Source organism: Holzapfeliella sp. JNUCC 80 (genome assembly GCF_053667655.1).
The window spans coordinates 57,672-115,342 of the sequence record NZ_CM132205.1 but is presented as its reverse complement, the minus strand read 5'-3'; the positions used below and the strand labels follow the sequence as shown (position 1 = coordinate 115,342).

Genomic DNA, 57,671 nt, shown 5'->3' with positions numbered 1-57,671 from the left:
ATAAAAAAATAATCGCATAGTCACTATGCGATTATTTTTTTTACCAAATTTTCCACCAAGGTTTTGATTTTTTATCTGATGATGTAGCTTCTTTAACTTCTGAAACCTTATCTTTTAATGAATCAATTTTGTCGTCTTTTTGAGCTAGTTCTGATTCTTTTTCTTCTAAAGCTTTTTGAGTTTTTTCAAGTTCAGTTTTTGCTTTTTCAAGTTCTGATTCAAGTTCTGTAACCTTTACTGAATCTTCTGCTGCTTCATCTTTTGATGCAACATCTTGAGATTCTTCAACAACTTTTTCCTCTTTGTTTTCAGTTGTTTCAGATTTAGATTTAGCTTTTGGCTTAGCTTTCGTTTTTGCTTTTGTTGAGTCAGAATTTTCAAAGTGTGCTGTAATTGATTCAACACCTTCATCTGAAATCACAAATTTGTTACCTACTTTTTCAACATATTGTTGTCTACTTTCGTCTTTAAGTAGCTTGTTGATTGTCGTTTTTGAAACGCCAAGTTCTTCTGAAAGTTCGCGAACTGTCTTTGACATGAAAACCCCTCCGTCGTGTATTTATCACCTACAATCGTACCATTTATATTCTGATTTGTGTAACAAAATTTTTCAAAAAATCGTTTTTTTGTGATGAATTAACTCGAATTTTTCAATTTTAAATAGCTAATTTGAAAAAAATAATTTCAATAATGCTAAAATGAAACTAATTACTATTATGGAGGTATTTTTATGATAATTGTTTGGTTTAAAAACGATTTAAGGCTCAACGATAATACTGCTTTAATTGAAGCAATGAAAACAAATGAACCCCTAATGTGCGTATTTCAGATTAACAATCCACAACTGCTTAAAGGTAGTAAAAGTCAAGACTACTTCTTTCAATCAGTTAAGGCATTCAATGATAACTTAACAAAAATTAATCAGCCTTTGCATTTTATTTATGGTGATACCGAAGATAGTTTTGATAAACTACTTACACAATTTCCTGATGCAAAGGCAATTTACACTAACATTTCTGAGCGTGGCTATGGACTTAAACGCGACCATCTTATTCGAAAAGTTGCACAAAATCATAGCATCGACTTCCACGGGTTTATGGATCACCATCTTATCGGTGCTTACGAATTGCTCAAAAAAGATCAAACACCTTTTAAAGTGTTTACACCTTACTATAATCAATGGAAAAAATTAACTAAACCTGCTTTTCAAAAAGTTGATTTGGATAAATTTAAAACCCTAACCCAACAAAACCAAGATGATGATTTATTCAAGGAAGGCAAAGAAAAGTTTCAAAACCTAATTGAAAACGCCCATCAGTTCGATCCTATCGACTTAAAGAAAGTGCGTCAGTCATATGATGACTTCATCGATAATCGTTTAGAAGATTATCCAAAAGATCGTGACTTTCCTTCTTTAAATGGGACAAGTGACTTATCAAAAGATTTAACAACCGGATTAATTTCAATTCGTGAAGTTTACTGGCGATTAATTCAGCATGCTCCTGAAAGTGATGCCAAGCAGGCTTTTATTCGCCAACTTTGCTGGCGAGATTTTTACAACATGGTTTATGCTTACAACCCTGATGCAAACAACCTTGAAATCAAAACTGAGTATCGCAAAGTTAACTGGCGCTATAATGAAGAAGACTTCGACAAGTGGGTTAATGGCGAAACAGGATACCCGTTAGTAGACGCTGCTATGAAACATTTCAAAGAAACTGGCGAACTTCACAATCGTCTAAGAATGGTAGTTGCTTCTTTCCTAACTAAGGATTTATTAATTGACTGGCGTTGGGGTGAAAAATACTTCAGTGAACAATTGATAGATTATGATTCAGCTTCTAATATTGGTGGGTGGCAATGGGCTTCTTCAACTGGTACCGATGCTGCACCTTACTTTAGAATTTTCAATCCGACAACACAAAGCGAACGCTTTGATTCACAAGGTCAATTTATTCGCCAACATTTACCTAATCTTGCTAGTCTATCGAACAAAGATATCCACAAACCTACTGACGCTCAACGTCAAGAATTGAATTATCCACAAGAAATTGTTGATCATAAATTTGCTCGTCAACGTGCACTTGGTGCTTTTAAAAGCTAACTATTAAACCGTTCATTTTTTGAACGGTTTTTTTATTGACATTATATAGGCAATTCATTACAATGTATTTTTGTTAGCTAACTAACTAAAAACAGGAGGCCCTAAATGAAAAAAAATATGAGTCGATTACTAAAAATCGCTTCAAATAACCTAACGAGAAGTTTCAATACCTTTGCTGCTCAGTATGAACTAACCAGTACGCAAATGTCGATTTTAGATTTTATCAGTCTTGCCAATGGTCCTGCTTTACAAAAAGATATTGAACACGAATTTGTTATTAAACGTTCAACTGCAACGAATTTGTTAAAACTAATGGAAAAAAAAGACTTAATCTACCGTGTTGAAAATCCCGAAGATAGTCGCCAAAAGTTTATTTACCTAACTGACAAATCAAAAGAAGTCATGGACTCAATCAAAAATTACATGAAACTTGAACAAGAAGAACTATACAGTACCTTTACAAAAGAACAGTTAGACACATTTGAATCAGTTCTAAATTACTACATCAACAAATAAAGGAGGAATTTTTTTGGCCACTAAAATTAATCCCAAAACACTCATTGCTATTATTGCAACTGGAATCATGTCTTTTTGTGGCGTTGTTGTCGAAACAGCCATGAATATTGCCTTTCCTGCATTGATGAGTGAATTTCAAATTGGAACAGCAACAGTTCAATGGATGACTACATCATATCTATTAACATTATCAATTATCATCCCTTTATCTGCCACATTAAAAAAACGGTTCACCAATAAAGCCCTGTTTAGTTCGGCAATCTTTGCATTTATTATCGGACTAGTAGTTGATGCTATGGCACCAAACTTTACACTTTTAATACTGGGAAGAATCATTCAAGGTATTGGAACAGGAATTGCATTACCGCTGATGTTCAATATCATTTTAGAACAAGTTCCAAGAGAAAAAATCGGGATTATGATGGGAGTGGGCTCACTAATCACTGCTGTTGCCCCTGCTGTCGGCCCTACTTTCGGTGGTCTGGTTATCACTGGTTTAGGATGGCGTTACATTTTCGTTCTATTAATTCCCGTTTTAATCGTGACATTTTTGATTGGTTTTGTCTCAATCAAACAGATTTCTCAAACTACTCATGTTTCTTTTGACTATTTGAGCCTTGGTTTCATTATTTTAACTTTTGTTGGATTAATCATTGGTCTAAGTAATATGGGAACACACTCTTTTTTTAGCTTATCAGTTATTGGTTTCATAGCAATTGGTATACTTGGTTTGTTAGCCTTAATCATTCGTTCAAATAAAATCAATAACCCGCTCATCAACTTTAGTATTTTGAAAAACAAAAAATTTAGTTTACATCTATTCTCATTCTTTGTTTTACAATTTCTAACACTATCGTTTTCTTTCATCTTACCCAATTATATCCAACTCGTGAACACTAGCAACGCTACTATTGCCGGACTGTTATTATTACCTGCTGCTTTAATGGGTGCGATATTATCACCTTTTAGTGGTTTAATACTAGACAAATTTGGCCCACAAAAACCAATTTTATTGGGATCTGCATTAATTTTAATTGGTACTTTGCTATTTTTAGTATTTAGCTCAAGTCTATCAAATCTATTAATCACTGTTTTCTATATTGTTTATATGATTGGGCTAGGTTTTTCTTTTGGTAATATTATGACTAACAGTCTAAAACAACTGCCAAAAGAACAAAACGCTGATGGAAACGCACTTCTAAATACATTGCAACAATTTGCTGGTGCAATGGGGACTGCAGTTATTTCAACTATTATTGCACAAACTCAGCAAGTGACTCACTCATATGTTAATGGTGCACATAATGCCATTATTCTGCTAGTTATATTAAGTATTTTAGAACTCTTTTTAATCTCAATGGCATTAAAAAAGAAGAAGCCTTATTAGGCTTCTTCTTTTTTAAGATATTTGTATTCTTTGAATGAAAGAACAACACCCACGATACGAATAATCCAACCAATAAACATAACGAATCCACCAGGAATTAAGGATACCATGTATTCAGATAGTTTTTGTTCATCGACAGCTTGCGCATTTTCACTTATCTGTTTTAGTAGCTCTTGATCAACATGAACTGTTTGAAATAACAGGTATGACAAAATTGTAAACATTGCCCCAAACAACAAAACAATTGCCCCACGTTTTCTAACAGCTTCTTTAGGAGCCTTAGCTATAATATAAACAGTTCCCAAAATCAAAATAGCTGTTGGTACAAAAAAGATAATGGATGCTGGAATGACTAGCGAGACAATTCCAACTATGAACAGCCATAAATAAATCGATTTAAACTTTGATAAACTTTCCAAAAATAATTCCTCCATAAATATAAGTTACTTTCACTATAACATTGTACAAAAAAAGAGTGTCCTATAAAGGCACACTCTTTAAGTTATCTTAAGACTTTTGTCGTGATTTTTGTGTTACAAAGTACATTACTGCTGAAAAGATAATAGCAGCTCCTGCACTCATTAATTGAACTGCAGAGGTTTGCGTTAATAATATCAAAATTAAAATCGTTGCAAATCCAGCAATGTACAAACTTCCTTTGATATTAACAGGACGTTCAATATCCTTTTTAGTGAAATGGAATACCATCACAGATAATGTTGTTGGTAAGAAAATTACCAGTGAAATCACAGAAGTTAGTTGTGATAGAATTTCAAAACCACCAGATAAAGATAACAGCATAGATAATACATAAGTTACAATAATTGCTACCGCTGGTACATTTTTAGCATTTTTCTTAGCTAAGACTTTAGGAAGCATACCATTTTGCGCCATAGCGCCAACAGGTCTAGGTGCCCATAAAGCAACAGCCATTGCAGCTCCTGCCATTGAAACAACACTACCAACAGCCACGATTCCTGATCCAACTGGTCCTAGAATTCGACCAAAGGCAGCTTGAACCGGCACTGTATTTTGTGCAAGTTCTGTTCCTAAAATACCAATAGATACCGCTTGCAATAAGATGTAAAATGCTGAAACTAGTGCAATAATTGTCACTAAAGCACGTGGTAAATTACGTGTTGGATTCTTCATATCCGCAGCAATCAATGGTAATGATTCAAAACCACCGAATGCAAAGTAAATAAGTAAAACAGCTTGTGAAAAACTATCAAAACTAATCCCTTGAGGCGGTACAACTGGTGAATAATTGCCTTGTTTGATGAAGAAAACACCAATAACAATGAATAAAACTAATGGTAACAACTTAGCGATAGTCATAATATTGTTAATGTACTTCGCTAATGTTACACCTGACAAGTTAATAATGGCTAAAACTGCAAATATAGCAACAGTTAACACTTTTTGTGTGAATTCACCACTTAGAAATGATAATGAACCGCCCAAAATTTTAACTAATCCACTAATGATAGTGGCCAAAATTGTAATTTGTAACATACAATTTAATAATCCGACAATGTACCCTATAAAATCACCAAAAGCTTCTTTAGCGTACAAGTATGGGCCACCATCTTCTTTGAATAATGACGCATTTTGGGCAATAGACAATGCTACTGTTAGAACAAGTACAGCAGCTAATAAAAAGGTCAATAGACTTGCTGTCCCCACTTTGGCATAAGCAGAATTTGGAATAAGATAAATTCCTGATCCGATAATTCCGTTAATTCCAATTAATACAATACTCCAAAAACCTAATTTATTCTTTTCTTTTTGTTCACTTTTTCCCATTATAAAACACTCCTATCGAAAATTAATTGACTGTTTGCTTAGTTATTTTGATAGTAGCGCCAATAATAATGAGTAAGTTCCATTCCTATTTTATTTTGTAAACTGTCTTGCAATTGAGTTTTCATAACTACTGGCTCCTTTTAATATATTTTTTGCTTGATTAACGGCTTAGGAGCGCCAATACATCAAACAAAAAGGAACCGACATCAGGTGTCCTGTTTCCATTGTGTTTTATCCTTTCTGTGTATTATTTTTTCTAGCATATATAAAGTAAAATGGAATCGCCAAAATTAAAACGATAAATACTCCAATAAATTGATCTAGCGAAGCTTGTGTCAATAAGACAATACTGATTAAAGCGGCTAGGATTGCAATTGTTTTTCCACCTTTAACTTTAAAGGTTCTCTCTTCTTTTTTAGTATATCTAAACACAACAAGTGCTAATGTTGTTGGAATAAATAACAAGAACGTAATGACTGAACTTACTTGTGAAAGATAAACAAAACTACCACTAATTGAAATCAACATTGAAATGACTAAAGTCGCAATAATTCCAATGTAAGGCATTTGTCGTTTGTTTTCTTTAGATAAGAATGCAGGTAACATTTTGTTTTTTGAAAGTGCGATTGCTGGACGTGGTGTCCAAAATGCAGTTGCAACACTTGCACCAGCACTAGCAATAATCGTTCCAGCAGCAACTAAAATACCGCCAACAGGTCCGAGAATCCTTTGAAAGGCGTCTTGTACTGGAACCACACTAGTTGCTAAATCTGGTCCTAAAATTCCAATTGAAACGACTTGTAGTGCGATATAGATAACTGAAATCAAAGATATTGTCACAATTAATGCTCTAGGTAGATTTTTTCTAGGATTTTCCATTTCACCCGCTACTAATGGTAGCGCTTCAAATCCACCAAAAGCGTAGAAAATTAAGAAGACGGTTTGAGCAAAGTTAGCAGGTTCAAACGACTGTGGTAAGGCAAGAGGCTGAAAATTTTGACCTTTCAAGAAGAAAATTCCGATACACAAGAATAAGAACAATGGAATTAATTTTGAAAAAGTCATCAAGTTATTAACATATTTTGTTAATTTTAACCCTCTAACATTTAAGACAATCAAGATTAAAAATGTGACCATAATGGACACCGTTTTAACCCATCCATCAGCGAATGCTGGTGATATTCCTGCAAGTGTTGTAATGAAACCATTAACAACAGTCGCCAACACAAATATTTGTGCTAGCCAATTTAAGATTCCAACTTCATAACTTACAAAGTTTCCAAATGCTTCTTTGGTATAGAGATAAGGTCCACCATCTTCTTTGAAAAGTGAGGCATTTTCACCTATAACTAAAGCAATTAGTAAAACTAAAACTGAGGCAAATACAAAGGCTAGTAAACTAGCTGTCCCCATTGATTTGTAGGCGTTGTTTGGTAGCAGGAATATTCCTGATCCCATTACACCGTTAATTCCGAGTAATACAATACTCCAAAAGCCAAGCTTATTTTTATTTTGATCTGATTTCTTCATAATGATAATCTCCTATTAATTTTTAGTCATACAATGATTGGTTAGCTAAAATTAACAAGATGTCGATGATCATAGAGAAATTCTTGTACTTGGTGATAAGTCATACATCTGCTCCTACTATTTAAAATCTGCGTTTTAAATGTTGGAATGATGTACTAAGCAAAACGGTATTGTCATGAGTAATTTTAAGTTGGTTTCTTTAATTAACAATCTCAACGTCCTTTCTAAAATGATAACTAAATAAAAGTTAGTTTCTTCTATAATATATGAAATAAAACGGAATTGCGACCACAAATGTTAAAATAAGTGAAATCCATTGAATAAAAGTGGTCTGTGTTAATAAAATAACACTAAAAATAATAACTAAAACCGGTATCGTTAGGCCACCTTTAATGGTGAAAGCACCTTTTCGTTCTTTATGTTTAAATCGAAAAACAATTAATGCTAATGTTGTCGGAATAAAAATAACAAAAGTAATGACTGAACTGATTTGTGATAAGAACACAAAGCTACCGCTTAACGATACAAAAAGTGCAATAATCATTGAAACAATAATTCCGTATTGCGGCATTTCAAATTTATTTTTCTTTGAAAGAAATTGTGGTAGCATTTTGTTTTCTGACATCGCAACACCTGGTCTAGACATCCAAAACGCACCTGCCACACATGCACCAGCACTTGCAACGATTGTTCCAGCTGCAACAATTGCACCACCAAATGGACCTGCAATTTTAGTGAAGGCATCTTGAACCGGCACAACACTATTAGATAGATCACTACCTAAGATACCAATTGAAACAATTTGTAACAAGACATAAATCAATGAAACCATCAAAATCGTTGTTACAATCGCACGTGGTAAATTCTTACGTGGATTTTTCATTTCCCCAGCAACTAGTGGTAAAGATTCAAACCCACCAAAAGCATAGAAAATCAAAAAGATAGTTTGTGAAAAGTTATTGGGTTCAAGTACTCCTTCTGCAATCAATGGTTGATAATGTGCGCCATTTAAGAAGAAAATACCGACAGCTAAAAATAGCACTAAGGGCACTAATTTTGAAATTGTCAAAATGTTATTCACATTTCGATTAAGCTTTAGTCCTCTAATATTTAAAAATGTTAAAAGTAGAAAAACAATCGCGATCGTTATATTTTTTACGATTGGTTCATGAAAAACGGGAGAAACGCCAGATAAGGTCGTCACAAATCCATTAACAACCGTCGCAAATCCTACGATTTGTGCAATCCAGTTAACTACCCCAATTTCATATCCTACAAAATCGCCAAAGGCTTCTTTTGTGTAAAGGTAAGGGCCCCCATCATCATTAAATAATGAAGCATTTTCAGCAATAACCAATGCGATAAATAACGCTAAAATCATCGCACACAAAAAAGCTAAAATACTTGCTGTTCCCATGGATTTATAAGCATTGTTAGGTAATAAAAATATTCCTGACCCGATAATGCCATTAATACCTAATAGAACAATACTCCAAAATCCTAATTTATTTGATTCTTTATCCAAAATGAATCGCTCCTATTTTTTACTGCTATTTTAAAATAGAAAAATTTTTTAAATAGCGTTATGATAAATATGGTAATGATTAAAATACAATTTTAATTACCCACAACCAAATAGTGTAATTTAAATTTAGCTACAGGTAAAGGAGTATTGAACATAATGTTTTACTTTTTAACAGATTTTTGGTCATATAGCTTTTTTGAGGGAAATCAAAGTGACTTGAGCTTAATCATTCGCTTCGCTCTCATTATTATTGTTCTTGGATTTTTGGCATGGACGGCTTTTGATTATTTTAGAAATAAAGATTCCATGCGCAACCGTGATATCTTGGTTGTATTAGTTATTTTTTCTGCGTTATTAGTACTTAATCAGTATTCAAGTTTCCAACAAGCACATAATTCATTTAATAACTCAACACAAGTTAAAACCTTTCTTGACGCGGTTAAAGTCAATCAAAATACGGATACCGATAAAATATTTGTTAATCAAACCTCCCTTTCTAGCGGTATGATTTTGAATATTGGGGGTAGCAAGGGCCGTTTTTATAAAGTGCAGTTCAACAATGACAACGCTGTCAGTTCATATGATTTAACCGAAACTAACTTAATTAATACAAAAGATATTACTTTTAAATAGATAACTAGGAGGAAAAATAATGGTAAACTATGTTGATATTGGGCTCAAATTAACATTAGCCTTCGCAACAGTAATTCTTCAAATCAATGTCTTTGGTAAGGGAAACTTAGCACCTAGTAATGCCGTTGATCAATTACAAAACTATGTTCTAGGGGGAGTTATTGGGGGAATGCTCTACAGTAAAGACGTCACACTTCTTCAATTCTTTATCGTCTTACTAGTTTGGTCATTCATTGTATCATTCGTTAAATTATTGACTAACCATAGTCGCTTTTTCAAACGCGTAATTGATGGTTCACCCGTAACCGTTATCAAAAATGGTCAAATTAATGTTGAAGTGCTAAACAGTATTGGCCTGTCCGCTCACGACCTCTCTTTCAAGCTCCGTTCCACAGGTGCTTTTGATATTCGAAAAGTTAAGCGTGGTGTCGTTGAACAAAATGGTCAGTTAACTGTTACCCAAGTAGGTGATGAATCGATTAAATATCCAATTATTATGGATGGTCAAATTGATGAAGATGCACTTGATGTCATCAACCGTGACGAAGATTGGTTAATGAGACAACTTAAACTTAGAGGATATGAGCTTAATCAAATTTATATGGCTAATTATCTATCTCACAAAATTGTTATCTTCCCTTACTCAGGTATTGGTGATGAAGATGATGAAAAAAGTGAACACGATGAAAAAAAAGCTGACGAAGAAAGCAAATCCGATAAATAAAAAAGCTTTTCGATTAAAATCGAAAAAGCTTTTTTTATTTTGTTAGCGTTGATTTAAAAATGGTTAATGGAATAGTTGAAACAACAAACATCACAACACCCACTAAAACAACATTAAATGATAGGTATGATGTGTACTGAATAACTGTCGCAGCAAATTCCCCTATAATACTTGAAAAGTCAAACAACGAAGAAACAATAGCTAATACCATAAACAAAATTGTTAAAATTAGACCTAAACTTGATAATACTGATAGCCCTTCCTTAATAGCAAATTTCCAAGTCATTTTCGATTTTCTCATTCTATTTAGGATAACAACCAACAGAATTAAAGCAATTAGTAAAATCCCAATCGCAATTATCCAAAACAGCGTTACGGCATTTGATAAAGTTGTTAAGCCATCTAAATCAAACGTGCCTAAAACTGCATACTGTGAAGTCTGATCGTTTTCTTGCAATGCTGATTTAATCCGCTTTGCTTTAGTTGCACTACTATCATCGATAACGTTAATCAATGTTGTTTTTATTTCAGACGAGATTTCTAAACTATTATTTCTAAAATTATGAATACCCGCTGTATAATCAATCATATTGTTCATAACAGCTCTTGATTGTTCCTCATTCAATAACTTAGCCGACAATTGATTTTGATCAGTTGAAACCGCATTCGATAGTTTAACAAATTGACGGTTAATATAGTTAGACATATGTGTTGAGTCGTTTAAGTTTGCCTTCATAAAGCTTGGATTTAGGTAAGTAGACATTAATAAAATTGATAGTATAATCACCAAAATATCACTAACTAAAAAACCTGTTAAGCTCTTTGGTTGAGTCTTGACTGTCTTCTTAGCTGTTGACGTTGACCGCTTAGACCTCTTCAATTCCTTTGTAGCCATTAATTATGCACCTCAGCCCTTTTATTTAAATACTATTTCTAAATTATAACATATTCTATAAAATCTCATTAAATTTACAGCAGACCTGTTTACAAGTACTTACAGCTGAACTAGAATTATAGGCACTAAATTTTAGCAAGAGGTGTTATTATGTCAGACTTAAGTCATCATATTTTGAATCTAATCAAAAATCGAACTAGTATCCGCAAATTTAAATCTATTCCCCTTTCAGAGAAACATAAAAATCAAATTACTGAAGCGAGTTTTAGTGCTCCAACAACTCAGTTTCGACAAGCTGGCTCAATTATCGAAATTACAGATCCAAAGTTGAAAAAAGCCTTAGCTCAAATTTCTGGACAGTCTTATGTTGCTGAAAATGGTTTACTATTAGTTTTTATAGCAGATGAATACCGTAACATTTCAATTGCCCAAAAAGAAAAGCAAGAACACTTTATGTACCAAAAACCAATTTCACTGATTAATGCCATTGTCGACACATCATTGATGGCTCAAAACGCCAATCTAGCTGCTGAAAGTTTAGAAATTGGTTCGGTGTATTTAGGTAGTATCTTAAACGATGCTCAAAAAGTTATCGATTTACTTCACCTACCAAAGTATACCTTCCCACTTTTTGCGATGGCTTTTGGTTATCCCGATGACAACCCTGATATTAAGCCAAAACTTAATCACTCAACTCGTTTATTTCAAGATAAATATGACCAAAGTCACACTGAATCTTCAGAATTTAACACCTACAATCAATTGGTCAGTGATTACTACACTAATCGCGATTCACACAATAGAGATGACTCTTTTATGACACAAATTGCGCAAGGTGGTCACTTAATACAAGGAAAAAGATTAGACATTGCCAAAATACTTAATGATCAAGGTTTTGACTGGCAATAAAAAAAGACGACAATGTCGTCTTTTTTTATTATTTGAATGCTTGCACACGAGATTGATGACTCGATAACCACCACTGTGCAACCTCTTGTGGATTTTCACCATTTCTAATTTTCAACATTACTTCACTGATATCTTGCTCATCCCATTTGAAGTTTTTTAGCAATTGATAAGCTTCTGGATAATCATCTTTCAATCCTTGTCGTGCGATCGTATTGATTTTTTCAGACTCACCCATTACCTTTTTAGGATCTTGTAAAATTTTAAGATGATATTTAGCAAATATCCAATGAGGTGACCAGCCTGTCACAACAACATCTTGGTGATTTTTGATAGCTTGGCCTAATACAACTGCCATTGCACCAGAAGAAGAAGTGCTGACTTGCCAGCCTTTTAAGTTAGCGTATTGTTTTGTCGCATTTTGTGCATAATCGACAATTGACTCAGAAGGTTCAATTCCTGTAATCGTTTTATTGGCTTCATCTTTCAAATCTTCAATAGAATTGGCCTTCATATAATCAGGTACAACTAAACCAACTTGAGCTTTATCATAATTAGCACCTAGTAAATCTAACTGATCTTTGTACTCGGCATACTCGTTCTTATGAGTCGTTGGTAACCAAGCACACAACATTGCATCTGCTTGTTTAGTGGCAACTGACTTCCACATGATTGCATCATCTAATGGCATAATATCAACGTCGTAACCTGCCTCACGTAACAATTCACCTGCCACGTTAGTTGTTGCCACAGCATCATCCCACTCAACGTAAACCAACTTAATATGACCTTTAGAGTGACTAGCTGAAGCAGTTGTTGCTTGAACAACACCGCCAGACACTGTTAACAGCATTAAAGCAACTGCTGCAATAATATGAACTTTATGTTGATGTTTTCGGCTTTTAGCATCAACTAGTTTTCGGTGAGCAATATAGCGATTGATATTATGCGCAAATCGGTCAATAATAATCGCCATAATCACAAGTGCTAGCCCATTTACAAAACCATGCCCCACTTGAGCACGTTGAACAGCAGATAGCACACCTCGACCAAGTCCAGGAGCGCCAATCATGGATGCAATCACAACCATTGATAAAGACATCATGATGGTTTGATTAGCCCCTTCTAGAATCGTATTACGTGCGTAAGGTAAATCTAGTTTGAATAATCGCTGCGTATCAGTTGACCCAAATGAAGCAGATGTTTCTACCAAAGACTTAGGGACTTGATGAATACCCAAGTTTGTCATTCTAACAACAGGTGGCAAAGCAAAAATTACTGATGAAACAACACCAGGCATAACACCGATTCCAAAAAAAGCAACAGCCGGAATTAAATAAACAAACCCTGGCATTGTTTGCATAAAGTCAAGGAATGGTGTGATTATTTTTGACGCAGTTTGACTTTTAGCATCTAATATTCCCAAAGGAACCCCAATAATTAGTGCAATTAAACTTGAAACCATCACTAATGTTAATGTACTCATTAAATCGTTCCACAAGTGTTGGTTGTAGATAAATAACAGTCCTAGAAAACTAAAAATTGTCAGCCCTAGTTTCTTACCTGAAATGTAATAAGCCGTTACAACAATTAATAGCATTAACACAAATGGATTAATCCAAATTAAAAAGTCGCTAATCCAGTCGATACCCCCTTGTCCAATTGTTTGAATAACATTAAACAATTGTGCGAATGTTTGTGTAAACCAATGCACAAACGCATCAATCCATTCAGCTATCGGCAGCCGGGGGACATCTATGTTAGCAGTCATTTTCTATTTTTCCTCCTAGTAATTTCAAAACATAATCAATTTATGCCTTCATTGTAACAATAATTTCAAAAATATCACGTATTAATTGAAATTTATCCAAAATAAAAAACATCACTTATTTTTAGTGATGTTTTTTAGCGCTTTTATTTAGATTCTTTCCACTTGTTAACTTCTTCTTGGTGGTTAGCAATCCAGTCTTGAGCTGCTTTTTCTGGTTTTTCACCATTACTAATTGCAAGCATTACCCCATTGATATCTTCACTGCCCCACTTGAAGTTCTTCAATAAATTATAAACTTCTGGTTTATCTTCTTTTAGACCTAAACGTGCTACTGAATTAATTGTTTCAGTTGCCCCCATTGTTCCTTTTGGATCTTCTAAGAACTTAAGATCATATTTTGAAAACATCCAGTGTGGTTGCCAACCAGTAACCACGATTTCTTCTTTGTTTTTGTATGCCTTATCTAACGCAGCAGTCATAGCACCTGAAGATGAAGGAACTAGTTGCCATGATTTTAGATTATCATATTCTTTAAGTGTTTTTTCAGCTAAACTCATTGTTCCTGAACCAGCGTCAATACCCGTTACAGTCTTTTTAGCTTCATTTGATAAATCAGCAATTGAATTCACATTCATATATTTAGGCACTACCAATCCAAGTTTAGCACCTTCAAAGTTAGACCCTAGTAATTCTAATTGGTCTTTATACTTGTTGTATTGTGCTTCATGAGTGACAGGTAACCAAGCAGCTACCATACCGTCAGCTTGCTTGTTTGCGATTGATTGCCACATAAATGACATATCTAAAGGTGTCAATTCAACATTATATCCCATATCTTTTAAGACTTGTCCAACCACATTAGTTGAAGCAACTTCACTATCCCATTCAACGTAAGTTAGCTTAACGCTCTTAGCGTTGTTTGAGTTTGATGTATTATCAGTTTGTTTGTTGCTTGAACAAGCGGTCGCTATCACTGCTAGAAATACCACGAAAGCTGTTAATAAAACTTTTTTTAAATGTTTCATACAAATTCCTCCTGGTATTTTTGAATTAAAGTTGGCTAAAAAAAAATACTAGTTATTAACTAGTATTCTTTTAATCAAGACTTAATTAAGCTTTTTTCCATGAGTTAACTTGGTCTTGGTGGTTAGCAATCCAATCTTGCGCAGCTTTTTCTGGTTTTTCACCATTACTAATTGCAAGCATTACGCTGTTGATGTCTTCGCTAGTCCATTTGAAGTTTTTAAGTACGTTGTAAACTTCAGGTTTGTCTTCTTTAAGACCTTGGCGAGCGATTGAGTTAATTGTTTCTGCTGAACCCATTGTACCTTTTGGATCTTCTAAGAACTTAAGATCGTATTTAGCGAACATCCAGTGTGGAGCCCAACCTGTTACGACGATATCTTCTTTGTTCTTGTATGCTTTATCTAAGGCTGTTGCCATAGCACCTGAAGATGAAGGTAGTACTTGCCATGATTTCAAGTTATCGTATTCTTTAACTGTTTTTTCAGCAGCTGCCACAACACCAGCACCGGCATCGATACCTGTAATTGTTTTCTTAGCTTGATCTGAAAGGTCTGAAATTGAGTTTACGTTTTCCATGTATTTAGGAACAACTAAACCAAGTTTAGCACCTTGTAGGTTTTCACCTAATAATTCAACTTTATCTTTGTATTTACTGTATTGTTCTGCATGAGTACTTGGTAACCATGCTGATACCATACCATCAGCTTGCTTGTTAGCAACTGATTGCCACATAACAGCGTTATCCATAGGTACAGCGTCAACAGTGTATCCCATACCTTTTAAGACTTCACTTAAAACGTTTGTAGAAGCTACTTCACTGTCCCAGTTTACGTAGGCTAATTTAACTGATTTTGATGAGTCTGAATTCTTGCTGCTGTTGTTTGATGAACATGCAGTAACGGCTACTGCAGCAACGGCTACAAAAGCTGTTAATAAAATCTTTTTCATTAATTTCATTAAAATTTCCTCCTTGATATTTTTCGAAAATCAACACCTCTATTTTAGCAACTTTTGAATTTTTTTCAAAGAAAAGTTGAATTTTTTAAGAATCATTTCATCTTTTATCAAGATTGTTTCCAGCTTGCTACCTTATCAGGATTCTTTTCAATCCACTCTCTAGCAGCTTTTTTAGGATCGACATTGTCACTTAGCTTAACCATGATTTCGTTAATATCTGGTAAATCCCATTTGAAGTTTTTAAGAACTTTAAAGGCTTCTGGTTTATCGTCTTGTAATCCTTTTCGTGCAATGGTTGTAATTGTTTCTGGTGCACTAATTGTGCCTTGTGGATCATCTAAAACTTTCACATCGTATTTATTAAACATCCAGTGAGGCATCCAACCTGTGATAATAATTTCTTCTTTGTTTTTGATAGCTTTATCTAAGGAAGAAAACATGGCACCTGAAGATGAGGGCATTAATTTAAATCCTTTTAAGTTAGGATATCTTCTCAAGGTTTTTTCAGCGTTAGCTGTAATTCCAGCTCCTGGTTCCATCCCAGTAATTGTTTTATGCGCTTCATCTTTTAAATCAGCTATTGAATTAACTGACATATATGAAGGCACGATAAATCCTGCTTTGGCTCCATCTACTAAACTTTCACCTATAATATCCACATTGTTTTTGTAGCGCTTATATTCCGGACCATTGGTTGTGGGCAACCATGCCGTTACCATAGCATCAGCGCTGCCATCAGCGACTGACTTCCACATAAAAATGTTGTCTAGAGGTACCATTTCAACTTGGTACCCCATATCTTGCAAAACTTCACCTACTACGAATGTTGATGCAATTGCATCATCCCATTCCTTGTAAGCTAGCGTAATCTTATTCGAAGACTTCGCAGCTTGAGTTTCTTTTTTAGGGGAGCATGCTGTAAAGCTCAACCCAACAAACAATAGTGACAACATGATGCTAATTTTCCTAGCAAATTTCATTATAAATATTTTTCCTCCAACTTATCTCGGCAATAAAAAATGCGCTATCCGGTTGATAGCGCATGTTCATTATTATACTACAATTATGAATTTTTCCAACTGTTAACTTTATCTTGATTTTTAGAAATCCAGTCTTTGGCAGCTTGATCTGCTTTTTTACCACTACTCATCTCAAGCATCACGTCACCAATATCACTCATATCCCATTTAAAGTTTTTAAGTATTTTGTAAACTTCTGGGTTATCTTCTTTAAGTCCTTGTCGAGCTACAGTATTAATTGTCTCTGGTGAACTAATTAATTTTTCTGGATCTTCCAAGAATTTAAGATCATATTTTGTAAACATCCAGTGTGGTTCCCAACCAGTAATAACAATTTCATCTTGGTTTTTATAAGCCTTGTCTAAAGTAGCTGTCATTGCCCCTGTAGAAGATGGCATTAACTTCCAATCTTTCAAGTTAGAATATTGTTTTAACGCGTTTTCTGCACTTGTCATAATTCCTGCACCAGGTTCAATCCCTGTGATTGTTTTATTAGCCTGATTAACTAAATCAGAAACGGAATTTACATTTGTCATATATGAGGGAACTACAAGACCTGATTGAGCTCCCGATAAACTAGGACCAACCAAATCAATTTGATTTTTATATTTTTCATATTGCTGACCATGTGTTAGAGGTAGCCATGCAGATACCATTGCATCTGATTGTTTATTCGCAACAGATTGCCATACAATAGCGTTATCTAGGGGTGTCAGTTGAACATTGTAGCCCATTTCTTTCAGAACTTCAGCAACAACGTTAGTGGATGAAACCGAGTCATCCCACTCCATATAAGCTAATTTAACGGTTTTTGAATTATCGCCTGATGATTTACTATCACCTGATGAACAAGCTGCCAGTGGCATAATAATAACTGTCATCAGCACAGCTAACATCACTTTTTTCAATTTACTCATAATTACTTTTATCCTCCAAATTTAGTAGATTCATACCTATAATAGATGCAAAAAAATACGCTCCCTAAAGAAACCAGAGAGCGCATTTTTATTTATTATCAAAATGTTGATTCAAAGAGTTGATAAGAAGAACTAATTTATGCTCTCAAATAAAGTAGTAAATTTAATTCTTTTTCTCTTCTCAATAAATTAACACATCGTAATGATGATTATCCCATCACAGCTTGAACAATTGCACTAACAACGATTACTACAACTGATCCAATTAAAACGCTACGACGAACTTTCATTTGTTTTAGTTTTGCATCTTTGTCAATAGCTTTTGATTCTGCTGACATTAGACGGTTAATATTTTGTGTGTAACGGTCAATAATAATAGCTAAGATAACTAGTGAGATACCGTTAACGAAACCTGTACCAACTTGTGCTCTTTGAACAGCAGATAAAACACCACGTCCAAGACCAGGAGCACCGATCATTGATGACATAACAACCATTGAAAGTGATAACATGATTGTTTGGTTAATACCAGCCATAATTGTGTTTTTAGCAAGTGGTAAGTCAAGTTTGAATAAACGTTGGCTACCTGTTGAACCAAATGATTCAGCAGCTTCAACAAGTTCTTCAGGAACTTGGCGAATACCTAAGTTTGTCATTCTAACTGTTGGTGGTAACGCGAAAATAACTGATGAGAATACACCAGGAACAACACCGATACCGAAGAAAGCAACAGCAGGAATCAAGTAAACGAAACCTGGCATTGTCTGCATGAAGTCAAGAATTGGTGTGATAACGGCTTGTGCACGATCACTTTTTGATGACCAAATACCAAGAGGCACACCAATAACAACAGAAACTAAACTTGAGATAAGTACCAATGTAAATGTACTCATTAAGTCTGACCATAGGTCTTGGTTCAATACGAATAATAATCCGATTAAACTAAATGCGGCTAAACCGAACTTACGTCCTGAAATAAAGAACGCACCGATTACAACGATGGCAATCATTACAAATGGATTAATCCATGTTAAGTAGTTAGTCATCCAGTCCATTAAGCCTTGGCCTATAGTTTGGATAAAATTAAAGAACGGAGCTAGTGTATTGGTTAACCAGTTTGTAATTGCTTCAACCCAGTCAGCAACTGGAAGTTGTTGAATTAACATATTAGGTAACATTATTTATCCCCCTTTTCAGGTTGAACATCTACAATATCATTAGTATCGATACTTTCAGCATCTTCATCTGCTAATGCTTCAATAACGCTACCACGAATAACAACACCTAAAACTTTTCCGTTTTCTGTTACAGCAACCGGTGTTTTAGCATCGTAAATGATATTGAAAATATCGTTAACAGTTGTGTCTTTTGCAATTGTAGGAATTGAAGTATCTAAGTATTCTACTAGATCTTTTCCTGTATTTTTAGCATCACGTGCAGCTTCCGCTGTAATAACACCTTGTAACTTACGGTCACGATCAACAGCAAGTAACATTGAAATTTTATCGTGTTTCATACGACGTAGTGCGATATTTGGACCTTCTGATTGAATATTCAATAATGAAGCAGGTTCCATAATATTTTGTGCTGTTAGCACACGAGAGTAGTCAACGTCTTGAACGAATGTCTTAACGTAATCGTTAGCAGGAGTTGTTAGAATTTCTTCCCCTGTACCGATTTGTTGGATTTGACCATCACGCATGATTGTAATTCTATCACCTAAACGAAGTGCTTCGTTTAAATCGTGAGTGATGAAAATAATTGTTTTTTGTAATTTTTGTTGTAGTTCTAGTAATTCGTCTTGCATTTCTTTACGAATCAATGGATCAAGCGCTGAGAACGCTTCGTCCATTAGAAGAACTTCTGGATCGTTAGCTAGCGCACGGGCTAAACCAACACGTTGTTGCATACCACCTGATAATTGACTAGGTAGTTGATCTTTAAAGTCGTATAAGTGTAAGTTCTTAAGTGCTTCTCCTGCACGTTTGTTACGTTCTTCTTTTTCAACGCCACGAATTTCTAATCCGTAAGCTGTGTTTTCTAGAATTGTACGGTTTGGGAAAAGACCAAAGTTTTGAAATACCATACTCATTTTTGTACGGCGAATTTCACGTAATTTATCTTTGTCTACTTTAGCGATATCATCACCATCAACCATAACTGAACCATCAGTTGGTTCAATTAAACGGTTAATCAAACGAATCAATGTTGATTTACCAGATCCTGAAAGACCCATAATAACGAAGATTTCGCCTTTTTCAACTTTGAAACTTGCATCGTAAACCCCTACAGTTGCACCGGTCTTACGCAAGATTTCATTTTTACTCTTTTTATCTTTAACCATTTCTAGAGCGGCTTTAGTTTTTCTACCAAAGACTTTTGTTAAATTTTTAACTTCTACTACTGGCATGGTTACCTCCATAAATTTTGTTAAGATGATTAACAGACTATAACATATAATCATAAAAAGGCACTTTTTGTCAAGATTACTACTAATATGTAAGTCTCATTTTCATCTTATATTAATTTAGAATTGCTATTAACTATTGCTAGTACCTCTTACAATAACTAACGAAAACGCTGTTGCAACGGGATACTAGTGAAAAAATAATATTTGAGAAATAAAATTTTTTAATAAATTATTTCTGATTTCTTGACATATATATAATAACATATTTAACACCAAAGTGACAAATATATCCGTTTTTTAAAGTAGAAAAATAGTCACTTTAGCTAATAAAAATCACCTACAACTCATGTAGGTGACTTTTTTATTTGCTGCTATTAATCCAGCCATCAACTTTATCTTTATTTTTTGAAATCCAGTCTTTGGCAGCATCCTGAGGTGACTTACCACCACGAATAGCAAGCATTACTTCATTAATATCTTTATCGTCCCATTTGAACTGTTTCAAGATATTGTAAGCTTCAGGCTTATCATCTTTTAGTCCTTGGCGAGCAAAGGTATTAATTGTTTCTGATTCACCAAATCCTTTTTTAGGATCTTGTAAGAATTTGACATCATATTCACCAAAAATCCAGTGAGGTGTCCAACCACTAATAATAATTTCTTTGTGGTTTTTAATAGCTTGTCCTAGTGAAACAGCCATTGCACCTGTAGATGATGATTCGATCTTCCAACCATTGTCTTTTAGGTTAGCATATTGATCAATTACTGATTTAGTTGCGGCAGTCGCACCTGAACCAGGCTCATTAGTTACAATTGTTTTGTTTGCTTGATCTTTAAGATCATCAATAGAGTTAACGTTCATATATGATGGCACAACTAATCCTAATTGCGCACCTTCATAGTTTGCACCCAATAAATCTAATTGATCTTTGAATTTTTCGTATTGTGCTTTATGAGTTAATGGTAACCAACCAGCAAGTAATGCATCGGCTTGCTTGTTAGCAACTGCTTGCCACATAACACTATTATCTAGTGGTGTTGCATCAACGTTATAACCAGCATCTCTCAAGATTTGTGCTGCTACGTTTGTGGTTGCCACAGCATCGTCCATTTCAAAGTAGGCTAGTGTGATATTACCTTTTGATGTTGTACCTGATTGACTAGCTACAACTGTTTGTGTAATAAATCCACCTACTAATACAACTAATGCAATAACAGTCCCAATTAGACGGTTACGTTTTTTCGTTTGACGAGCAGCTTCATCAGCAATATTTTCACTCATAATACGGTTAAGACCTTGTGTATAACGGTCAATAATAATCGCTAAAATAACGATAGATAGTCCGTTAACAAACCCACTACCCACTTGCGCTCTTTGAACAGATGATAAGATACCACGTCCAAGACCGGGTGCACCAATCATTGATGAAATAACAACCATTGAAAGTGACAACATCACTGTTTGGTTAACACCAGCCATAATCGTGTTTTTAGCAAGTGGCAAGTCAAGCTTGAATAAACGTTGGCTAGCTGTTGAACCAAATGATTCAGAAGCTTCAACTAATTCACCCGGAACTTGACGGATACCTAAGTTTGTCATTCTAACTGTTGGTGGTAGTGCGAAGATAACTGATGCAAATACACCAGGTACAACACCAATACCGAAGAAAGCAACAGCAGGAATCAAGTAAACGAAACCTGGCATTGTCTGCATGAAATCAAGAATTGGTGTAATAACAGCTTGTGCACCGTTACTTTTTGATGACCAAATACCAAGTGGTATCCCAATAATTACAGCTAGTAAACTTGAGACCAGAATCAAGGTAAATGTGCTCATCAAGTCGCTCCAAGCACCTTGGTTTTCAACGAACAGTAATCCGATTAAACTAAATGCGGCTAAACCGAACTTACGTCCTGAAATAAAGAACGCACCAATTACAACGATGGCAATCATCACGAAAGGATTAATCCATGTTAGGTAGTTAGTAATACCGTTCATTAAGCCTTGACCTACTGTTTGGATAAATCCAAACAAACCAGAAAGAGTGGTTGTTAGCCATTGCGTAATGGCTTCAACCCAATCAGCAACTGGCAGTTGAGGAACTGACATGTTGAATAACATTATTTATCCCCCTTTTCAGGTTGAACATCTACAATATCATTAGTATCGATACTTTCAGCATCTTCATCTGCTAATGCTTCAATAACACTACCGCGAATAACAACACCTAAAACTTTTCCGTTTTCTGTAACAGCAACCGGTGTTTTAGCATCGTAAATGATATTAAAGATATCGTTAACAGTCGTATCTTTTGCAATTGTAGGAATTGAAGTATCTAAGTATTCTACTAAATCTTTTCCTGAATTTTTGGAATCACGTGCAGCATCTGCTGTAATAACACCTTGTAATTTACGGTCACGATCAACAGCAAGTAGCATTGATACACGATCGTGCTTCATACGACGTAATGCAATATTTGGACCTTCTGCTTTAATATTTAATAATGAAGCAGGTTCCATAATATTTTGTGCTGTTAGCACACGAGAGTAGTCAACGTCTTGAACGAATGTCTTAACGTAATCGTTAGCAGGAGTTGTTAGAATTTCTTCCCCTGTACCAATTTGTTGGATTTGACCATCACGCATAATTGTAATTCTATCACCTAAACGAAGTGCTTCGTTTAAATCGTGAGTGATGAAAATAATTGTTTTGTGTAATTTTTGTTGTAGTTCTAGCAATTCATCTTGCATTTCTTTACGAATCAATGGATCAAGCGCTGAGAACGCTTCGTCCATTAGAAGAACTTCTGGATCATTTGCAAGTGCACGGGCAAGCCCAACACGTTGTTGCATACCACCTGATAGTTGACTAGGTAGTTGATCTTTAAAATCATATAAGTGTAAGTTTTTAAGTGCTTCCCCGGCACGTTTGTTACGTTCTTCTTTTTCAACGCCACGAATTTCTAATCCGTAAGCTGTGTTTTCTAAAATTGTACGATTTGGAAAAAGACCAAAGTTTTGGAAAACCATACTCATTTTTGTACGGCGAATTTCACGTAATTTATCTTTATCTACTTTAGCAATATCATCACCATCGACCATAACTGAACCGTCAGTTGGTTCAATCAAACGGTTGATTAAACGAATCAATGTTGACTTACCGGATCCTGAAAGACCCATGATAACAAAGATTTCACCTTTTTCGACTTTGAAACTTGCATCATAGACCCCTACAGTTGACCCTGTTTCGCGTAAAATTTCGTTTTTACTTTTCTTATCTTTAACCATTTCTAGTGCCGCTTTGGATTTTTTACCAAAGACTTTTGTTAAATTTTTAACTTCTACTACTGGCATGGTTACCTCCATATATTTTATGTCTTAATTTCTTAAGTGACCACACTATTAAAACACCTAGGGTCACTTTTGTCAAATGAACGCCCTCAGGTTACCTTGACATCAAGAGGTTCACAACTCTTTGGTAAGCGAATTCATCACCTACAAAGTAAATGACATCGCCAACTTCAATTTTTGCCAAGGGACCTGGTGAAACAATCATCTTATTTTTGTGCTTAACAGCAACAATTGTTGCACCTGTATTGTGCCAAAAGTTTAACTCGCTAATATTTTTAGAGTGATCTTCAAAATCTTCTGTTACTAATAATTCATAAGGAATCAATGTGTTATCTTCATTAAAACGTTTAGTTTGGTCAACTAGTTTATTCAATAACGTAATGAATTCTTTTGATTCCGACTGCTGTCTTTTAATACTGTGATTTAAATCTTGTTTAATTGTAGTTAAGCTTCGAACATCTTGATGTTGCTTAATAAATTCTTGTGCACGGGCTTTTGAAGAAACAAAAAAGCCGGACCCGTGTTTAACTTCTACTATTGAAAGATCAGCTAATATTGTGATCGCTTTTCTTGCGGTTTCAGGTGAAACTTGAAACTGCATTGCAATAGTTGAACGTGCTCTCAACTTTTCGCCTTCAACGTAGCGACCTTCAACTATTCGCTCGGCAATTCCAATTGCTATTTGTTGATATCTTGGCTGTACTGATTGTGTTGCATTCGCCATAAAAACAACTCCTACCATAATATAATGACATTATTTACATTACTCCTTAGAAATACTACCACAAGATTACCTAAAGTGACAACAGACTATTTTGATAGTTGTGACCATTTTTATATTAATTTGCAAAAATATCCACTCTAATACTTGATTTAAATAAAAAAATTTAGTAACATGTTTGAGGTTTTGAATATTTTTACTATTTTAATTATTTCGGAGGTCTATATATATGAAGAAGCGTTATCTTTTTGGAATTATTTCAACATTAGCTGTATTCTCGCTAGCGTTAACTGGGTGTACTAATCGCTCAAAACAAGCTAATCAATCAGCTAGTGAAGTCAATCAAACATTTAAAACACCCACAGCTGTTACCGTTTTAGGTAGCATCGATGACAAGTCTTTTAACCAATCAGCTTGGGAAGGACTTCAACAATGGGGAGCATCAAAAAGTTTAACTAAAGGTGTTGGTGGCTTCAACTACGCTGCTGCAACACAAGATTCAGACTTAACTTCTCAAATTAACAATCTAATCAAAAACAAATACCAAATGATTTTCGGTGTTGGTTACCGTTTATCTAAATCAATTGGTGATGCTGCTAAACAAAATCCAAATACAAACTTTGCAATCGTTGATGATGTCATCTCTGATCAATCAAACGTTGCATCTTTAACTTTCAAAGATGAACAAGCCGCTTACCTTGCTGGTGTTTCTGCTGCACTTTCAACTAAATCTAACAAAATCGGTTTCATCGGTGGTGTTCAAGGTGAAGTCCTAGGTAAATTTGAAAAAGGTTACCGTGCTGGTGCACAATCTGTTAACCCAGATATCTCAATTGATGTTAAATACGCTGGTTCATTCAGTCGTGCTGACTTAGGTAAATCAATGGCAACTGCAATGTACAACACAGGTGCTGATGTCATCTATCAACTTGCTGGTGAAACAGGTACTGGCGTGTTCTCTGTTGCTAAAGATTCAGCTAAAAGTGGTGACAAAGTTTGGGTTATCGGTGCTGATCGTGACCAAACTGACGAAGGTCAATACAGTGGCGGTAACGTTACTCTAACTTCTTCTATCAAAAACTTATCAAGTGTTATCAAAGACGTTGCTGATAAAAATGCGAACGGTGAATTCCCTGGCGGAAAACACACAATTTATGGTCTTAACGAAGACGGTGTTGATTTAGTTAAAGGCCAACTAAGCGATGATACATGGGCAAAAGTTGAACAAGCTAAACAAGACATTATGTCAGGTAAAATCACTATCTAAATTTAAAAATTACAATTAAGCAACTAGTTTAAGCTAGTTGTTTTTTTTATACACAAATTAACTAAATACGAACATTAATTACTTTTTTATTAAAAATATACAGTTTTTACTTTTTAATTCTGTGGTCTTCTGTTATTATATTCATGTAATCATTTTAGACGATACGTCTATAACGGAGGAAAATATGAATAAATTAGTCAAAAAAATAAGCTTAGCTATTTTAGCACTTGGTATCATCATCCCATTGTCAGCCTGTACAAATCGTTCGGCTTCAAACAATTCTGAGTCACAAAACAAAGGTAACTCACTTGCCGTAGCCCTTTTAACTGATTTAAACGGAGTTGACGATAAATCATTCAACCAATCCGCTTGGGAAGGTTTAACAAAATGGGGTAAAGAACATAACTTAACTAAAGGATTAGGTGGTTATGATTACGTTCAATCTCACCAAGATTCAGATTATCCCGTAAATATTAACAAATTAATCAAAAACAACTACAACTTAATTTACGCTATTGGTTACAAACTTGATAAAGCTGTAACAGATGGTGCTAAACAAAATCCAAATACAAAGTTTGCGATTATTGATACTGTTGTTCCTGATTTAGATAACGTTACTTCATTAACATTTAAAGACAACGAATCAGCTTACCTTGCTGGTATGTCTGCTGCCTTGAATAGTAAAACCAAAAAAATCGGTTTTATCGGTGGTGTAAAAGGTGAAGTCATCAACCGTTTTGAAGCCGGTTATGTAGCTGGTGCTAAAGCCGCTGTTCCTGACATCCAAGTTGATGTTAAATACGTTGGTGCTTTTGATAAAGCTGACGTTGCAAAATCTATCGCAACAGCAATGTACAACAATGGTAACGATGCCATTTATCAAGCTGCTGGTAGTGCTGGACTTGGCGTTTTCTCAAGTGCAAAAGATGCTCGTAAGAGTGGTAAAGAAGTTTACGTTGTCGGTTGTGACCGTGATCAGACTGAAGAAGGCCAATATGACGGTGGTAACTTAACACTTACTTCATCAATCAAAGCTTTAAATACAGTTGTTGAAGAAGTTTCAAATGAAACACTTGCTGGTAATTTCCCAGGTAAACAACATAAAGTCTTCGGATTGAAAGAAAACGGTGTTGATATTTCTAAAGGTCAATTATCAACTGATATTTGGAACAAAGTTGAACAAGCTAAACAAGACATTATTGATGGAAAAGTAACTGTTCCAGAAAAACCATAATCTTAGTTTTTTAACTCACAACCAAATAGTAAGAGCTGAAACTAACTTCAGCTCTTATTTTTATGCTTAACCTTTATTTAACAATTGGTTATTTTTCGATATAATAGTAGTAATAAATGGATGACGAAGGAGATTCAACAGATGCAATCAAATTTTGATCAAGCTTCATGTGCGATTGAGCTTAAGCATATGACAAAAGCATTTGGCGATTTTAAAGCCAATAATGACATTAATTTAAAAATTAAAAAAGGACAAATCCATGCACTTCTAGGTGAAAACGGTGCGGGTAAGTCTACCATGATGAACGTTTTATCTGGTTTGTATCAACCCACTAGTGGTGATGTTTTCGTTAACGGTGAAAAAGTTGCAATGACTTCTTCAAAAGATGCCAACAATCTTGGAATCGGAATGGTTCACCAACATTTCATGTTAGTTGATGATTTCACTGTAATTGAAAACATTGTTTTAGGTGCTGAACCTACTAAGGCAGCTGGTATTTTAAACCTTAAACAAGCTAGACAAAAAATTATGGATTTATCCGAAAAGTATCACTTGGAAATTGATCCAGATGCTAAAGTAAGAGATATTTCTGTCGGTATGCAACAACGTGTTGAAATTCTTAAATTGCTTTACCGTGATGCTAATATTTTGATTTTCGACGAACCAACAGCTGTTTTAACCCCTTCTGAAATCACAGAATTAATGGCAATCATGAAGGAAATGGTTCAAGAAGGTAAATCAATTATCTTAATTACTCACAAATTAGATGAAATCAAAGAAGTTGCTGATGAATGTACAGTTATTCGTCGTGGTCAAATCATCGGTAGTGTTTTAGTTAAGGATTCATCTGAACAGCAACTAGCTGACATGATGGTTGGTCGTGAAGTTAGCTTCAAAACAGATAAAACTAAATCAAAACCTGGTGAAGCTGTTCTGAAAATTGAAAACCTATCTGTTAAAGATAGTCAAAAAGTTGAACGTGTTAAAAACCTTAGCTTCGATGTTCATGCGGGTGAAGTACTAGGAATTGCCGGTGTTGACGGTAATGGACAAAGTGAACTGGTTCAAGCTATTAGTGGACTTGAAAAATCTGCATCTGGTTCTATTACATTAGATAACAAAGATATTACTAACTTGAAGGTTCGCAAAGTTACCGAAGCAGGTCTTGGTCATATTCCAGAAGATAGACAACGCTTTGGTTTGATTTTGCCAATGACCGTATCTGAAAATATTGCCTTACAAAGTTACTATCGTAAACCTGATTCATCATACGGTGTTTTGAATTACAATTATATGAACGAACACGCTCGTCACCTAATTGAACAATTCGATATTCGTACTTCTTCCGAAAAAAGTGAAACTGGTGCACTTTCAGGTGGTAACCAACAAAAAGTCATTATTGCTCGTGAAGTTGAACGTAATCCTAAGTTATTAATTGCTGCTAACCCAACTCGTGGTCTTGATGTTGGTGCGATTGAATATATTCATAAACGTCTTGTTGATCAACGTGATAAAGGAAACGGTGTTTTACTTGTCAGTTTCTCACTAGATGAAATCTTGAACGTTTCTGACCGTATCCTAGTTATGCACAATGGTGAAAACATGGGAATCGTTGATGCTAGCAAGACTTCTGAACAAGAACTTGGTTTAATGATGGCAGGGACACCTCTTGATAAAATCAAAAAAAGCAAACGAAAGGTAGCAGATAAATAATATGTCAAAGAATTGGAAAAGTCGTTTAAGTATACCTTTAATTTCGATATTAGCCGGTTTCGTACTCGGTGCAATTATTATGTTATGCCTAGGTTATGATCCTATCATGACCTATGAAGCTTTATTTACAGGGGCTTGGGGAGATCCAAACTCAATTGGTGAAACACTTCGTCAAGCAACACCTTTAATTCTAACTGGCCTTGGGTTTTCAGTTGCAACCTCTGCTGGATTCTTTAACATCGGTGGAGCTGGTCAATACCTTGTTGGTTGGCTATCTTCTATCTGGTTTGTCCTATCATTCCCTTCACTACCGGGAACTGTTTTAATCATTGGGGCCGTTGCAGCTGGTGCGATTGCTGGTGGTATTTGGTCAGGAATTGCCGGTGTTCTTCGTGCTTACCTTAAAACAAACGAAGTTATCACAACTATTATGTTAAACTACATCGCTTTATATCTATCAAACTGGATTGTAAAATCATTCCTAGCAAATGGTGATGCTGACTACAGTAAGTCTATTCCACAAAGTGCTTCTCTGCGCTCTCCTTTCTTAATGGAATTAACGAATAACTCTACTTTCCACTACGGTTTATTCATCGCAATTGTGATTGCTATTATCATGGCTTTCGTTATGAAAAAAACAACCGTTGGATACGAAATTCGTTCAATCGGTTTGAACTCAGATGCTTCAAAATATGCTGGTATGAGTACCAAGAAAGTTATCATTTTAGCGATGACACTCTCAGGACTACTTGCAGGTATTGGTGGTGCTGTTGATGGGATTGGTAACTATCAAAACATTCTAGTTCTAGCAAGCACCCCTTCTGTTGGTTTTGATGGATTGGCTGTTGCTTTACTAGCTTATGGTAACCCTATCGGAATTGTCTTTGCTTCACTATTATTTGCCTCACTAAAAATTGGTGGTTTAAACATTCCGGTTGTCTCAAATACACCTTCAGAAATTGTCGATATTGTGATTGCTTTAATTATCTTCTTTGTTGGTGCAAGTTACTTATTTGAATATATTTCTAAAAAAATGAAAACAAACAAATCAAAAGGAGGTAAAGCATAATGAACACAATGACAATTTTAATGACAATCGTTTCAACCACTTTGATTTATGCTTCTCCATTAATTTTTACATCACTAGGTGGTACCTTTTCTGAGCGTGGTGGAATTGTTAACGTTGGACTAGAAGGTATCATGGTAATTGGTGCTTTTGCCTCAACTGTTTTCAGTATTTCTTTCAACGAAACATTCGGTGCTGCCACACCTTGGTTAGCCTTAATCGTTGGTGGAATTTGTGGTTTGCTTTTCTCAATTGTTCATGCTGTTGCAACTGTCAACTTACGTGCTAACCACATCATTAGTGGTACTGTGCTGAACATGTTAGCACCTGCTGCTGCTGTTTTCTTAACTAAAGTTATCTACGATGGTAAAGGTCAAACCCCTATTATCCAACAAAATATGTCGACAACTGATATTCCATTACTTTCAAAAATCCCTGTTATTGGTGATATTTTCTTCAGTAACACATTAGTGATTGGTTGGATTGGGATTTTACTTGCTTTTGCTTCTTGGTGGGTTCTTTACAAAACTCGCTTTGGTTTGCGTCTAAGATCTGTTGGTGAAAATCCTGAAGCTGCTGATACATTAGGTATTAGTGTTTACAAGATGCGTTACTCATCTGTCTTGATTTCAGGAATGCTTGGTGGTATCGGTGGTGCCATCATGTCACAAGCAATTACATTAAATTACAATGTTTCAACAATCGCTGGACAAGGATTTATGGCACTTGCTGCAATGATTTTTGGTAAATGGAATCCAATTGGCGCTATGTTTGCCGCTTTATTCTTTGGATTTGCACAAAGTTTATCAATTGTAGGTGCTTACATCCCAATTATTTCTGGTTGGAATGACGTTGTCTTCAAAGTCGCACCTTACTTAATTACAATTGTTGTTCTTGCCTTCTTTATCGGTAAATCAACTGCTCCAAAAGCGGATGGCGAAACCTTTATTAAGTCCAAATAAAAAAAGCACTAACCTCATTGAGGTTGTGCTTTTTTTATATCGTCGATAACGTCTTGTAAAGTTTGTTCTTTTAACTGGTCTTCCATGGTTCGTTGCAATTTCGCATACCTTGTTTTTAAAACTTCAGGTATCGCACGTGCCATTGGACATGATTGATCAACTTTTTCATCGACATTCAAAATCTTATAATCAGGTGTTACTGCCTTAAAAATCTGATGTAGCGTCATGTCTTTAGGATCTGTTAGAAGCGTCGTTCTTGCAGATCCACGCGTTTTGCTAATTAGTTTGCTTTTTTTCAGTTCTGACATAATTCTTCTAACAACACAGGCAGAACCATTGAACTGTGCTGCGATTTTTTGACTTGATAATTGTTCATTATCACTAGTTGCAATTGCTACTAGAATATAAATAGCGTTACTGAATTTCGTGTTTGCGATGATAAACCCTCCAATGCAAGTTGGTGATATTGACTAATCCTTTAATACTATACATCAATTGAACGATTAACAAAAGTACGTTAAACTAATTATACTTATAAAAAATAAGAAAGAAGGATTTTTTAATGACTAAAAACGAACAAATTTTAGAAGTTATGAACCGCAGATATGCAACAAAATCATTTGACAGCCAGAAGCAAATTTCTGATAGCGACTGGGAAACAATCGTTGAAGCAGGTCGCCTATCTCCAAGTTCACTTGGATTTTCTCCATGGAAAATGTTACTAGTTAAAAACGACACTATTAAAGAAGGTTTGAAAGAATTTGCTTGGGGAGCCAACCCTAGTTTAACTGGTGCCAGTCACTTCGTTATCTTTCTAGCTCGTAAGGATGTTACACCAACAAGTGATTATGTCAAACACTTCACTGAAACCGTCAGCAAACGCACATATGATCCAGAATCACCATTTTTAAAACGTGTTGCTAGCTTTCAACAAAATGATTTCAAGCTTGATAATGCTCATGACCTTTATCACTGGGCTGCTAAACAAACTTACATCACACTAGCTAACATGATGACAACTGCTGCATTCCTAGACATTGATAGTTGCCCTATCGAAGGATTTAATATTGATAAAGTCGAAGATTATTTAGCACAAAAAGGTATTTTAGACCGTGAAAAATTCGGTGTTTCTTTAATGGCTGGGTTTGGTTACCGTGATGAAGACATCACTCCTAAAAAACGTCTGCCACTATCTGAGATTTACGATATTATCGACTAAGCTTTTTAATTGACAAATACCAAAAAGGCTCTTACAATGAAGTTGTGATATTAAAAGTAACAACTAAAATAAGAATAAGAAGGTATTTTCTATGAATAACTCATTTATTGATTTAATGACTCAACGTCGCTCTATTTATGCTTTGGGCAAAAATGTTCCTCAGTCAAAAGAAGAAATTACAACTCTAATCAAAGACGCAATTAAACAGGCACCTACTGCTTTTAACAATCAAACAACTCGTGCCGTTATCTTGTTTGGTAACTCTTCTGATAAAGTTTGGGATATCACAATTGATGTCCTACGTGGCATCATGTCAGATGATGATGCTTTTGAACAATCAAAATCGCGTGTATCATCTTTCAAAAATGGTATTGGGACTATCCTTTACTTCAGTGACCAAGATGCTATTGAAGAAAGTAAAAAACAATTCGCACCTTATGCACAAAACATGCATGACTGGAGCGAACAAGGTCTTGGTGGCGCACAATTTAGTGTTTGGACTGCTCTAGCTTCAAATAATATTGGTGCTAACATCCAACACTATAACCCAATCATTGATGATCAAGTTAAAGAAGCCTTTGATATTCCAGAAAACTGGGTATTAAGAGCGCAAATGCCATTTGGTTCTGTCGAAAATCCAGCTGGCGATAAAGACTTTGTAGATGATAATACACGTTTTAAAGTTTTCGAAGATTAATAAGTAACAGACAAAAAAAGAAAGTGCGTAATATGCACTTTCTTTTTTTTATAGTTTTTGTTGTTCTTCAAAAACAGCGTGGATTGATTTTTTATCGTAGATATGTTCAATTGCATTGGCAAATAGATAATCAACAGATAAACGTTTGATTTTTTCAGGATATTGTTCTTTTGGTAATTCGATTGAATCGGTTACTGCGATTTCTTCAATTGGGGCATCGTTCAATAATTGACTAGCACCACTTGATAATAATGCATGTGTTGCAGCAGCATAAATTTGTTTAGCACCAGCAGCTAATAATGATTTTGAAGCGTATGCAAAACGCACACCTGTATCAATCATATCATCAACTACAATCGCTGTTTTACCTTCGACATCTCCAATAACGTCCTTAACAGCATCTGTATCGTAATGCGGACCACGTTGATCAATAATCGCAATCGGTGCGTTGAAGTATTCAGCAAATCTTCTAGCTAATTTTGTCCCACTATGATCAGGTGAGATGATCACGATATCTTCTTCTTCAAAACGTTTAGAGATAAAATATTTCGCCAAGATAGGAATAGCTTGTAAGTGATCGACAGGAATATCAAAGAATCCTTGAATTTGGTCGGCATGCAAATCAAGTGTAATCACACGATCAGCACCAGCTTCTTCAATCATGTTCGCTAAAAGTTTAGCTGTGATTGGTTCTCTTGAATGTGTCTTTCTGTCTGCACGTGAGTAAGCAAAGTAAGGTAACACCACGTTGATTTCATGTGCTGATGCACGTCTTAAAGCATCAATCACAATTAGCGTTTCCATAATATTTTCATTGATTGGATCTTGTAGTGATTGAATAACGTAAATATCATCACCACGGATTGTTTCATCAATATTAACTTGAATTTCGCCATCACTAAAATGACGTGTACTTGTTTCAAGTAAAGGAGCACCTATTTTAGCTGCGATTTTTTCAGCTAAAGGTAGGTTTCCGTTTAGTCCTAGTAACTTAATCGAATGTTTTGATGTCGACATAATTATTAAATCTCACCTTTATATTTGTTATTTTTCAATTCTAGTTTACCAAATAAATGTCGTCAATAGTTAAAAAATGCTATAATCGATTCAAATTTATTATTTGGAGGTTTCAAATGAGCATAAAAAAAGCCAACCTTAATCGCAAAGATGTCGAAAAAGATTATACCTACGATTTAAGTGACTTATGTGAAAATAACACTGATTTTTTGAATCAGGCCGATAATTTGATGGATCAGGTTAAGCAATTCTGTGAACAGTACGCTAATCGTTCACTTAATATGGACGAAATTAAGGACGCACTTTTTGACTACAATGAATTATGGTACCACGCAGATATTTTATTGAATTATGCTTTTTTAAATCAGTCTGTTGATTTAACTAATACTGAAAATAGTAATATTGCGTTTCGTGGCGACCAAATTGAGGCAAAATTGACAACTGATTTACAATTCTTTGAAGATTTACTCTTAAAGTTGCCTCACGAAAACTTCAAAAAATTAATGAAAGATAATCCCCAATTCACTGGATTCTTGAGAAATCTCAAACAAAAGCAAAAGATTGCGCCTAACAAAAAAGTTGAACAAACACTGAATAAACTAATGTCCGTTCTTCAAGGGCCTAGTCGATTATATGGCCAGGTCATCGGCTCTGATTTGTCTTTTGATGATTTCACAGTTAATGGTCAAACTTATCCACTCTCCTTTAGCCTATATGAAGACTATTACGCTTTTCATCATGACACCGATGTCAGACGTGCGGCTTTTGATGCTTTTTCAAAACAGCTTCGCAAATATCAAGACACACTAGCTGCCAATTATCTAAACAAAGTAACTAGCGAAAAAGTTTTAGCCGATTTATATGGTTTTGATTCTGTTCTTGATTACCTACTATATAATCAAGAAGTTTCACGAGAAATGTTCAATCGTCAAATCGATTTAATCATGACTAAGTTTGGTCCGGTCGTACAAAAATATCTCAAGTTTTTGAAAAACGAACACAACTTAGATCGACTAACTTTCGCCGATCGCCTGATTGATATTGATTTTGACTACTCACCACAAGTTTCTATTGCACAATCAAAAGACTACATCAAAAACGCCCTAGCACCTTTAGGAACTGACTATCAAAACATGATTTTAAAGGGATTTGATGAAAGATGGGTTGATTTTACAGCTAATAAAGGTAAAGAAACCGGTGCTTTTTGTGCACAACCTTACCAAAAGAAACCAAAAATTCTATTATCTTGGCAAAATACCCTTTCAGATGTCTACACTTTGATACATGAATTGGGACACGCAGGACAAGGTATTTTAAGCAGTGAAGCCAATACTTATCTCGATTTTAATCCATCCACCTACATTGTGGAAACTGCTTCAACATTTAACGAATTGTTGTTAACGGATTATTTATCTACAACTAGTCAAAACAACCAACAAAAACGATTTGCCTTAGGTAAGTTATTTAATAATACTTATTTCCACAACTTCGTGACACATTTGCTTGAAGCTGCATTTCAACAAAAGGTTTATCAATTAGTTGATGATGGTGAAAGTTTTAATGCCGAAATTCTTAATAAGATTAAACTCGATGTGCTAAAACAATTTTATGGAGATAGCCTCGAATATAATGAAGGCACTGAGTTAACCTGGATGCGTCAAAGTCACTACTATATGGGACTTTACAGCTACACTTATTCGGCTTCTCTGACGATTTCGACACAAGAATTCTTAAAATTCAAAAATAATCCAGATACAGAACGTGAGAATTGGCTAAACTTTTTAGCAATTGGAAACTCACTCTCCCCAATTGATTCAGCTCATAAATTAGGCATTGATATTACAACATCAACGCCACTTGAAAATACTATTGATTATCTTGAAACAGTGGTCGATAGAATCATTGAATTATCCAAATAAAAAAATCCTAACATGATGTTAGGATTTTTTTATTTGAAAAAGTTTTTCAAGGTAGGTGCTAAATATAAGCTGTGGATAATGTAGCTATCGTGCGTTTGCCTTGGCATTACCATTAATCTTGAGTGCTTGATTTTGCTAGAAAATTCACGCGTATGTTCAATCGTGATAACATCTTTTTCCCCTACCATTGCTAAAACAGGAACCGTGATGCGTCTCAGTTGTGCATCTGTAATAGGTGGTTGTGTCAGCATCAATTTAACCAATGGATTCGGTTTAACTAGGTTTTCGAATTTTAGCTTCAATCGTTCTTTTCTGGTTAAACCTGACACATCAGTATTAGCCCCTGCAACCACAAACTTACCTAAAATATTAGGATACTGACTTGCAAGCATTAATCCAATGATACCACCATCACTGAACCCAAATAAGTAGGGCTGTCTTAAATTTAATTTGCGGATAAAGCTGGCAATATCTTCCACCATATCTTGGTAGGCATATGTTGAAGGTGATTCGCTTTGTCCGTGTCCCCGGGTGTCGATTATGTAAACAGTATATTGTGCGCTCAAGGCCGCCATTAGGCGATCAAAAATGCGACTATCTTCTTGATTACCATGCAATAAAATTAACGGATGTCCTGAGCCAAGTTTTTGGTAGTTTAATGAAATATTATTGACTTTGATATTCATTTTTTTCCTCTTCAATACTCGTTTCAATCTCTTGTTCCAACATTTTTTGCTTTTTATCAGGTCGATTATTCTTTTTAGACATACTTAAGTTGATGTAAAGACCGTGACATTTCACCATAGCAACTGCAAACTCTTTCAAATCAATATTATGAATCAAACTATCATCACGTTGAATATAATGATAAAGCGGCTTTGTGCTATAGAAAAAAGAGCCTTGCGCTTTTTCTAAATACTTTAAGTTAAAGTATTGATCTTCCATAATTGAAATCGTTTCGTCAAATTTCAAATCATGTTGGCGAATCAAATCGATACGATAGCACTTATTCCAAGTATAACCTTTAACACTGCCACCAGGTCTGATAACTTGCGTTGCCATTTGACTTCTATCCAAAATTTTAGATTCATTTTTTTTATGAGCAACTTTGCTTGGTTTGCCTTCATAATCAATAAAAAAACTACTTGTTGCCATATCAACGTTACGTTCTGACATGTTTTTGATAAAGTGATCTGTAAATTCTGGCTCAACCCAATCATCACCATCTAAAAATGTTAAATACGGCGTTTCAACATTATCAAGACCCGTGTTTCGCGCGGCTGATAACCCCATATTAGGCTGTGAAACCATCCTTAGATGTTGAAATTGATGACGATATGATTCGACAATTTCAGGTGTACTGTCTGTTGAACCATCATTAACAACCAATACTTCAAAATTTTTGTTTTTTTGCTCTAGTAAGCTGTCTAAACCCCTTTTAATATAACCCTCAACATTATAAACTGGCATTAAAACTGTTAATAATGGCTTTTCATACATTCTTTATCTTCACCTTTCATAGCGTTTATCATCCTCATTCTACATATAAAAATGGCTTTTCTAAACTATTTTACACTTTTTTAAGACTTTGTTAAAGGTTTATTGCCTATGATTATGGCAATTAATTGCTTCAAAAGCCGCTTTCAATTCTGGATTACTAGCATAAATAAACAATCCGTGAATGCCGCGTTTTAGCAAAACATTGACGGCATTCATCATGATTTGCATTTTAATCGTCGCTAATGACTCATTTGATACTTCATCAGATCGCTTTTTAAATGCTTCAAAATCTTGATAATATTCAGGTTTTGGAACAATTTGCTGTTTCTCTTTATTATAAGTAATCCCCGGTCCTAAAATCACACCTGCATAATTCAAATCGAAACCTTGAATTGTATAAATAGAGCCAACTTCATTAATTGTCTCAGGTCTTTGCGCCCAGGGCAAATTGGGATCAATGTCATGGTCCCAAGGTAACTTGAATCCTGGTTCTTCAACGTAATATAACTGACCATCCATTTTATAAGGATAATCCGCTGTACTAATTAAGCGCGATAACCCATATTCCTGATCTTTTCGCTTTAAATCTTGATACATTTTAGCTAAATCTGTGTATAATCGAAAATCATAATTACCAGAATCAGGATAAGGTAATAGTTGGCGATTCTTAGCAAAACTATCAATCCAACGGCACACTTCTAAAGGTGCCTTTAATCTAAATTGTTCAGTTAACGATATTTTTTTATGATGATAGTTATTTAAAATCGATTGTAAGGTTTTCGTTGTCCAAAAGCTTTTAGTTTTCAAAAATTGATGTGCATCAAATACAACAATAACCACACGAGACTGGTTGATTAATTCAGTTAACTGATTAGCTTGATTAAATTTATTGTAGCGGTCTGGTTGCGTTAACAATAAATGACCTTCATCTACTAAGACAATATCTGCTTTCTTATTTTGTTTTTGTAGCCGATTAATTAAAGGTGTCGGTTTTTGAATATCTTTTTTGTATAAATGTCGTTCTTTTCCTGCAATTTCTTTATAAACCTTAATCATTTCAGCATGGTTAACAGTCAAATAATTAGTTGTTTGATGAAGTACACTATCTTTTTGCGTGCGATTTTCTTGTTGAATTTTTTTGAACAACTCCGTTAAAACCACGCTTTTTCCTGTACCTGCATCCCCATCTAACCACACAACATAAGGTTTGTCGTCTGATACATGCTTTTTAACTAGTTCAAACAGTTCATCAATTACATTTTCTTGCTCTGAACTTAGTTGTCTAACATTATTTAATTTTGCTTGCGCATTATTTATCAAAATTCAAAAACTTCTTTCCTAGTTTTGATCCATTGTTTTATTTAACAGTTCATCAACATAGACATTGCCTTGACTTGTCGCGTGACCTTTTGTCCATGAAAAAGTTGACTGTTCAAATTCTGGCAATAAATCATACATTTTTTGCCATAACTCTTTATTTTTCAATTCGCCATTCTTGCGTTTAAACCCATTTTTGGCCCAACCTTTTAACCAATTTAATCTAATTGCATCTAACACATATTTTGAATCTAAAATAAATTCAACTTCAGCAGGATCTAAATTCAATGATTGAATACCAGCCATTGCTTTAAGTAATGCTGTAATTTCCATTCGATTATTCGTGGCACCGGCTTCAAATCCTGTCCCTTCATAATTTTGTCCAGGTGTTTTAATTAAAAAAGCCCACGCTGCTTTATCCGTTGCCTTGACTTGTCCACCACGGTAATTTCCAGTGTTTCTTGACCCACCATCTGTAAACACTTTAATTGTCTTAGAACTTTGAGCGGGTATAGCCGTTGTTTTGGATGCTGTTTTTGCCATGCCTTTCATAAAGCTTTCCGCTTGCTCTTTAGTCGTAAAGCTCTTATAAATAGCACCCTTATAACCCATTACCTGTTCTTTGGCGCTTGCCCAATCTTCATAAATACCAGATTTGCGACCTTTTTTTACTGCGTAATATTTCATAAAATTTCCTCCAGACAATTCCTTTATATTTCTCATTTTAACAAGTTTAATGTAAAATAATACTATTACATTACACGGAGGGGGTTAGTCAATGAAAAAGAAAAAAACAGATTCTTACCTCTCTATTGTAATGGGCATTTTAACTAGCTTTGGTCTTTTAAAACCCTTCTTGCGTCTTTTTAGTAAAAAATATCGCTACAAAAAACGCGAACCTGATATCAAGCCTAGTCAACAAATCCCAACTTTTTATGTCCATGGTTTTCGTGGTAATGATTCCTCTACACAGCAAATGGTCGATGCCGCAATGACATATAGCCAAAATAAAACGTTCTTGCGTGTTACAATCGACTTACTCGGAAACATTGACTACGATGGCGATTTAGGTGATGGGCCTCATCCTATTGTCCAAGTGGTTTTTAAAGATAGGTTCGTTGGTAATATTGGCATTACCAGATATCTAGATATGATTCTACCAGCTTTAGCTAACACCTATCATTTTACACAGTTTAACGCTGTGGGACATTCTTTAGGTGCGACCAGTTTAGTCCTTGAGGCAATGAAAAAGCACCGCTCAAAGCACTTCCCTCGATTAAACAAACTCGTATTGCTAGCTGGTCCTTTTGACGGTGTTGTTTATCTTGGGGATTTCCCAAATGTTAACCGTCTCACCAAAAAAGGTAGACCAATTTTGATGAATCTACGCTACCTACAACTCTTGCTTAAACGTCATCGCTTCCCAAAAAATGTCCGTATCTTAAATATGTACGGCAACGTTGATGACGATTCAAACACAGATAAATATATCTCAGTTATCTCAGCAAGATCTATTAAATACATTCTGTCACCAATCGTTAAAGAATTCCATGAATTTGAACTTCTAGGCGAATTTGGTGAACACAGTCTAATTCATGATAACTATTATGCAATTGATGTTTTAAATCGATTTTTATATTCAAACGAAATGGAGTGAATTCGATGTTTCCACTATTTTATGATCCCTACTTTTATCTTGTTCTGATTGGCATGGGCCTTTCAGCAATTGCCTCGTTTTTGGTCCAATCGACTTTTTCTCGCTACAGTACAGTTTTCAGCAATTCAGGTTTAACTGGTGAACAAGCCGCACAAGCAATCCTAGCTGATCAAAACATCCAAAATGTGACCATTCACGCTATTGAAGGTAACTTGACTGATAACTACAATGGTCAAAACAAAACACTGAACCTATCAGAGGCTACTTTTGATAATTCATCCGTTGCTGCTGTGGGTGTTGCAGCCCACGAGGTTGGTCATGCTATCCAAGATGCTCATGATTATATCCCTATGCGATTAAGAGCTCGAATAGTTCCAGTGGCTAACTTAGGTGCATCCCTTTCAATGCCACTTATCTTAATTGGTGTTTTTCTTGGGATGAACCAGACTCTAATCAATATTGGTATTTTGGCTTTTGCTGCGGTATTACTCTTTCAAGTTGTGACATTACCGGTTGAATTTGATGCTTCAAGAAGAGCTGTCGCTTCACTAAGAAGCCAGAACTTACTGACCGAAACTGAACTTTCTGCTGTCAAAAAAGTCCTAACTGCAGCCGCATTTACTTATATTGCCTCAGCTTTAAGTACTTTCCTACAATTGCTACGTCTAGTTCTATTGTTCAGCAATCGAAATGATGATTAACTACTCAATCAACTAATGGAGATTTTTTAACGTGAACATTTTAAGACCCCTTCTTTTCATTCTACTTTTTTTAAATACTATCTTTTCAATTTACCTCGTCTTCAAACGTCCCCGTAGTATCGCAACAACGTGGGCTTGGTTTATTTTACTAACTGTTCTTCCCGTGTTAGGCTTTTTGCTCTATGCTTTTTTTGGACGCGGACTTGCCGAAGAGAACCTCATGTCGATTAGTACACAAAAAGAAGTTGGCTTAGACTATGCTAAAGAGTTAGAGAAAGAAAGTCTCAACTATGATAATCCAAATGACACAACACAAGAAGCACGTTTAGTGGTCGACTATTTCAATTACAATCATAAAAATCCACTCTCAAAAGAAAATGATGTCAATTTCTTTACTGATGGTGCTTCTAAATTCAAGAACCTATTCAAGGATATTATTAAAGCTAGGCATAGTGTTCATGTCGAGTACTACTCATTCTATGACGATTCAATTGGTCATGACTTTATCACACTACTAGAAGATAAAGCACGTGAAGGTGTCGAAGTTAAACTGATTTACGATCCTTGGGGGTCTGTTGGAAATAGTAGCAGTTTTTTCGATAATCTCGAACGTCTAGGTGGTATTGTCGTGCCTTTCATCACTTCACGTAATATGATTCGTAAATATCGACTTAACTATCATCTTCACCGGAAAATCGTCGTTATTGATGGTAAAATTGGATGGACTGGTGGGTTTAATGTTGGCGATCAATACTTAGGACGAAAGAAAAAATTCGGCTATTGGCGCGATACCCACGTTCGCATCATAGGACCAGCCACACTACTACTGCAAGAACGATTTGTTTTAGATTTTAATGCCTCCATTCAAGATAAAAACAACAAAATTGAATTTAGACCTGAATTATTTCCAAAGCCTAGTTTAAATAGTCGTGATAATGCCGCTGTGCAAATCATTTCTGATGGTCCTGAACAAGAAGAAGACTTTTTGAAAAATGGTGTTATTCGATTAATGAATATTGCTCGTCACAAAATATGGGTTCAAACACCGTACCTTGTCCCAGACGATTCAATGATTTCGACACTTGTTATTGCGGCTCGTTCAGGAATTGACGTTAAGATTATGATTCCTTGCAAGCCCGATCATCCCTTTATCTATCGTGCAACACAATACTATGCTAACTATCTAACTAAATATGGCATTGAAATTTATATTTATAATAACGGCTTCTTACATGCTAAAACAGTCATTGTGGATGACAAATTCTCAACAGTTGGTTCTATGAATCAAGACTTCAGAAGTTATATGCTTAATTTTGAAGCTAATGCATTCTTTTATGACAAAAAAATCAGTAGTCAACTTGCTCAACACTTCAAGCATGATATGAAAGACTGCACACTTCTAACTCAAAATATGATTAACCAACAATCACAATCTCTAAAACTAAAACAACAAGTCTCACGTTTATTATCGCCTATACTTTAAAACCCTATTTTACAAATAGGGTTTTTTTAGAGATAATAAATAATAGTATTGAAGGGAGGTTATGTATTGCGCCAATTTAGCCAATCAAAAAAAATCGTTCTTGCTGTCTTTGCCACTATCATTATTTTGGCCGGATTGTTATTTATGCTACTATCAAACTTAGGCCAAAAACGTGAAACAGAAGTCGCAATGATGAGTCAAGAAATCGTATCGGAATCTAATTCTTCCGCAATCAATAATCTCTCATCGTCCACCCCTACGCCCGAAGCCAAGCACCATCGTTTTGTTGGGAATTGGTCTGGATCTAACATCTCGTTTTCTTTTAAAAGCAATGGCACCTATACCTTTCAAAACACAGATTATCAAGCGTCTGGATCATACTTGGTAGCTAGTGAATATGATGATGTTCTCCTATTAAAGCTATCGTACTTTGCTCAACATGCTGGTGAAACTTATCTTTATTTTAGATTCAACGAAGGCGATACTAAAGTCTCTGTAGATAATTTAGGCACATTTTCACGATCTACCGATGTCACGACTGTAGATTCATCGTTTTATATGACAAATAGCCTTAAAATTGCGCCACAATATCCATCTGAATCGTTAATCGGAACTTGGACTCGTATTTCAAGTGATGGCCAAACTATTGACTACGTTAACTACAACCCTGATGGAAGTTTTGAAGAATTTAATAGTCAAATGGTCAAAATTAAATCCGGTCAATTTTCAGTTAACACACAAGGAAAAACAATCACGGTTTTAGAGGACTTCGATGATAATTCACCTGGTCTCAAAATACCGTATTCAACTAATAACAGCTTTACTATTTTAACTAGTTTATCAGCCGATCAACCAAATACTGTTTCTTATAAAAACAGTTTGCCAGATAAATTAAACTAAGGAGGTTTTTGATGATTCCTAATTTTTCACTTTATAACAATAACCCAATTCCCGCATTAGGTTTTGGGACTTACAAATTAACCGGAGAAGATGGTGTGGCTAGTATTAAGTCAGCACTCGACTGTGGTTATCGTTTGATTGATACTGCTTATAACTATCAAAACGAACGCGAAGTTGGACAGGCTATTAAAGAAAGTGGGCTCAAACGAGAAGATATTCAGGTTATTTCAAAATTACCTGGTCGCTTTCAAAAATATGAGGATGCCAAACAAGCACTTCAAACTTCCCTTACTAATTTAGGCCTTGATTATGTTGATTACTATCTAATTCATTGGCCTAACCCAAAACAAGGTCTTTATGTAGAAGCCTTCAAAGCTTTACTTGATGCTCAAAAAGAAGGCTTAATCAAGGAAGTTGGTGTCTGCAATTTCTTGCCTGAACACTTAGACGTCTTGAAAGAAGAAACAGGCGTTTACCCCGCAATTAACCAAATTGAATTGCACCCTTACTTCTCACAACCTGAACTACGTGAGTTCAATGCCAAAAATGACATTATTACACAAGCTTGGAGTCCACTACATCGTACAAGTTTTGTAAATGATGAACCTGTTTTAACTGAATTGGCTAACAAGTATAACAAATCTGTTTATCAAGTTATTTTAAGATGGATTTTTCAACTAGATGTTATTGCAATTCCAAAGTCTAGTTCAAAACTCAGACAAGAACAAAACCAAGACATTTTCGACTTTGAATTATCGCAACAAGAAGTTGACCGTATTTGTAACTTAGACCGACCAGATGGCCGTCAAAAGAATCAAGATCCTGCAGTATATGAAGAATTTTAAGAACAAGGAGAAAAATTTTGACTACTGATTTATATCCTAATGTCGCAGCTTTATTAACAGAAGTTGAAACATTACTAAATGCCAAATTACTTATTAAAGTCAATGACGACCATAAAGAAGGACTGGATCCAGAAGCTTCATTCACAAAACCAATCAGTGCTGATACTTATGAAATCCACGTTCCAAAAAAAGAATTTTTAAACTTTTGTGTCGCACATGAACTACTACACCTTAAACAACATGGTTTAAACGTTGTTAATGCCTCACTCGCTTTTCCGTTAAACCAAAATAATTTATCACAGGTAATCAGTGAAGTTGGCGATTTCACGACAACCTGTGCAATCCACCAGTTAATTATCCCAGCTCTAAAAGATTTGGATGTTTTAACTTATGAAGTTCAACAGGCAATTTTGACACGTGTTTTAGCTGTTATTCCTGCAGAAAAACCAGATGATAGTGCTTTCTTAAAGTTATCACGTGCTTTACAAATCTTAGACACATTTATTTTTTGTGAAGGATTTAAAACACGAAACACAACTTTACATCACACTTACCCATTGGCTTTTGAGGCAGCTGAAAAACTACTTAAAGCCATGCACAAAAACACAATCGACACAAACCGCAAACTACGTGGGGCCATTATTAAGGGACTTAATGCTGTTACAGAATTTTATCAAAATATGGGTGTTCAATTGCCCGCATTAAACCAAACAATGTCTGTCTCCCCTGTTTTATCTGAACGTCAGCTTAATCATCAACACTTATCACAATTATTTGAATTGTGGAATCCAAGTGAGCTTATTAGTCAACAAAATACAACTTATTTAGTTGGTATTGATAAAACAGATCATCAAGCATCATTTGTGCTACAAGATGTTGATATGAATCCCGAAAACATGCAAGCACTCTATCAATTATCACCAAAAGAAGTTTTCAAGCGCTATAATATTAATTATTGTTTGCGTGATGGTCATACATTATAAAAAAAGCTTAGCTATTAGCTAAGCTTTTTTTATTTTGGATTTAACTTCTGCTTCCGTTGGTATTGAATCAACTGCGCCTAATTTTTGAACAGCTAATGAAGAAGCAAAGTTGGCATAACTGATGGCTTCTTCTAAATTAGAATAATCTAATTTTAACTGAGAAAGCAATGCCCCAATAAAAGTATCTCCCGCGGCTGTTGTATCAATAGCTTTAACGACGTGTGCTTTAATTTTGCCTGATTGAGTTGTCTTTGCATTAGCGTAATAAACGCCTTCTTTTCCTAAAGTAATAATGACAACTTCAATCCCTTTTTGATGGAAAAAGTCAGCAGATTCAGCTAGTGTTTGATCATCGGTTATCTTAATACCCGTTAACTTTTCACTTTCCGTTTCATTTGGAATAATAATATCCGTCAAAGAATAGAGTTGTTCAAAGTCTGCTTCAATAACTGGACCTGGGTTTAAAACGGTTTTAGATTGATTAGCTCTAGCCAATGCAAATCCTTCTTCAATAGCAGCTAGTGGAACTTCAAATTGAGCTAAAACAAAGTCCGAATTCTGAATAACAGGTAGACTTTCTTGTACCATTTGAGGAGTTAGCAAACGATTAGCTTCACCTGATACCACAATCGAATTTTGACCAGAACTTTGCAATAAAATATAAGCCTGTCCTGTATTTTCGTTGGCTAATTGTTTAACAAATTGTGAATTAATGTTGTTTCTTTGAAGCATTTCTTTGAATTGATTACCATGCCCATCTTGGCCTAAACAACCGACCATCGCAACTTTGCTGCCATTTCGAACACATGAAACAGCTTGGTTAGAGCCCTTACCACCAAAAGCATAACTGATAGCTTGTTGGGTTTGAATTGTTTCACCTGCAAGTGGCAACTCATTGATTTGTAAAATAACATCTCGATTTAAACTACCGATAACTGCGACTGAATTTTTAGTACTCATCTTGTTCCTCTTTCACTATTAGACAATTTTTAAATCTTGAAATGGAAAGACAATTAATTTGACGACACTTTCTAAATTATCTGGTGTCACATAACCAAAAGACCGACTATCTAATGAATTTGAACGATTATCACCCATCACAAAATAGCAGCCATAAGGAACGTGAGCACGCCCTGTGAAATCTCCTAAGATAAAATCTTCCGTTTTGACATCAGATGCTAAATAAGGCTCTTCAGTCAACTGACCATTAATATACAATTGATTATCTTTAACTTGGATAGTGTCTCCACCTATGCCAATCACGCGTTTTATATAGCGAACTTGAGGGTTATCAGGTGACTTAATCACAACAACATCCCCACGATTAGGTTTTATCATTTTCACAGAAATCGTGTATTGGCCATCATATAATGTTTTTTCCATTGATTGCCCTTTTATAATACCGATATTAATAACCTGGGTAAACAAAAACCAACAAAATCCACCTAAAATTAAAAGTTCAATTACTAATTTAAACAAAAATTTCAAAAATGAATACACAATTTTTCACCTACTTTTTCAAGTATATCCTATCAACTTAATATGAATTTTTCGTGATAAATGCTTAAAAGTTTCATGTGAAACAGCTATTTTATAAACATTTTATTTGAAATTATTAACCTGAAATGTTTTTATAGAAGTGAAAAATTAAAGGAGGATTCAATTTATGAGTTTCGATTTATCTACACGTATCACTTTAAATAATGGTACAAGTATTCCTCAAATGGGACTTGGTGTTTGGAAATCTAACAACACTCAAGCAAAAGAAGCAGTTATGCTAGGTTTAAAACATGGTTACGAAATGTTTGATACTGCTAAACAATATGGAAATGAACGTGGAGTTGGTGAAGGTCTTGTTGAAGGACTTAAAGCTGTTGGCAAAACCCGCGAAGACATCTTTTTAACAACTAAAGTTTTCGGTGGTGACCAAGGTTACCAAGAAACACTTGACGCAATCGATGGTCAATTAGAACGTCTACAAACTGACTACGTTGATTTACTACTTGTTCACTGGCCTGTAACTGGTAAATACGTGGATACATGGCGTGCAGTTGAAGAAATCTACAAAGCTGGTAAAGCTCGTGCAATTGGTGTGTCAAACTTTGACAACGAACGTATGCAAAACTTGCTTGATCACGCTACGATTATTCCAGCTGTTAACCAAATGGAATACAATCCACTAATTCAAGAACGTGATATTTTAGCATTCAACCAACAACATGGTATTCATTTACAAGCTTGGTCACCTCTTGGCGGTGGCGCTGTTCTAACTGATCCTGAACTACAAAAAATTGCTGATAAATACAACAAAACAATTGCTCAAGTTGTTCTACGTTGGAACTTCCAAAGCGGTATTATCACAATCCCTAAATCTGTTCATGAAGAACGTATCCAACAAAATGCTGACATCTTTGACTTTGAATTATCTGCTCAAGATATGCAAAAATTATACAGCATGAACCAAGAAAAACGTTCACTTTGGTACAACGACTTTTCATGGGAAGGCGGCTCAATCAACGAAGCTGTTGAAGAATGGGGCGACTAATCAAAAAAAGACTGACAATTGTCAGTCTTTTTTGTTTACCATTGTTCATGGTTCCACAATCTACCATCAAGTTCCCCTTCTGCTAAATCATGGCGAACTTCTAGTTGATGTTGAAATTGATCGAGATAACTCAACAATGCACGTTTTTCATAATTATTTTCGCTTTTTGAGGCCTCTTCAATAATGGCCTTCATCCAATCATTCTTCATTGTCCTTCACCTCATCTAGTGCGTCTCTTAGATCTTTGTAATCAGTCAATTGTTCATCTATCGTATCAACAACAGCCTGCAACTGAATATTGTCGTTTAAGTTAATATTTTGTCTAATTTTGTTAAGTAAAAATTGACCCTTATCCACAAAACTTGGTTTAATCAATTCCACATGAATTAAGTAACCAACTAACAATTGGTAGAGTTGTTGTTCATTTAAATAAGCAAACTGATACACAATAAATGGGGTTAAATAAGTAAAACCTAACTCATTAGCAAAAACCTGGTAAGGTCTGAGAATTTCGTTCAAACTAAATTGCGATTTTTGTCCAGGTTGAAAATCTTTTTGTGGCTGTCCTGTATTAATCACCAAAGACAAGCTTTTTTGTTTGAGATGGTTAAGATGGGTTAACTCATTGACAAACTGATTTGTAAAAACATCATCTTGCCATTTTTTAAGTGAGTAAGGTGCTGAATACCAATATAATGGAAATTGGAAAATAACGTGATCAGCAGCTAAAATCTTTTCTTGATGTTGCTTAATATTAAATTGTTGGTTTTGCATCATTTCTTCATCTAATACAGTTACCTCAACTTCAGCATCCGCTAAAGCTAGTGTTGATTTGAAAAATTGTTGTGTAACAGAATTATTAACATCTGGATGGGAAATGAAAATCTGAACTTTCATCGGCTTCCTCCTGGTTTTCGTTGACAATAAACTATTCTAAGGGTATCATATGTAGGTAAATTTAATAAGAAATGCAATAGAGGTTGCGGTCATCACTAATTAGTTGCGAGTGTGTAGTTCACAAAGACCAACTAAGGCAGGATCATCGCCGAAGAAAGCTTGTTGCCTACACAACAAGTCTTCTGGGTCTAGTCGGCAAACGACTAGAACTGTCTCAGTCTATCTGAGGAGTGCTATTATGTTATTTAATAATCAGTAATTTATTTCATAATGCCTCAAAACCTTTATTAATTAAAGGTTTTTTTTATTGTGTTAAATTAAAACATGAAGGAGTAATTTTATGAAAAATTTGAAAGCTAACCCGCTTTTAACTTTCTTTTCCGCTATTGTGATGCTTCTTGGATTAGCCGGATTTTCAACTAATCAAGTTCACGCTGAAGAAAGTGATACTTTACGTGTAGGGATGGAAGCCAATTATCCACCTTACAACTGGACACAACAAGATGATTCAAATGGGGCCATCAAAATTGATGGAGAATCATTATATGCCAATGGATATGATGTTCAAATGGCTAAAAAAATTGCCGCAGGACTTGGCAAAAAGAACGTTGTCGCGGTTAAAACACAATGGGATGGCCTACTGCCTTCCTTGACTTCAGGCAAAATCGACATGATTATTGCTGGTATGTCACCAACACCTGAACGTCGCCAAGCTATTGACTTTACAAACGCTTACTACACCTCAAATATTGTAATGGTTGTGAATAGTACTGGCAAATACGCTAACGCAACTAACTTAGCTGACTTTAATGGTGCTAAAATCACAGGACAACTGGGAACTTTCCATTATGATGCTATCGAACAAATTCAAGGTGCCATCAAAGAACCCGCTATGAAAGACTTTTCAGCAATGCGTGTGTCACTTGAATCAAAAACTATTGATGGTTATGTTTCCGAAAAATCAGAAGGAATTAGCGTATCTAGTGCTAACCCTAACCTTAAAATGATTGACTTTGCTCCTGGAAAAGGATTCCACCTAGACCCTTCAGAAACACAAAGTGCGATTGGGTTACGCAAAGGTGATCCAAACCTTGAAAAAGTTAACGAAATTCTAGCAACTGTTCCAGAAAATGAACGTGACAAAATGATGACAGATGCTATCCACAACCAACCAAAACCTGCTACTGAAGGTAACTGGTTTATCAATATTTGGCAACAATATGGTGGTATGTTACTTCGTGGAACTGGTATGACTGTTTTCATCTCATTAATCGGAACCATCGTTGGCTTCTTTATTGGATTGTTAGTTGGAATTATCAGAACCATTCCACTTGCTAAAACACGTGGTAAACGCTGGGCAACTAGAGTTGCTAGTTTCTTAGCTTCTGTTTATATCGAACTGTTCCGTGGAACACCGATGATTGTGCAAGCTGCTGTATTCTACTACGGTGCTGCTCAAATGTTTGGGCTTAACTTAGACCGTACTTTAGCTGCTTTAATTGTTGTTTCAATTAACACAGGGGCTTACCTTTCTGAAATCATCCGTAGTGGGATTATTTCAACTGATGAAGGACAATTTGAAGCTGCAAGTGCTTTAGGAATGAATCACTTCCAACGAATGAGAAAAATCATTCTCCCTCAAGCTGTTCGTAACAGTTTACCTTCTGTTGCTAACGAATTCATCGTTAACATCAAAGATACTTCCGTCTTGAGCATCATCTCAGTTTCTGAACTATTCTTCACAGGTTCAACAATTGCTGGACAAAACTTCCAGTTCTTCCACACTTACCTAACAATTACATTTATTTACTTAGTTCTAACCTTTACAATTACACGTATTTTCAGACTTATCGAAAAGAAATTAAATGGTCCTAAAGATTACAATTTAATGGCTAATCAAGAACAAGTGACTTCTAATTCAAGAGAGGTGAAAAACTAATGGCTAATCAAGACTCAATTATTAGTGTTCGTAACTTAGAGAAAAAATTTGGAAATCATCTCGTATTAAAAGATATTTCACTAGATGTTACACCGGGTGAAGTTGTAACCATTATCGGTTCTTCTGGTTCTGGTAAATCAACTTTACTAAGATGTTTAAACTTACTTGAAGATCCAACTAGTGGCGAAATTAACTTCAAAGGTGAAAATATTTTAGGTAACGGTTTTGAAATTACCAAATACCGTTCTAAAGTCGGCATGGTTTTTCAATCCTTTAACTTATTCAACAACTTAGATGTTCTTGAAAACTGTATTGTAGGCCAAACGACTGTTCTTGGCCGTTCACGACAAGAAGCTGAAGAAATGGCTATGGAACAACTTAAAAAAGTTGGCATGGATCCTTACATCAAGGCAAAGCCTGCTCAACTTTCAGGTGGACAAAAACAACGTGTTGCGATTGCTCGTGCCGTTTCAATGTCACCAGATGTCCTATTGTTCGATGAACCTACCAGTGCGCTTGACCCTGAAATGGTTGAAGACGTGCTGGCATCTATGAAAGCATTAGCACATACTGGTTTGACTATGATTTTAGTTACTCACGAAATGGCTTTTGCCCGTGATGTTTCTGACCACATTGTTTTCATGGATAAAGGTGTTGTTGCTGAAGAAGGCACACCAGAAGAAATCTTCAATAATCCAAAAGAAGACCGTACAAAAGAGTTCTTAAAACGCTACTTGAATCAATAAAAAAACACCGCTTAAAGCGGTGTTTTTTTATTACTCTAAAATTAAGTTTGTGACTTCCATCACTCTTGTTCTAAATGGAAAGTCTTCTGATAACATTTCAGGTAAAATATTTTCAAAGAAATACTGCACACTATATAAGTGCTTGAATTTCTTGATGCTTTGCAAACTTTCACGATAAATTTCCATGAAAACTTCTTGTGGATTGCCTTTTTGAATTTCACCAAATGCTTCATACAATAAGTCCATTTTATCTGAGATTGATAAAATCTGACCTTCTAACGTATCATCTTTCCCCTCAGATAATCGTCTACGGTAGCGTTCTTGTAATTCTTTTGGGATTTCATTTTGAATAAAGTTTTCGGTCATTGAATCTTCCACATTGGCAATTAACTCACGTAATTCTGAAGTGGCGTATTTAACAGGTGTCTTAATATCACCGATGAAACGCTCTGTATAATCGTGATTTAAGGCTTTTTCGTATAGCACACGCCAATTAATAGTATGTCCTGAAATCTCCTCTAAATCGCCTAGCATTTGCGCCATTTGTGTCACTCTGAATGAGTGTGTAGACACTGAATGTTGTTGATATTGAAAGTACCCCGGTGCACGATTCAATGTTTCTAAGTTGTTAAGTCCTTGTAAGTAAGCATGCATTCCCATAAAAATATCCTCCTAATTTTTGACAAATTTTTTCTATGTTATCAAATATCAACTTTAAAAACAACTTTTGCTCAAAAAAAAGCGGTGATATATTACTATATCATCGCTTTAGTTTATTAGTCGTTATTTTTTCTTGATTTCAAAAAGTTAATAACATCTAAGTTATCTTGTAAACGTTTTTTCAAGTTTGTACTATTTACTGGACGACGGTCATTACCTACGCCGACGTGCACGTTTGTTCTCTTGTTGTGTCCCATAATATCTCTCCTTATTTTAATCTTTCTAGTCTATAATATAGAAAATCAGGAATAAAATCAAGTATACCTAATCTTTTAATGAAAATCCACCATGAACTTCCGAAGCATTATAAACTAAAACGAAAGCTTTTGGATCAATGTCTTCTAAAATTCCCAACATTGAGAAGTAATCCGAATTATCAATAACCACCATAATCATTTGGTTATCTTCACCACTATGACCACCTGTTACATCAAATAACGTTGTTGTTGTCCCAAATGATAAAATTGCTTTTCTGATTTGTTCTTCTTTTTCATTTGACATAATGTAAAGCACTTTTTTGCGGTCTAAACCAGTTTCGATATAGTTAATAACAGCAGAAGAAATTACAAGTGAGATTGTTGCAATTACAAAACTTTCAAATCCTGTTACAAAAATATTAAAGAAAGTCACGACAAGGTCAATTACTAATAATGTAATCGGTTCTTTGATTCTAAAATACTTACGCACAATCATTGGTGGAACTGCAGTTCCACCACTTGAAGCATTACATCTGTAAAGCAAGGCTAATCCTGCACCAAATATTGCACCTGAAGCAATAACACTAACGAATGGATCTTTAACCACCATAATTTCTGGTGTTAAAGCTAATCCAATCGGCAACATTAAACTCCCTAGGGCAATATTAATTGTTGTTTTTTTACCTAAAAACAAGTAAGACAAGACTAACATACATAAGTTAAGAACTAATACGGTTGCGTAAGTGGGAATTGAAAAGACAGCATCTAGTAAAACTGAAATCCCACTAACACCTCCAAGTGCAATACTGTGAGGTGCAGCAAACATATTAATACTAATTGCAATAATTTCAACGCCTACTGCAATTAATAAGAAACGGGTTAGCGTTTTTACGAGTTTGTTTTCGTTCATTGGTCATCATCCTTCATAGGGTGTCTAGTCATTTCGGTTTTCACGTTCTTTTTCAAGCATCTCGTATTGTCTTTGTGAATTTTGAGCAACACGTTCAGCATCTTGGTAGTTTTGCTTAGCTGCTTTTATACGTTCTTGCAGTTCTTCATCACTAAAACCTGCCAATTCTTTTTGAATCTCAAAGGTTTCTTCATATGACTTTCTAACAGCCTCATAACCAATCTTCGTGGCAGCAATCAAACGGTTACCCAGACTTCTAGGCGTTGGCTCTTCAGCAAATTCGTTAACGTTTCTCACTAATGGATAAGTCACATGCTTATTCCAAGTTGTAATTAATGGTCCAGCAAAGAATGCAATAATAATTGTTGCAAATCCAACAGGTCCACCAAGAAGAAACGCGCTTACCATAAAAATCAAATCTTGAATAATACGAGCAACTTTATACTTAATGTGCAACCTCTTACTCAAAATTGGGGCAACAGCGTCATAAGGCGCAACACCCAATCCAGGTCCCATATATAATGAACTTCCTAGTGTAAATAATAAAAGTCCAATAATTGCTGAAGCAATTGAGACAAAGGTTGAAGTTAAGATAAAGAAGTTACTTAATGAAGCATAGAAAAATTGAATCTCAAATCCTACTAAAACCATATTCATTATAGTACCGAATCCAATTTTTTTGCGATCTAGTAAAACAATGAATATAAAAATAATAAAGTTAAATCCAAGTTGAAAAACACCCAAATCAATACCGACTTTTGCCGATAAAGCAGTGTTAATAGCCGTAAACGGATCGAGTCCTACAGAACCTAGGCGCAGTATCGCGGCCCCTAGTGAAAGCACGGTAATCCCTACAAAAGAAACGAGGGATTGTAAGACAAACAACATGATTCTTCTTGTCAATTTCGGTCGAGAATTATCCAATAATATCAACTTCCTTTTCATTAAATCTATTATTATTTTATCATAAATTGTTAAAAATTTCTTTTTATCTCAAAACATAAAAAAACGGCCATGATAATCATGACCGTTTTTTGTGAAAAATTAGCAGATTTTTGTTCCAAATCTTTCCATATCTTTTTTAAGTTGATCAGCATCAGCTGGTTCAGTATATTCAATCACAGATACTGCACCATCCAAAATACCACTGTCATCACGTAATACTAGTGATGCATTTTTGTATTCTAATACTAATCCATTTCCTAAGAATGCTTCTTCTTCTTTTGAAGTTGTTAAGTCTAAATCGAAATCATTTTCGACAACTTCTGTATAGTCATTATCAGGTTGGTTACTGAACACAAATTGAAATTTATTTCCTATTGCACAAGAGCCACCCATTTTTGAGAATTTACTTGAACCATCATCCAATGCCAAGAAAACATGTCTCTTATCTGATGGTAGTTTATCTTTCAAAAAGTCTTTTGCTGTGTCTTTAATTACTAATTTCATAAATTAGCGCCTCGCTTTCGCAAAAATAAATTGTGTACAATCTTTACATACTTATAGTACTCGATTTCAAAACTAAATACAAGTTTTATTTTCGATTTTTTATTACTTTTTGTAATTGAACATTGTCGCGATTTTTATTTTCATGTAGAATAGATGAATAAAATAAAGTAAGTAGGTGTACGGAACTTGGAAAGAAAATTATCGCATCGCCATATGCAAATGATTGCACTTGGTGGAACAATTGGGGTAGGTTTATTCATGGGGGCCAAGTCAACTATTGGTTGGACTGGACCGTCTGTTTTAATTGCTTACGCCATTGCCGGATTATTCTTGTACTTAATTATGAGAGCCTTGGGTGAAATGTTATACGTTGATCCTTCTACAGGTTCATTTTCAAAATTTGCTTCTGAATATATTCATCCCGTATTTGGGTATTTAACCGCTTGGAGTAATATTTTCCAATTTATTGTTGTTGGAATGAGTGAGGTTATTGCCATTGGTGAGTATATGGAATTTTGGTTCCCAGGATTACCTGTTTGGGTTCCTGGTGTAATCGCTATTGCATTACTAATGATTGCAAACTTAATCTCCGTTAAAATGTTTGGTGAGCTAGAATTTTGGTTCTCACTAATCAAGGTTGTAACCATCGTCTTAATGATTATCGTTGGTTTAATCTTTATCTTCTTCGGTCTTGCAGGTCATCCTGCGACAGGATTAAGCAACCTTTGGGCACACGGTGGATTCTTCACTGGTGGATTCAACGGATTTATGTTTGCTCTAGCCTTGGTGCTTGCTTCATACCAAGGTATCGAGTTAGTCGGGATTACAGCTGGTGAAGCTGAAGACCCACAACCAACTCTTGTACGTGCTATCAAATCAACAGTTAGTCGTATTTTAATTTTCTACATTGGGGCTATCTTTGTTATTGTAACAATTTACCCATGGAATGGTTTAAACGAAGTTGGTTCCCCATTTGTGGCCACATTCGAAAAAGCTGGTATTACATTTGCAGCAGGTATCATCAACTTTGTTGTTTTAACGGCTGCTTTATCAGGTGCTAACTCTGGTATCTACAGTGCTAGCCGTATGTCATATACATTAGCTAATGACAACCAAATTCCAAAAGTTTTCAAAAAGTTAAACCGTCATAATGTCCCTTACATTGGGGTTATTACCATTACATTAGGAATTTTATTAGGTGTTTTCCTAAGTGTGGTTATTCCAATGCTATTCCCTGGAACTAATAATATTTTCGAATTGGTTTATAGTTCAAGTGTGTTACCGGGTATGGTTCCTTGGGTTGTGATTTTAATTAGTCACTTAAGATTTAGAAAACAACATCCTGAGTTAGTAAAAGATCATCCATTCAAAATGCCATTATCACCTTACACTAACTACTTAACACTCGCATTTTTAGCTGTGACATTAGTTTATATGTTTATTAATCCAGCTACACGTGCTTCACTATTAGTTGGGGTGGCTTTCTTAATTATCATGACCATTATTTACTTCATTAGATTCAATGATAAAAAAGCTAACTAAACAAAAAGACTACTCAACTGAGTAGTCTTTTTTCTATGCTAAAATTTTGTGCATTTTCTTTTGTAGGGCTGATAAGTTCAATTGATTAAGTTCTTTTTCGTTAACTTCAATAAAGTTTGCGTTGTTAAAACTAACTAAATCTGCAGTTACAAAATTAATTTGCCATTGTTGATGTGTGAATGTATGAACCACTTTTTGATTATCGTCGAATTCAATATTAGTCAAATTAACTGAATAATTTTCTTTAAAATAATCCTTAATCGCTTCTTTTCCAAGATCTGCTTTTTTGACTAATGGAAACATCAAGAAATTAGCTAAAATACCTGATTGTGGTCTTTTTTCTAATAAATAACCGGTTGGGGTTTTGATCACAAAGCTGTAATAAGGTATCTTTTGGGGCGGCTTTTTCTTAGTTTTAACTGGATAATCCAAGTAAGTCCCATCTTGACCACTGGCATCAAATTCATAAACCGGTGACGTTTCGATAATTGGATTTTTTGCTCTCATATAACTAGAACCTAGGTCCATAATTGCCTGATTAAAGTCACCTGGTCGATTCGGGTCAATTATTTTTTTGACAATGTCATAAAAGATGGTTTTCGTTTTAGGCTTTGCAATATCCTCTTTGATTTTGAGTAGCCTAGCAAAAACACGAAACGCATTACCATCAATAGCAGGCTCTACTTCGCCAAACGAAATTGAGGCAATTGCACAAGACGTATAAGGTCCAATCCCCTTTAATTTCTCAAGTCCCTTAGCAGTTCTTGGCCATTCTCCTTGATAATCATCTACAACTTGTTGCGCGGCTGCTTGCATATTGCGAGCACGTGAATAATATCCTAGCCCTTGCCAAACAGCCATCAGTTCGTCTTCTGGGGCCCGAGCTAAATCAAAAACTGTCGGAAATGCCTTAATGAACTTAAGATAATAGTCGATAACCGTATTCACTTGCGTCTGTTGTAGCATAATCTCACTAATAAAAACATGATAAGGATCCGTATCTTTTCGCCAAGGTAAATCACGCTTGTTAGCGTCATACCAAGCTAAAAGAGTTTGTCTGAATGCGTCTATTTTTTCATCAGACCACACAATTGGTTGGTAATTTGTTTTAATATTGCTCACTCCCTTATTAGTTTGTGGTGTTTTCAATTAAACTAGTTTTCAGTTGTGTGTTGGCACTGTAATCAACGGGAATCACAATAATAACTGGACCGTTAATGTTGTTAGCTCTATCCAAAGCTTCAGCCAGTTCTTCTTGTGTTGAGACCTTAATCCCTTCAGCACCAAAGGCCTGTGCATATTTGACGTAATCTACTGGGCCAAAGTCAACACCTGAACTTTGATTATACTTGATTTCCTCTTGGAATTTCACCATATCATAAGCATTATCTTCCCAAATCAAATGGATAATATTTGAATTTAATCTGACAGCCGTTTCAAGCTCTTGTCCAGAAAACAGAAAGCCACCATCACCTGAAACAGAAATAATCTTTTTATCAGGGTTTAAAATAGAAGCTGAAATAGCCCAGGGCAAAGCCACACCTAAGGTTTGCATTCCATTACTGAATAATAACTGACGAGGTTGATAACTTCTAAAGTATCTGGCCATCCAAATATAATGGCTACCCACATCTACAGTCACAATATTACTATCATCTGCAAAATTCTGTAGTGTCTCAATGATTTGAAGTGGGTTAAGTAATGACTTATCTTTGAATTTGAAATCAGGTTCCTCATAGTCAAATTGATAACGCAATTTTTGAATAATTTGACTTGAGGTCTCTTGAATTTTAAGCCCTTCAGGTAGTAAAGTCGCTAGTTTATTAATTGAGTTAGCCAAATCTGTTTTGATAATTAAGTTCGGTTGATACTCGTTAGTAATTTCTGGGTCGACCGTATCAATATTGATAATTTCACGTTCTCCACTTAAATTCCAGTTACGTGCTTCATACTCAACTGGATCATAACCAATTGTAATAACTAAATCACTTTGTTTTAAAACCGTATCACCAATCTGGTTTCTGAATAAACCTACACGACCAAAATAG

General features: G+C 35.2%; 56 protein-coding genes, 2 pseudogenes and 1 riboswitch (2 of these 59 cut by a window edge). Of the genes and pseudogenes, 25 read left to right on the top strand and 33 right to left on the bottom strand.

Going from position 1 to position 57,671, the window contains the following annotated elements; genetic code table 11:
- Positions 1-4, top strand: partial view of a glucose-1-dehydrogenase gene (locus JNUCC80_RS00580; RefSeq protein WP_454152980.1) — the final stretch only. Its footprint begins 782 nt before the window's first position; only the last 4 of its 786 coding nucleotides appear in the window; the start codon falls outside the window, past its left edge; its stop codon occupies positions 2-4.
- A gap of 36 nt (positions 5-40) precedes the next feature.
- On the opposite strand, the gene JNUCC80_RS00575 is transcribed toward JNUCC80_RS00580, so the two are convergent.
- A complete protein-coding gene (locus tag JNUCC80_RS00575) occupies positions 41-538 on the bottom strand; it encodes a hypothetical protein (protein WP_454152979.1) in 498 nt (165 codons plus the stop codon).
- A gap of 192 nt (positions 539-730) precedes the next feature.
- Here JNUCC80_RS00575 and JNUCC80_RS00570 point away from each other — a divergent pair, with 192 nt between their 5' ends.
- From JNUCC80_RS00570 to JNUCC80_RS00560, 3 genes are all read left to right on the top strand, one after another.
- On the top strand, positions 731-2,104 hold the full coding sequence (locus JNUCC80_RS00570) for a cryptochrome/photolyase family protein (RefSeq protein ID WP_454152978.1): 1,374 nt from the start codon (positions 731-733) through the stop codon (positions 2,102-2,104).
- Between the two features lie 105 nt (positions 2,105-2,209).
- Positions 2,210-2,620, top strand: coding sequence for a MarR family winged helix-turn-helix transcriptional regulator (locus JNUCC80_RS00565; protein WP_454143545.1), 411 nt, complete (start codon positions 2,210-2,212; stop codon positions 2,618-2,620).
- Between the two features lie 67 nt (positions 2,621-2,687).
- On the top strand, positions 2,688-4,007 hold the full coding sequence (locus JNUCC80_RS00560) for a DHA2 family efflux MFS transporter permease subunit (RefSeq protein ID WP_454153319.1): 1,320 nt from the start codon (positions 2,688-2,690) through the stop codon (positions 4,005-4,007).
- Here the strand turns inward: JNUCC80_RS00560 and JNUCC80_RS00555 are convergent.
- From JNUCC80_RS00555 to JNUCC80_RS00540, 4 genes are all read right to left on the bottom strand, one after another.
- The gene (locus JNUCC80_RS00555) at positions 4,004-4,426 is read right to left on the bottom strand and encodes a hypothetical protein (protein WP_454143547.1); all 423 of its coding nucleotides are present in this window, start codon (positions 4,424-4,426) and stop codon (positions 4,004-4,006) included. The genes JNUCC80_RS00560 and JNUCC80_RS00555 overlap by 4 nt on opposite strands.
- An 88-nt stretch (positions 4,427-4,514) precedes the next feature.
- Positions 4,515-5,813, bottom strand: a complete 1,299-nt coding sequence (locus JNUCC80_RS00550) for an APC family permease (RefSeq protein ID WP_454152977.1) — start codon at positions 5,811-5,813, stop codon at positions 4,515-4,517.
- Between the two features lie 231 nt (positions 5,814-6,044).
- The gene (locus JNUCC80_RS00545) at positions 6,045-7,343 is read right to left on the bottom strand and encodes an APC family permease (RefSeq protein WP_454152976.1); all 1,299 of its coding nucleotides are present in this window, start codon (positions 7,341-7,343) and stop codon (positions 6,045-6,047) included.
- Positions 7,344-7,590: 247 nt separating this feature from the next.
- A complete protein-coding gene (locus tag JNUCC80_RS00540) occupies positions 7,591-8,868 on the bottom strand; it encodes an APC family permease (protein WP_454152975.1) in 1,278 nt (425 codons plus the stop codon).
- 156 nt (positions 8,869-9,024) lie between these two features.
- On the opposite strand from JNUCC80_RS00540, the gene JNUCC80_RS00535 reads away from it, so the two are divergent.
- Entirely contained in the window at positions 9,025-9,501 is a 477-nt protein-coding gene (locus JNUCC80_RS00535; protein WP_454152974.1) for a DUF3290 family protein, read from the top strand.
- A gap of 19 nt (positions 9,502-9,520) precedes the next feature.
- Complete coding sequence (locus tag JNUCC80_RS00530; protein ID WP_454152973.1) at positions 9,521-10,225, top strand: DUF421 domain-containing protein; 705 nt, start codon at positions 9,521-9,523, stop codon at positions 10,223-10,225.
- A gap of 34 nt (positions 10,226-10,259) precedes the next feature.
- Here JNUCC80_RS00530 and JNUCC80_RS00525 read toward each other — a convergent pair whose 3' ends face one another.
- On the bottom strand, positions 10,260-11,120 hold the full coding sequence (locus JNUCC80_RS00525) for a hypothetical protein (protein ID WP_454152972.1): 861 nt from the start codon (positions 11,118-11,120) through the stop codon (positions 10,260-10,262).
- 150 nt (positions 11,121-11,270) lie between these two features.
- On the opposite strand from JNUCC80_RS00525, the gene JNUCC80_RS00520 reads away from it, so the two are divergent.
- Complete coding sequence (locus tag JNUCC80_RS00520; RefSeq protein ID WP_454152971.1) at positions 11,271-12,029, top strand: nitroreductase family protein; 759 nt, start codon at positions 11,271-11,273, stop codon at positions 12,027-12,029.
- A gap of 28 nt (positions 12,030-12,057) precedes the next feature.
- Here JNUCC80_RS00520 and JNUCC80_RS00515 read toward each other — a convergent pair whose 3' ends face one another.
- The 10 genes and pseudogenes from JNUCC80_RS00515 to JNUCC80_RS00470 all read right to left on the bottom strand — a co-directional run bounded on the left by JNUCC80_RS00515 (position 12,058) and on the right by JNUCC80_RS00470 (position 24,201).
- The gene (locus JNUCC80_RS00515) at positions 12,058-13,797 is read right to left on the bottom strand and encodes an ABC transporter permease/substrate binding protein (RefSeq protein ID WP_454152970.1); all 1,740 of its coding nucleotides are present in this window, start codon (positions 13,795-13,797) and stop codon (positions 12,058-12,060) included.
- Positions 13,798-13,940: 143 nt separating this feature from the next.
- Positions 13,941-14,822, bottom strand: coding sequence for a glycine betaine ABC transporter substrate-binding protein (locus JNUCC80_RS00510; protein ID WP_454152969.1), 882 nt, complete (start codon positions 14,820-14,822; stop codon positions 13,941-13,943).
- An 85-nt stretch (positions 14,823-14,907) separates the two neighbouring features.
- Positions 14,908-15,768 (bottom strand): annotated as a pseudogene (locus JNUCC80_RS00505) (glycine betaine ABC transporter substrate-binding protein); the annotation flags it as partial.
- A 119-nt stretch (positions 15,769-15,887) separates the two neighbouring features.
- Positions 15,888-16,760, bottom strand: a complete 873-nt coding sequence (locus tag JNUCC80_RS00500) for a glycine betaine ABC transporter substrate-binding protein (protein ID WP_454143565.1) — start codon at positions 16,758-16,760, stop codon at positions 15,888-15,890.
- Positions 16,761-16,843: 83 nt separating this feature from the next.
- Positions 16,844-17,716 (bottom strand): glycine betaine ABC transporter substrate-binding protein, encoded by an 873-nt coding sequence (locus tag JNUCC80_RS00495; RefSeq protein WP_454152968.1) that lies wholly within the window; start codon positions 17,714-17,716, stop codon positions 16,844-16,846.
- Positions 17,717-17,970: 254 nt separating this feature from the next.
- Positions 17,971-18,894, bottom strand: a pseudogene (locus tag JNUCC80_RS00490) (ABC transporter permease); the annotation flags it as partial.
- On the bottom strand, positions 18,894-20,126 hold the full coding sequence (locus tag JNUCC80_RS00485; RefSeq protein WP_454143569.1) for a quaternary amine ABC transporter ATP-binding protein: 1,233 nt from the start codon (positions 20,124-20,126) through the stop codon (positions 18,894-18,896). The gene JNUCC80_RS00485 and the pseudogene JNUCC80_RS00490, both read right to left, overlap by 1 nt.
- A gap of 361 nt (positions 20,127-20,487) precedes the next feature.
- Entirely contained in the window at positions 20,488-22,236 is a 1,749-nt protein-coding gene (locus JNUCC80_RS00480) for an ABC transporter permease/substrate binding protein (protein WP_454153317.1), read from the bottom strand.
- Between the two features lie 11 nt (positions 22,237-22,247).
- Positions 22,248-23,480 (bottom strand): quaternary amine ABC transporter ATP-binding protein, encoded by a 1,233-nt coding sequence (locus JNUCC80_RS00475; protein WP_454152967.1) that lies wholly within the window; start codon positions 23,478-23,480, stop codon positions 22,248-22,250.
- Between the two features lie 91 nt (positions 23,481-23,571).
- Positions 23,572-24,201, bottom strand: coding sequence for a GntR family transcriptional regulator (locus JNUCC80_RS00470; protein WP_339968651.1), 630 nt, complete (start codon positions 24,199-24,201; stop codon positions 23,572-23,574).
- 226 nt (positions 24,202-24,427) lie between these two features.
- On the opposite strand from JNUCC80_RS00470, the gene JNUCC80_RS00465 reads away from it, so the two are divergent.
- From JNUCC80_RS00465 to JNUCC80_RS00445, 5 genes are all read left to right on the top strand, one after another.
- Positions 24,428-25,465 carry a BMP family lipoprotein gene (locus JNUCC80_RS00465; RefSeq protein ID WP_454152966.1) on the top strand — a complete coding sequence of 346 codons (1,038 nt, stop codon included), beginning with the start codon at positions 24,428-24,430 and terminating at the stop codon, positions 25,463-25,465.
- A gap of 184 nt (positions 25,466-25,649) precedes the next feature.
- Positions 25,650-26,699 carry a BMP family lipoprotein gene (locus JNUCC80_RS00460; RefSeq protein WP_454152965.1) on the top strand — a complete coding sequence of 350 codons (1,050 nt, stop codon included), beginning with the start codon at positions 25,650-25,652 and terminating at the stop codon, positions 26,697-26,699.
- A 141-nt stretch (positions 26,700-26,840) separates the two neighbouring features.
- Complete coding sequence (locus JNUCC80_RS00455) at positions 26,841-28,412, top strand: ABC transporter ATP-binding protein (RefSeq protein WP_454152964.1); 1,572 nt, start codon at positions 26,841-26,843, stop codon at positions 28,410-28,412.
- Position 28,413: 1 nt separating this feature from the next.
- On the top strand, positions 28,414-29,481 hold the full coding sequence (locus tag JNUCC80_RS00450; protein WP_454152963.1) for an ABC transporter permease: 1,068 nt from the start codon (positions 28,414-28,416) through the stop codon (positions 29,479-29,481).
- Positions 29,481-30,440 carry an ABC transporter permease gene (locus JNUCC80_RS00445; protein WP_454152962.1) on the top strand — a complete coding sequence of 320 codons (960 nt, stop codon included), beginning with the start codon at positions 29,481-29,483 and terminating at the stop codon, positions 30,438-30,440. Before JNUCC80_RS00450 ends, JNUCC80_RS00445 begins: the two co-directional genes overlap by 1 nt.
- A 14-nt stretch (positions 30,441-30,454) precedes the next feature.
- On the opposite strand, the gene JNUCC80_RS00440 is transcribed toward JNUCC80_RS00445, so the two are convergent.
- Entirely contained in the window at positions 30,455-30,832 is a 378-nt protein-coding gene (locus tag JNUCC80_RS00440) for an Rrf2 family transcriptional regulator (protein ID WP_454153315.1), read from the bottom strand.
- A gap of 170 nt (positions 30,833-31,002) precedes the next feature.
- Here JNUCC80_RS00440 and JNUCC80_RS00435 point away from each other — a divergent pair, with 170 nt between their 5' ends.
- Together JNUCC80_RS00435 and JNUCC80_RS00430 are read left to right on the top strand one after the other, a co-directional pair.
- Positions 31,003-31,659: an NAD(P)H-dependent oxidoreductase gene (locus JNUCC80_RS00435; RefSeq protein WP_454152961.1), complete on the top strand. Its 657-nt coding sequence runs from the start codon at positions 31,003-31,005 to the stop codon at positions 31,657-31,659.
- Positions 31,660-31,750: 91 nt separating this feature from the next.
- Positions 31,751-32,356: a nitroreductase family protein gene (locus tag JNUCC80_RS00430; RefSeq protein WP_454152960.1), complete on the top strand. Its 606-nt coding sequence runs from the start codon at positions 31,751-31,753 to the stop codon at positions 32,354-32,356.
- Positions 32,357-32,404: 48 nt separating this feature from the next.
- On the opposite strand, the gene JNUCC80_RS00425 is transcribed toward JNUCC80_RS00430, so the two are convergent.
- Complete coding sequence (locus JNUCC80_RS00425; protein ID WP_454152959.1) at positions 32,405-33,373, bottom strand: ribose-phosphate diphosphokinase; 969 nt, start codon at positions 33,371-33,373, stop codon at positions 32,405-32,407.
- A 116-nt stretch (positions 33,374-33,489) separates the two neighbouring features.
- Here JNUCC80_RS00425 and pepF point away from each other — a divergent pair, with 116 nt between their 5' ends.
- Positions 33,490-35,292 carry an oligoendopeptidase F gene (gene pepF / locus JNUCC80_RS00420; RefSeq protein WP_454152958.1) on the top strand — a complete coding sequence of 601 codons (1,803 nt, stop codon included), beginning with the start codon at positions 33,490-33,492 and terminating at the stop codon, positions 35,290-35,292.
- Positions 35,293-35,321: 29 nt separating this feature from the next.
- On the opposite strand, the gene JNUCC80_RS00415 is transcribed toward pepF, so the two are convergent.
- From JNUCC80_RS00415 to JNUCC80_RS00400, 4 genes are all read right to left on the bottom strand, one after another.
- A complete protein-coding gene (locus JNUCC80_RS00415; RefSeq protein ID WP_454152957.1) occupies positions 35,322-35,978 on the bottom strand; it encodes an alpha/beta fold hydrolase in 657 nt (218 codons plus the stop codon).
- Positions 35,959-36,792, bottom strand: coding sequence for a glycosyltransferase family 2 protein (locus JNUCC80_RS00410; protein WP_454143592.1), 834 nt, complete (start codon positions 36,790-36,792; stop codon positions 35,959-35,961). The genes JNUCC80_RS00415 and JNUCC80_RS00410 overlap by 20 nt, the downstream gene beginning before the upstream one ends.
- 99 nt (positions 36,793-36,891) lie before the next feature.
- Positions 36,892-38,112 carry a DUF2075 domain-containing protein gene (locus tag JNUCC80_RS00405; RefSeq protein WP_454152956.1) on the bottom strand — a complete coding sequence of 407 codons (1,221 nt, stop codon included), beginning with the start codon at positions 38,110-38,112 and terminating at the stop codon, positions 36,892-36,894.
- 18 nt (positions 38,113-38,130) lie between these two features.
- Positions 38,131-38,796 (bottom strand): ribonuclease H family protein, encoded by a 666-nt coding sequence (locus JNUCC80_RS00400; RefSeq protein ID WP_454152955.1) that lies wholly within the window; start codon positions 38,794-38,796, stop codon positions 38,131-38,133.
- 91 nt (positions 38,797-38,887) lie between these two features.
- On the opposite strand from JNUCC80_RS00400, the gene JNUCC80_RS00395 reads away from it, so the two are divergent.
- From JNUCC80_RS00395 to JNUCC80_RS00370, 6 genes are all read left to right on the top strand, one after another.
- Positions 38,888-39,766 carry an alpha/beta hydrolase gene (locus JNUCC80_RS00395; RefSeq protein WP_454143598.1) on the top strand — a complete coding sequence of 293 codons (879 nt, stop codon included), beginning with the start codon at positions 38,888-38,890 and terminating at the stop codon, positions 39,764-39,766.
- A 5-nt stretch (positions 39,767-39,771) separates the two neighbouring features.
- On the top strand, positions 39,772-40,467 hold the full coding sequence (locus JNUCC80_RS00390; RefSeq protein WP_454152954.1) for a zinc metallopeptidase: 696 nt from the start codon (positions 39,772-39,774) through the stop codon (positions 40,465-40,467).
- A gap of 31 nt (positions 40,468-40,498) precedes the next feature.
- Positions 40,499-41,950 (top strand): cardiolipin synthase, encoded by a 1,452-nt coding sequence (gene cls / locus JNUCC80_RS00385; RefSeq protein WP_454152953.1) that lies wholly within the window; start codon positions 40,499-40,501, stop codon positions 41,948-41,950.
- A 66-nt stretch (positions 41,951-42,016) separates the two neighbouring features.
- On the top strand, positions 42,017-42,850 hold the full coding sequence (locus tag JNUCC80_RS00380; RefSeq protein ID WP_454152952.1) for a hypothetical protein: 834 nt from the start codon (positions 42,017-42,019) through the stop codon (positions 42,848-42,850).
- Between the two features lie 11 nt (positions 42,851-42,861).
- Positions 42,862-43,695, top strand: a complete 834-nt coding sequence (locus JNUCC80_RS00375) for an aldo/keto reductase (protein ID WP_454152951.1) — start codon at positions 42,862-42,864, stop codon at positions 43,693-43,695.
- A 17-nt stretch (positions 43,696-43,712) separates the two neighbouring features.
- Positions 43,713-44,678 (top strand): hypothetical protein, encoded by a 966-nt coding sequence (locus tag JNUCC80_RS00370; protein WP_454152950.1) that lies wholly within the window; start codon positions 43,713-43,715, stop codon positions 44,676-44,678.
- An 18-nt stretch (positions 44,679-44,696) separates the two neighbouring features.
- On the opposite strand, the gene rbsK is transcribed toward JNUCC80_RS00370, so the two are convergent.
- Entirely contained in the window at positions 44,697-45,638 is a 942-nt protein-coding gene (gene rbsK / locus JNUCC80_RS00365) for a ribokinase (protein ID WP_454152949.1), read from the bottom strand.
- Between the two features lie 18 nt (positions 45,639-45,656).
- Positions 45,657-46,178: a signal peptidase I gene (gene lepB, locus JNUCC80_RS00360; protein WP_454152948.1), complete on the bottom strand. Its 522-nt coding sequence runs from the start codon at positions 46,176-46,178 to the stop codon at positions 45,657-45,659.
- Positions 46,179-46,344: 166 nt separating this feature from the next.
- On the opposite strand from lepB, the gene JNUCC80_RS00355 reads away from it, so the two are divergent.
- Entirely contained in the window at positions 46,345-47,223 is an 879-nt protein-coding gene (locus JNUCC80_RS00355; RefSeq protein ID WP_454152947.1) for an aldo/keto reductase, read from the top strand.
- Positions 47,224-47,258: 35 nt separating this feature from the next.
- Here JNUCC80_RS00355 and JNUCC80_RS00350 read toward each other — a convergent pair whose 3' ends face one another.
- A complete protein-coding gene (locus tag JNUCC80_RS00350) occupies positions 47,259-47,432 on the bottom strand; it encodes a hypothetical protein (RefSeq protein ID WP_454152946.1) in 174 nt (57 codons plus the stop codon).
- Positions 47,422-48,120 carry an NAD(P)H-dependent oxidoreductase gene (locus JNUCC80_RS00345; RefSeq protein ID WP_454152945.1) on the bottom strand — a complete coding sequence of 233 codons (699 nt, stop codon included), beginning with the start codon at positions 48,118-48,120 and terminating at the stop codon, positions 47,422-47,424. Before JNUCC80_RS00345 ends, JNUCC80_RS00350 begins: the two co-directional genes overlap by 11 nt.
- Positions 48,121-48,189: 69 nt before the next feature.
- Positions 48,190-48,364, top strand: a riboswitch (Lysine riboswitch).
- Between the two features lie 96 nt (positions 48,365-48,460).
- On the opposite strand from JNUCC80_RS00345, the gene JNUCC80_RS00340 reads away from it, so the two are divergent.
- Positions 48,461-50,059: an ABC transporter permease subunit gene (locus JNUCC80_RS00340; RefSeq protein ID WP_454152944.1), complete on the top strand. Its 1,599-nt coding sequence runs from the start codon at positions 48,461-48,463 to the stop codon at positions 50,057-50,059.
- Entirely contained in the window at positions 50,059-50,805 is a 747-nt protein-coding gene (locus JNUCC80_RS00335; RefSeq protein ID WP_454152943.1) for an amino acid ABC transporter ATP-binding protein, read from the top strand. The genes JNUCC80_RS00340 and JNUCC80_RS00335 overlap by 1 nt, the downstream gene beginning before the upstream one ends.
- Before the next feature lie 30 nt (positions 50,806-50,835).
- Here JNUCC80_RS00335 and JNUCC80_RS00330 read toward each other — a convergent pair whose 3' ends face one another.
- The 5 genes from JNUCC80_RS00330 to JNUCC80_RS00310 all read right to left on the bottom strand — a co-directional run bounded on the left by JNUCC80_RS00330 (position 50,836) and on the right by JNUCC80_RS00310 (position 54,081).
- Positions 50,836-51,465, bottom strand: coding sequence for a YfbR-like 5'-deoxynucleotidase (locus JNUCC80_RS00330; RefSeq protein ID WP_454152942.1), 630 nt, complete (start codon positions 51,463-51,465; stop codon positions 50,836-50,838).
- A 116-nt stretch (positions 51,466-51,581) separates the two neighbouring features.
- On the bottom strand, positions 51,582-51,722 hold the full coding sequence (locus JNUCC80_RS00325) for a hypothetical protein (RefSeq protein ID WP_339968592.1): 141 nt from the start codon (positions 51,720-51,722) through the stop codon (positions 51,582-51,584).
- A gap of 67 nt (positions 51,723-51,789) precedes the next feature.
- Complete coding sequence (locus tag JNUCC80_RS00320) at positions 51,790-52,632, bottom strand: YitT family protein (protein WP_454152941.1); 843 nt, start codon at positions 52,630-52,632, stop codon at positions 51,790-51,792.
- Positions 52,633-52,656: 24 nt separating this feature from the next.
- Complete coding sequence (locus JNUCC80_RS00315) at positions 52,657-53,556, bottom strand: YczE/YyaS/YitT family protein (protein WP_454152940.1); 900 nt, start codon at positions 53,554-53,556, stop codon at positions 52,657-52,659.
- Between the two features lie 120 nt (positions 53,557-53,676).
- Positions 53,677-54,081: an iron-sulfur cluster biosynthesis family protein gene (locus JNUCC80_RS00310; RefSeq protein ID WP_454152939.1), complete on the bottom strand. Its 405-nt coding sequence runs from the start codon at positions 54,079-54,081 to the stop codon at positions 53,677-53,679.
- Positions 54,082-54,267: 186 nt separating this feature from the next.
- On the opposite strand from JNUCC80_RS00310, the gene JNUCC80_RS00305 reads away from it, so the two are divergent.
- Complete coding sequence (locus JNUCC80_RS00305; RefSeq protein WP_454152938.1) at positions 54,268-55,623, top strand: amino acid permease; 1,356 nt, start codon at positions 54,268-54,270, stop codon at positions 55,621-55,623.
- Positions 55,624-55,656: 33 nt separating this feature from the next.
- On the opposite strand, the gene mutY is transcribed toward JNUCC80_RS00305, so the two are convergent.
- Both mutY and alsS read right to left on the bottom strand, forming a co-directional pair.
- On the bottom strand, positions 55,657-56,736 hold the full coding sequence (gene mutY, locus JNUCC80_RS00300) for an A/G-specific adenine glycosylase (RefSeq protein WP_454153375.1): 1,080 nt from the start codon (positions 56,734-56,736) through the stop codon (positions 55,657-55,659).
- A 16-nt stretch (positions 56,737-56,752) separates the two neighbouring features.
- Positions 56,753-57,671 carry the 3' portion of an acetolactate synthase AlsS gene (alsS, locus tag JNUCC80_RS00295; RefSeq protein WP_454152937.1) on the bottom strand. Its footprint extends 761 nt past the window's final position, so the window shows 919 of its 1,680 coding nt (coding positions 762-1,680); the start codon falls outside the window, past its right edge; its stop codon occupies positions 56,753-56,755.

What these genes read in the sequence shown, in the direction of transcription:
- JNUCC80_RS00480 (WP_454153317.1), bottom strand. Translation starts at nt 22,236, where the DNA reads ATGTCAGTTCCTCAACTGCCAGTTGCTGATTGGGTTGAAGCCATTACG.
- JNUCC80_RS00485 (WP_454143569.1), bottom strand. Translation starts at nt 20,126, where the DNA reads ATGCCAGTAGTAGAAGTTAAAAATTTAACAAAAGTCTTTGGTAGAAAA.
- JNUCC80_RS00395 (WP_454143598.1), top strand. Translation starts at nt 38,888, where the DNA reads ATGAAAAAGAAAAAAACAGATTCTTACCTCTCTATTGTAATGGGCATT.
- JNUCC80_RS00465 (WP_454152966.1), top strand. Translation starts at nt 24,428, where the DNA reads ATGAAGAAGCGTTATCTTTTTGGAATTATTTCAACATTAGCTGTATTC.
- rbsK (WP_454152949.1), bottom strand. Translation starts at nt 45,638, where the DNA reads ATGAGTACTAAAAATTCAGTCGCAGTTATCGGTAGTTTAAATCGAGAT.
- JNUCC80_RS00495 (WP_454152968.1), bottom strand. Translation starts at nt 17,716, where the DNA reads ATGAGTAAATTGAAAAAAGTGATGTTAGCTGTGCTGATGACAGTTATT.
- JNUCC80_RS00425 (WP_454152959.1), bottom strand. Translation starts at nt 33,373, where the DNA reads ATGTCGACATCAAAACATTCGATTAAGTTACTAGGACTAAACGGAAAC.
- JNUCC80_RS00470 (WP_339968651.1), bottom strand. Translation starts at nt 24,201, where the DNA reads ATGGCGAATGCAACACAATCAGTACAGCCAAGATATCAACAAATAGCA.
- JNUCC80_RS00445 (WP_454152962.1), top strand. Translation starts at nt 29,481, where the DNA reads ATGAACACAATGACAATTTTAATGACAATCGTTTCAACCACTTTGATT.
- JNUCC80_RS00550 (WP_454152977.1), bottom strand. Translation starts at nt 5,813, where the DNA reads ATGGGAAAAAGTGAACAAAAAGAAAAGAATAAATTAGGTTTTTGGAGT.
- JNUCC80_RS00355 (WP_454152947.1), top strand. Translation starts at nt 46,345, where the DNA reads ATGAGTTTCGATTTATCTACACGTATCACTTTAAATAATGGTACAAGT.
- JNUCC80_RS00535 (WP_454152974.1), top strand. Translation starts at nt 9,025, where the DNA reads ATGTTTTACTTTTTAACAGATTTTTGGTCATATAGCTTTTTTGAGGGA.
- JNUCC80_RS00320 (WP_454152941.1), bottom strand. Translation starts at nt 52,632, where the DNA reads ATGAACGAAAACAAACTCGTAAAAACGCTAACCCGTTTCTTATTAATT.
- JNUCC80_RS00525 (WP_454152972.1), bottom strand. Translation starts at nt 11,120, where the DNA reads ATGGCTACAAAGGAATTGAAGAGGTCTAAGCGGTCAACGTCAACAGCT.
- JNUCC80_RS00340 (WP_454152944.1), top strand. Translation starts at nt 48,461, where the DNA reads ATGAAAAATTTGAAAGCTAACCCGCTTTTAACTTTCTTTTCCGCTATT.
- JNUCC80_RS00410 (WP_454143592.1), bottom strand. Translation starts at nt 36,792, where the DNA reads ATGTATGAAAAGCCATTATTAACAGTTTTAATGCCAGTTTATAATGTT.
- JNUCC80_RS00415 (WP_454152957.1), bottom strand. Translation starts at nt 35,978, where the DNA reads ATGAATATCAAAGTCAATAATATTTCATTAAACTACCAAAAACTTGGC.
- JNUCC80_RS00515 (WP_454152970.1), bottom strand. Translation starts at nt 13,797, where the DNA reads ATGACTGCTAACATAGATGTCCCCCGGCTGCCGATAGCTGAATGGATT.
- JNUCC80_RS00475 (WP_454152967.1), bottom strand. Translation starts at nt 23,480, where the DNA reads ATGCCAGTAGTAGAAGTTAAAAATTTAACAAAAGTCTTTGGTAAAAAA.
- JNUCC80_RS00560 (WP_454153319.1), top strand. Translation starts at nt 2,688, where the DNA reads ATGTCTTTTTGTGGCGTTGTTGTCGAAACAGCCATGAATATTGCCTTT.
- pepF (WP_454152958.1), top strand. Translation starts at nt 33,490, where the DNA reads ATGAGCATAAAAAAAGCCAACCTTAATCGCAAAGATGTCGAAAAAGAT.
- JNUCC80_RS00530 (WP_454152973.1), top strand. Translation starts at nt 9,521, where the DNA reads ATGGTAAACTATGTTGATATTGGGCTCAAATTAACATTAGCCTTCGCA.
- JNUCC80_RS00500 (WP_454143565.1), bottom strand. Translation starts at nt 16,760, where the DNA reads ATGAAATTTGCTAGGAAAATTAGCATCATGTTGTCACTATTGTTTGTT.
- JNUCC80_RS00520 (WP_454152971.1), top strand. Translation starts at nt 11,271, where the DNA reads ATGTCAGACTTAAGTCATCATATTTTGAATCTAATCAAAAATCGAACT.
- JNUCC80_RS00350 (WP_454152946.1), bottom strand. Translation starts at nt 47,432, where the DNA reads ATGAAGAATGATTGGATGAAGGCCATTATTGAAGAGGCCTCAAAAAGC.
- JNUCC80_RS00375 (WP_454152951.1), top strand. Translation starts at nt 42,862, where the DNA reads ATGATTCCTAATTTTTCACTTTATAACAATAACCCAATTCCCGCATTA.
- JNUCC80_RS00335 (WP_454152943.1), top strand. Translation starts at nt 50,059, where the DNA reads ATGGCTAATCAAGACTCAATTATTAGTGTTCGTAACTTAGAGAAAAAA.
- JNUCC80_RS00430 (WP_454152960.1), top strand. Translation starts at nt 31,751, where the DNA reads ATGAATAACTCATTTATTGATTTAATGACTCAACGTCGCTCTATTTAT.
- JNUCC80_RS00545 (WP_454152976.1), bottom strand. Translation starts at nt 7,343, where the DNA reads ATGAAGAAATCAGATCAAAATAAAAATAAGCTTGGCTTTTGGAGTATT.
- JNUCC80_RS00390 (WP_454152954.1), top strand. Translation starts at nt 39,772, where the DNA reads ATGTTTCCACTATTTTATGATCCCTACTTTTATCTTGTTCTGATTGGC.
- JNUCC80_RS00510 (WP_454152969.1), bottom strand. Translation starts at nt 14,822, where the DNA reads ATGAAACATTTAAAAAAAGTTTTATTAACAGCTTTCGTGGTATTTCTA.
- JNUCC80_RS00570 (WP_454152978.1), top strand. Translation starts at nt 731, where the DNA reads ATGATAATTGTTTGGTTTAAAAACGATTTAAGGCTCAACGATAATACT.
- JNUCC80_RS00455 (WP_454152964.1), top strand. Translation starts at nt 26,841, where the DNA reads ATGCAATCAAATTTTGATCAAGCTTCATGTGCGATTGAGCTTAAGCAT.
- JNUCC80_RS00450 (WP_454152963.1), top strand. Translation starts at nt 28,414, where the DNA reads ATGTCAAAGAATTGGAAAAGTCGTTTAAGTATACCTTTAATTTCGATA.
- JNUCC80_RS00575 (WP_454152979.1), bottom strand. Translation starts at nt 538, where the DNA reads ATGTCAAAGACAGTTCGCGAACTTTCAGAAGAACTTGGCGTTTCAAAA.
- JNUCC80_RS00435 (WP_454152961.1), top strand. Translation starts at nt 31,003, where the DNA reads ATGACTAAAAACGAACAAATTTTAGAAGTTATGAACCGCAGATATGCA.
- JNUCC80_RS00345 (WP_454152945.1), bottom strand. Translation starts at nt 48,120, where the DNA reads ATGAAAGTTCAGATTTTCATTTCCCATCCAGATGTTAATAATTCTGTT.
- JNUCC80_RS00325 (WP_339968592.1), bottom strand. Translation starts at nt 51,722, where the DNA reads ATGGGACACAACAAGAGAACAAACGTGCACGTCGGCGTAGGTAATGAC.
- JNUCC80_RS00460 (WP_454152965.1), top strand. Translation starts at nt 25,650, where the DNA reads ATGAATAAATTAGTCAAAAAAATAAGCTTAGCTATTTTAGCACTTGGT.
- JNUCC80_RS00330 (WP_454152942.1), bottom strand. Translation starts at nt 51,465, where the DNA reads ATGGGAATGCATGCTTACTTACAAGGACTTAACAACTTAGAAACATTG.
- JNUCC80_RS00310 (WP_454152939.1), bottom strand. Translation starts at nt 54,081, where the DNA reads ATGAAATTAGTAATTAAAGACACAGCAAAAGACTTTTTGAAAGATAAA.
- JNUCC80_RS00400 (WP_454152955.1), bottom strand. Translation starts at nt 38,796, where the DNA reads ATGAAATATTACGCAGTAAAAAAAGGTCGCAAATCTGGTATTTATGAA.
- JNUCC80_RS00565 (WP_454143545.1), top strand. Translation starts at nt 2,210, where the DNA reads ATGAAAAAAAATATGAGTCGATTACTAAAAATCGCTTCAAATAACCTA.